The organism is Brachyspira hampsonii 30446, assembly GCF_000316195.1.
Classification (GTDB): domain Bacteria; phylum Spirochaetota; class Brachyspiria; order Brachyspirales; family Brachyspiraceae; genus Brachyspira; species Brachyspira hampsonii_C.
This window is the reverse complement of record NZ_JH994110.1, coordinates 350,309-392,172: the sequence shown is the minus strand read 5'-3', so window position 1 is coordinate 392,172 and position 41,864 is coordinate 350,309. Positions and strand designations below refer to the sequence as shown.

General features: G+C 28.1%; 30 protein-coding genes and 1 pseudogene (1 of these 31 cut by a window edge). 17 read left to right on the top strand and 14 right to left on the bottom strand.

The window, feature by feature from the left end; all coding sequences use genetic code 11:
• Positions 1-56: 56 nt before the first annotated feature.
• Positions 57-437 carry a PepSY-like domain-containing protein gene (locus tag A966_RS01830; RefSeq protein ID WP_008721907.1) on the bottom strand — a complete coding sequence of 127 codons (381 nt, stop codon included), beginning with the start codon at positions 435-437 and terminating at the stop codon, positions 57-59.
• A 702-nt stretch (positions 438-1,139) separates the two neighbouring features.
• On the opposite strand from A966_RS01830, the gene A966_RS01825 reads away from it, so the two are divergent.
• Positions 1,140-3,515, top strand: coding sequence for a transglycosylase domain-containing protein (locus A966_RS01825; protein WP_008721906.1), 2,376 nt, complete (start codon positions 1,140-1,142; stop codon positions 3,513-3,515).
• Positions 3,516-3,663: 148 nt separating this feature from the next.
• On the opposite strand, the gene A966_RS01820 is transcribed toward A966_RS01825, so the two are convergent.
• From A966_RS01820 to A966_RS01790, 7 genes and pseudogenes are all read right to left on the bottom strand, one after another.
• A complete protein-coding gene (locus A966_RS01820) occupies positions 3,664-4,974 on the bottom strand; it encodes an NCS2 family permease (protein WP_008721904.1) in 1,311 nt (436 codons plus the stop codon).
• Between the two features lie 548 nt (positions 4,975-5,522).
• A complete protein-coding gene (creD, locus tag A966_RS01815) occupies positions 5,523-6,884 on the bottom strand; it encodes a cell envelope integrity protein CreD (protein ID WP_008721902.1) in 1,362 nt (453 codons plus the stop codon).
• A 30-nt stretch (positions 6,885-6,914) separates the two neighbouring features.
• A complete protein-coding gene (locus A966_RS01810) occupies positions 6,915-9,752 on the bottom strand; it encodes a methyl-accepting chemotaxis protein (RefSeq protein ID WP_008721899.1) in 2,838 nt (945 codons plus the stop codon).
• A 182-nt stretch (positions 9,753-9,934) separates the two neighbouring features.
• A complete protein-coding gene (flgK, locus tag A966_RS01805) occupies positions 9,935-11,848 on the bottom strand; it encodes a flagellar hook-associated protein FlgK (RefSeq protein WP_008721897.1) in 1,914 nt (637 codons plus the stop codon).
• Positions 11,849-12,014: 166 nt separating this feature from the next.
• Positions 12,015-12,897, bottom strand: a pseudogene (locus A966_RS01800) (Rpn family recombination-promoting nuclease/putative transposase).
• Between the two features lie 262 nt (positions 12,898-13,159).
• The gene (locus tag A966_RS01795) at positions 13,160-13,711 is read right to left on the bottom strand and encodes a hypothetical protein (RefSeq protein WP_008721896.1); all 552 of its coding nucleotides are present in this window, start codon (positions 13,709-13,711) and stop codon (positions 13,160-13,162) included.
• A 198-nt stretch (positions 13,712-13,909) separates the two neighbouring features.
• Positions 13,910-15,751 carry a methyl-accepting chemotaxis protein gene (locus A966_RS01790; protein WP_008721894.1) on the bottom strand — a complete coding sequence of 614 codons (1,842 nt, stop codon included), beginning with the start codon at positions 15,749-15,751 and terminating at the stop codon, positions 13,910-13,912.
• A 182-nt stretch (positions 15,752-15,933) separates the two neighbouring features.
• Between A966_RS01790 and hisC the strand changes: the two genes are divergently transcribed.
• The 3 genes from hisC (at position 15,934) to A966_RS01775 (ending at position 20,455) form a co-directional block, all read left to right on the top strand.
• Positions 15,934-16,998, top strand: a complete 1,065-nt coding sequence (gene hisC / locus A966_RS01785) for a histidinol-phosphate transaminase (RefSeq protein WP_008721891.1) — start codon at positions 15,934-15,936, stop codon at positions 16,996-16,998.
• 70 nt (positions 16,999-17,068) lie between these two features.
• Positions 17,069-18,748, top strand: coding sequence for a restriction endonuclease (locus A966_RS01780; RefSeq protein ID WP_008721889.1), 1,680 nt, complete (start codon positions 17,069-17,071; stop codon positions 18,746-18,748).
• Positions 18,749-18,769: 21 nt separating this feature from the next.
• Complete coding sequence (locus A966_RS01775) at positions 18,770-20,455, top strand: restriction endonuclease (RefSeq protein WP_008721888.1); 1,686 nt, start codon at positions 18,770-18,772, stop codon at positions 20,453-20,455.
• A 32-nt stretch (positions 20,456-20,487) separates the two neighbouring features.
• On the opposite strand, the gene A966_RS01770 is transcribed toward A966_RS01775, so the two are convergent.
• Both A966_RS01770 and A966_RS01765 read right to left on the bottom strand, forming a co-directional pair.
• The gene (locus tag A966_RS01770) at positions 20,488-20,820 is read right to left on the bottom strand and encodes a cell division protein ZapA (RefSeq protein ID WP_008721885.1); all 333 of its coding nucleotides are present in this window, start codon (positions 20,818-20,820) and stop codon (positions 20,488-20,490) included.
• A gap of 13 nt (positions 20,821-20,833) precedes the next feature.
• Complete coding sequence (locus tag A966_RS01765) at positions 20,834-21,934, bottom strand: coiled-coil domain-containing protein (RefSeq protein WP_008721882.1); 1,101 nt, start codon at positions 21,932-21,934, stop codon at positions 20,834-20,836.
• Positions 21,935-22,049: 115 nt separating this feature from the next.
• Between A966_RS01765 and A966_RS01760 the strand changes: the two genes are divergently transcribed.
• The 10 genes from A966_RS01760 to thiL all read left to right on the top strand — a co-directional run bounded on the left by A966_RS01760 (position 22,050) and on the right by thiL (position 31,828).
• Positions 22,050-23,219 carry a hypothetical protein gene (locus A966_RS01760; protein WP_008721881.1) on the top strand — a complete coding sequence of 390 codons (1,170 nt, stop codon included), beginning with the start codon at positions 22,050-22,052 and terminating at the stop codon, positions 23,217-23,219.
• Between the two features lie 467 nt (positions 23,220-23,686).
• The gene (trmB, locus tag A966_RS01755) at positions 23,687-24,334 is read left to right on the top strand and encodes a tRNA (guanosine(46)-N7)-methyltransferase TrmB (RefSeq protein ID WP_008721878.1); all 648 of its coding nucleotides are present in this window, start codon (positions 23,687-23,689) and stop codon (positions 24,332-24,334) included.
• 11 nt (positions 24,335-24,345) lie between these two features.
• Positions 24,346-25,335 (top strand): ABC transporter substrate-binding protein, encoded by a 990-nt coding sequence (locus A966_RS01750; protein ID WP_008721876.1) that lies wholly within the window; start codon positions 24,346-24,348, stop codon positions 25,333-25,335.
• Positions 25,336-25,469: 134 nt separating this feature from the next.
• Entirely contained in the window at positions 25,470-25,664 is a 195-nt protein-coding gene (rpmF, locus tag A966_RS01745) for a 50S ribosomal protein L32 (RefSeq protein WP_008721874.1), read from the top strand.
• Between the two features lie 21 nt (positions 25,665-25,685).
• Complete coding sequence (plsX, locus tag A966_RS01740; protein ID WP_008721870.1) at positions 25,686-26,705, top strand: phosphate acyltransferase PlsX; 1,020 nt, start codon at positions 25,686-25,688, stop codon at positions 26,703-26,705.
• A 12-nt stretch (positions 26,706-26,717) separates the two neighbouring features.
• Positions 26,718-27,572, top strand: coding sequence for a 3-oxoacyl-ACP synthase III family protein (locus A966_RS01735; protein ID WP_008721867.1), 855 nt, complete (start codon positions 26,718-26,720; stop codon positions 27,570-27,572).
• A 51-nt stretch (positions 27,573-27,623) separates the two neighbouring features.
• Positions 27,624-28,931, top strand: coding sequence for an electron transport complex subunit RsxC (rsxC, locus tag A966_RS01730; RefSeq protein WP_008721865.1), 1,308 nt, complete (start codon positions 27,624-27,626; stop codon positions 28,929-28,931).
• A gap of 15 nt (positions 28,932-28,946) precedes the next feature.
• Positions 28,947-30,044, top strand: a complete 1,098-nt coding sequence (locus A966_RS01725; RefSeq protein ID WP_008721863.1) for an RnfABCDGE type electron transport complex subunit D — start codon at positions 28,947-28,949, stop codon at positions 30,042-30,044.
• Between the two features lie 2 nt (positions 30,045-30,046).
• Entirely contained in the window at positions 30,047-30,619 is a 573-nt protein-coding gene (locus A966_RS01720) for an FMN-binding protein (protein ID WP_008721862.1), read from the top strand.
• Between the two features lie 261 nt (positions 30,620-30,880).
• Complete coding sequence (thiL, locus tag A966_RS01715; protein WP_008721860.1) at positions 30,881-31,828, top strand: thiamine-phosphate kinase; 948 nt, start codon at positions 30,881-30,883, stop codon at positions 31,826-31,828.
• A 209-nt stretch (positions 31,829-32,037) separates the two neighbouring features.
• Here the strand turns inward: thiL and A966_RS01710 are convergent, their stop codons facing one another.
• From A966_RS01710 to A966_RS01695, 4 genes are all read right to left on the bottom strand, one after another.
• On the bottom strand, positions 32,038-32,448 hold the full coding sequence (locus tag A966_RS01710) for a hypothetical protein (protein ID WP_008721858.1): 411 nt from the start codon (positions 32,446-32,448) through the stop codon (positions 32,038-32,040).
• 105 nt (positions 32,449-32,553) lie between these two features.
• Entirely contained in the window at positions 32,554-33,201 is a 648-nt protein-coding gene (gene plsY, locus A966_RS01705; protein WP_008721856.1) for a glycerol-3-phosphate 1-O-acyltransferase PlsY, read from the bottom strand.
• Positions 33,202-33,205: 4 nt separating this feature from the next.
• The gene (gene der, locus A966_RS01700) at positions 33,206-34,702 is read right to left on the bottom strand and encodes a ribosome biogenesis GTPase Der (RefSeq protein WP_008721853.1); all 1,497 of its coding nucleotides are present in this window, start codon (positions 34,700-34,702) and stop codon (positions 33,206-33,208) included.
• 129 nt (positions 34,703-34,831) lie between these two features.
• Positions 34,832-35,233, bottom strand: a complete 402-nt coding sequence (locus A966_RS01695; protein WP_008721850.1) for a hypothetical protein — start codon at positions 35,231-35,233, stop codon at positions 34,832-34,834.
• Between the two features lie 1,598 nt (positions 35,234-36,831).
• Here A966_RS01695 and murA point away from each other — a divergent pair.
• From murA to A966_RS01680, 3 genes are all read left to right on the top strand, one after another.
• Positions 36,832-38,109: a UDP-N-acetylglucosamine 1-carboxyvinyltransferase gene (gene murA / locus A966_RS01690; protein ID WP_008721849.1), complete on the top strand. Its 1,278-nt coding sequence runs from the start codon at positions 36,832-36,834 to the stop codon at positions 38,107-38,109.
• 19 nt (positions 38,110-38,128) lie between these two features.
• Entirely contained in the window at positions 38,129-38,977 is an 849-nt protein-coding gene (gene flgF, locus A966_RS01685) for a flagellar basal-body rod protein FlgF (RefSeq protein ID WP_008721847.1), read from the top strand.
• A 101-nt stretch (positions 38,978-39,078) separates the two neighbouring features.
• On the top strand, positions 39,079-41,864 hold the 5' portion of the coding sequence (locus tag A966_RS01680) for a methyl-accepting chemotaxis protein (RefSeq protein ID WP_008721846.1). It continues 91 nt past the right edge of the window; 2,786 of the gene's 2,877 nt are visible here — the first part of the coding sequence; its start codon is at positions 39,079-39,081; the stop codon falls past the right edge of the window.

The window sequence follows — 41,864 nt, the reverse complement described above, 5'->3', positions numbered from 1 at the left end:
GAATATAAAAATATCCAAGCCTTTATATATATTTAGAAGATACAAAATGATAAAAGTTATGCCATTATTAATTGTCCGTTATTTCTTATGCATATTTCCAAAGAATTAGTCAATCTTATTTTGTAGAATTCCATTCTTTTGCTCACTTCAAAAATATAAGCATTATTATATTTTTTCATTATGCTTTTTATTTTGCTTGCTATATTTTTTGGAAGTATATTTTCAGATAATTTATCATCGCTGCTTATATAATTCCAAGCTCCGTTTTTGTCGAAATTTATATAAATTCCATTGCTTAATTTTATTTCATATTGTTCTTTTCTTATGTCAATATAAACTATTTTAGCTTTGCTGTAATTAGAAGCGATAAATCTTATAATATTTTCAGGTAATTTGCTAGGTGTAATTTTAATAAAAAGGTTTAAGCTGTTAGTCATATGTATCTCCTTATGTTTAGCATTGTAAAATCTCTTTACATTTATAATTATAGCAGAATGTAAAAATTAAGCAATATTTATTTACAAATAATTTACAAAACATATAGATATTTATTAATTATCAATACATATAATACATAAATAAGCTGTATATAAACAAGTTAATGTAAAATATATTTACAAATATCAAAAAATTAGCTATAAATATAGGATTTCACTATGAAAATTAGAAATAAATTGGAAATTTTTATTAAAAATCTGTAATTTCTTATAAATAAAATAGAATAAAAAATTTTACTTACATACCCCACCCTTTATCTTTTTTAGCTTGTTTAGAAAATTATATTTAAATTTCCTTAAATGCTTAATTATAATTTATAAGCCCCCGCCCAAGTGCTATTTAAATTTGTTGTCCGCTAAACGCACGGTTGATATGATTTTATATGTTATTAAATTATGATTATTAATTTACTTATATTTTAAGTTCTGCTCTGCGTGCGTTTGAATAAGTTTTAAATCTAAGTATAATATTAGGGTTAGAATTAAAAAAGTCAAATTTTAGATGATTTAGTTTAAAAATGTATAAATCAATCATAATTTTTATTATGAATAATAAAAAAATCTAAATAAATTCCGCTTGCAATGTTATATATATTATAGTATCATATATATTATAATATAATTATGTTAATATGGTGATAAATGTTTAAGAAAAACAAACTAGAAAATAACAATAACGGTGTTAAAAAGAAAAAATCCAAATTAAAAAAATTTATACTAACTATTTTTATTATATGTTTATTTATATTTGTTGCAGTAGGCATAGTTGGAATATACTTTGTAGGCGGCGTATATAAAGATTGGGTGTCCAGAAGAGATCAAAGTATGGCTATGCTTGAAGAATACTATGATATAATAGTTATAAGAGGTAATGAAAAAAGAATAAGATATTTTAATCCTTTAAATCCTTTTGGAGATTCTCCTCCTACAAAAATATATGATAGAAATAATATATTGATAGGCGAATATATGCCTCCTGCTTATGAGGTTGTTAATGTAGATGATATTAACCCTCTTTTAGAGCAGACTCTTCTTTTAATGGAAGATCAGAAATTCTATTCTCATAAAGGTATTAACTATTTCAGAACAGCTTATTTAGGTATACAAACTATTTTAACAAGAAGAATAGTGGGCGGAGGATCTACCCTTACTCAGCAGCTAGCCAAACTGCTATTTACAAAAAGCGAAAGAACTATAGAGCGTAAACTATTTGAAATGTTTGCCGCAAGAGAGATAGAACAAAAATACACAAAAAAAGAAATTTTGGCAATGTATTTTAATACTGTTTATTTAGGAGACGGAAATTACGGATTTGAAGCAGCAGCCAATCATTATTTCAATAAACCTCTAAGACAATGCCGATTATTAGAATACGCCATATTAGTTGGTATGCTTCCTAACCCTACATACTATTCTATAGTTAATAATCCTGATAACAGCAGAAAAAAAGTAGAGCAGATATTATCAAGACTTGTGAAAAATAATATTATAGATAAACAGACTATGGAATCTGAACTTGCTTTATTTGATAAAGAATACACTAATATAAACAAGCAGGTTAAAGGTGCCCAATGGAAGATGACAGTAAATAGAACTCCCTATGTAAATGAATATGTAAGACAGGAATTATTAAATTATTTTAATAAAGATGAGCTTGCATTATCCGGTCTTAAGATATATACAACAGTAAATGAAAGATATTATAGAGTTGCTGATTCCGTAATGAAAGAAAATATAAGAAACTTACAGTCTAGTTCGTCAAATAGAAGCTATCAGGGAGCTCTGGTATCAATAGATCCAAAAACAGGCGGCATACTTGTTATGATAGGCGGAGACGGATACACATTACAAAATCAATTCAACAGAGCAGTACAGGCAAAAAGACAAATAGGCAGTGTAATAAAACCTTTTATATATTTATATGCATTTGAGGGAGGAGCACAGCCTTTTTCTACTATGCTTGATACGAATTATACCTATCCTCAAGGTACCGGAAAACCGGCATACTCACCTAGAAACTTTGATAGAAGGTATAGAGGCGAAATGACTTTAGAAACAGCCTTATCAAAATCAATTAATACAATAGCGGTTAAATTATTAAATGATATAGGACTTTCTTATTTTATAGAACATTCAAGAGAGTTTTTTGGAGAAAATGCTTATATACCTAATGCTTTGTCTATAGGTTTGGGAACTATGGAAATGAGTCCTCTTAATTTGGCATCTGCTTATAGTGCATTGGCTAATGGCGGTATTAAATATGAGCCTTATATTGTAGATAAAATAATTGATATAGATGGTAATGAACTTAGTGTTACAGCTTTAGTTGATAGAACACCTCATAAAATAAGTGCAACTTCACCATCATCTTATTATTTTTTAAATACTACTTTACAGAAAGTGATAGCACCGGGAGGAACAGCATATAGAAGTGCTAATACTTACGGATTTAAATATCCTTCTTATTCTGCTAAAACAGGAACAACAAGCGAGCATAGAGATAATTGGTTTGCGGCATATAATGATGAAATAGTTACTATCACTTGGATAGGAAGCGATAGAAATGACTTGCTTCCAAACAGAGTTACAGGCGGAGCTATTACTGCTTTAGCAACTTTTCAATATCTTGATGCAATTACTCCTCAATCTAAAAGAGAATTTAATTGGCCTATACCTGATGATGTATTAGTAGTAGAAATTTGTCAGGATTCAGGTCTTCCTAGAAATCATACATGCGTAAATGTGGCACCTCTAACAGTCGGAGGAAATGTTGATTTGTCTACTCAATGTCCTATAGATCATATTAGAACAGGTACAGTTAGAAATGAGAATACCAATGATACTATGATAGAAGATGATGGAGATTTCTATTATACCCCTTTAGATGAAAATACTAATAGCTATGATAGTAATCAAAATAATAATAATAATACTCAAAACAACAATCAAAATAATAATATATACATGCTTCCTGAAGATAATATAGAAGATCCTAGTTTAGGTAATATAAGAAGTTAAAATAATAAAGGTAGTTTTTTAAAGCTCAATTTGAATGTTTATAATTAAATTTTAATACAAATTTAATTATAATTAACTATTAAAAGCAGATAGATTTTTTAATCCATCTGCTTTTTATATTTTTTATAACCAATTAATTAAATATTAATTATCCTAAATGTTTCTGTATTATAGGCATAAGTATTTTAATTAAAAGAAGTGCTGATAATATCCAAGTTAATAATGATATATCTTTATTTTTACCAGAAACGAATTTTAATATAGTAAATGATAATACTCCGAAAGTTATACCTTCAGCTATACTATAAGCGAAAGGCATAAATATTATACAGATAAAAGCAGGAATCGCTTCAGTATAATCATTGAAATTAATTTCCAATATAGGAGTCATCATAAATAATCCGACTATAATTAAAGCAGGAGCAGTAGCAGCAGAAGGTATAGCTAAAAATATATGCGATAAAAATAATGAAACAGTAAATAATATAGCAACAACAAGCGAAGTTAATCCTGTTTTACCGCCTTCAGCAACACCTGAAGCACTTTCTACATAAGTAGTAACAGTGGAAGTACCTAAACATGCTCCTACAACTGTTCCTACAGCATCAGCAAATAAAGCCTGCTTACATCTAGGAACTTCTCCGTTTTTTGTAAGCATATCTGCTTTAGTACATACCCCTACCAATGTACCTACTGTATCAAACATATCAACAAAAAGAAAAGTAAACAGAACTATAAACATATTAGGAGTTAATATATTACTGAAATCTAATTTAAAAGCTATTGGTTCTAATGAAGGAGGAATAAAACTTGCATCTGGAGAGAGTTTTGTAAGTCCCATAGGAATACCAATTATTGCGGTAATAAATATTCCTAAAAGAATCGCTCCTTTCACATTATATGCTAATAAAACTGCTGTTATAATAAGTCCTATAATAGCAAGCAATGCACTTCCTGAAGTGATATTTCCAAGTCCAAGCAAAGTAGCATCATTATTTACTATAACTTTAGAGTTTTGAAGACCTATAAAAGCAATAAACAATCCTATTCCAACAGAAATAGCTCTTTTCATATTAACAGGTATACTATTAACTATAGCCTCTCTTACATTAAAAATAGTAAGAACTACAAAAATAATACCTTCTATAAATACAGCAGTTAAAGCAGTTTCCCAGCTATAACCCATACCCAATACCACAGTATAAGCAAAGAAAGCGTTAAGTCCCATTCCTGGTGCTAAAGCAAAAGGAAGATTTGCTAATAAAGACATTATCAAAGTTGCTATTATTGAAGATACTACTGTAGCTGTAAATACCGCTCCCTTATCCATACCAGTAGCACTAAGAACTCCAGGGTTTACTGCTAGTATGTAAGCCATTGTCATAAAAGTAGTAAAACCAGCTATTATCTCTGTTCTTACATTGGTACCATACTCTTTAAGCTTGAAAAATTTTTCCATAAAATAGATTCCTTATAACAGTTTTTTATCCATAACTATTTATAATTATGAAAGCTATACTATATATGAGATTATAATTTTTGCAATATTTTTTTATTTATAAAAACAGCTTGGGCAGGAATGCTTTTCTTAATCAAACAATAAAAAATATTTTAAACAAACTTTTCAAAAAAATGATAAATTGCTGGAAGTAAAAATAATTTTTTAAAATAGATTTAAAAGTTATTTTTATTTTATACTTATTTTTTATCTAAATTGTATTTTTTGCAAATGTCTTTCACTAATTGATTCTTACAGCAAAGTTATAAGATGATAACTATACATCTACCCGCCCTATATATTCAGAATTTTAATATAAAATATCAATTTTTATTTTTCTTGATGCTGAATTAGAATTTATTAGCTGCCCACCCAAGCGGATATTTAAATTTATGGTATATACAACGCACGGTAAAATAAACTTAGATATTAAGTAAATTTATGATTATAATTTTTACTATATTAGAAACTTAGCTCACCGTGCGGTAAAAATATCTGATTAATTCTTATCAGTTATTTTCGCCATACCAATCCACATTGCGAGTGAAATACATAGCAAGAGCAATAACAGCAAATAATCCTAAAGTTCCCATAAGAAGAGCATAATCTGTAAGCTGAAGTATACCAAATAGGAATATATAAATTAATATATTTACCAAAGCCATTGAAAAAGCATATTTATTAGATTTTATAATATATCCTATATAAATAGAAGTTAATGCCGTTACCATTAAAGCACTTAAAAAATAGCTTAGATTGAATATTAAATGCTCTGATATAGCTAAAAGCAGTAAGTAGAATATTACATTAGCTATACCTATTAATATGTATTGAACAGGGTGTAAGCGTTTCTTTGAAAGCACTTCGCATAAAAATAATACAAAAAATGGAATGAATATAAATAATATTGCATACTTCACACTTCTTGAAGTTTTCTGATAATTGTCATTGAGAAGAAGAAAAGATATTAAAATATTATTAGAATTTTCATCGCCGGCTCTCAAATATTCATTATCATTTACTCTATTTGAATTTTCATCACTAGTCCAATACTTTGTAAATGCTGTATTAAAACTTGCTATATTCCACTCGGCACTAAATCCGTCATTATTCACTTCTCTTTTTGTAGGAAGAAACCCTCCTGTAAAACTAGGATCTTTCCACTTTGAAGATATTTTAAAAGTATTTTCAGAAGCTAAAGGTGTTATTATAAGAGAGTTTCCTCCCTGAATATCCATATTTATATTAAAATCAAAACCATTTAATATATTATCTCTTGAAATAGTATATAAAAACTTATTACTAAACATATTTAAAGATATATTGATGTTTTTCTCATAATATTGAAGCTCTTCATTTTGATTAACTAATACATTAGGAAGTTTCATAAGATTTTTTTTGTTTCCTATACCTAATATAAGCATAGCCTCATCATAAAGTATAGTATTATTATTTTCATCTAAATTAAATATTTCAGCATTATATTTATCGAATCTTCCTGTAATATTCAATTTAGAATTAAAAATAGGAGCTTTAAATATTCCTCTGCTTAAACTAGAAACTTCAACATTTCCCTCAACATTATATTCATTAGGCATATAAAAAATATATTTTCTGATATAGCTTATTTCTTTGGTTTCGCTATCAATAAATCTGTTTAAATATGGTATTGCAATGACAACTCCCTGTATATTTGCACTATTTCCAACAGGCTCTATTATAGAAGATACTGCTTCATTCTGATATCGTACTCTATCTCTTACAACACCATTTATAAAACTCATAGGAATTAAGAGCAAAAGCCCTAATATCACTATTATTAGTATTTTAAAACCTAAAGTCTTTGTTATTTTGTTAAAATTTTTTATCATTATAAATTTTATTATACTAAAAATTTGTAATTACCATTTAAGTACGAATTCAGTATAAAACTCACCATCTTTAATAGATTTAGTAATTTCCATAGTTGCTCTAATATGAGTTGCAGACTCAAGCAAAAGCGTAGCCCAAGAAAGTATAGCAAGCTCAATCACCTCAGGATCTTCATTAAAGTTTACTAGATGTACAACCAATAATTTTTTTCTAGCTTTAATTAATTCTATTCTTGCCGGATCAAATAAATCAGTGAATATATGTTCAGCAGCATAACTTAAAATAAAGTGCTTAGGCAAAAAGAATAATAAAGGTCTTAAATACTTAGGTACAATTTGTTTAAAATGATATTCAGAAATATCTTTAATACCTGTATTAGTACCAGCATAGAATAAATCACATACTAATCTATAAGGTTTATCGAATGATGTAGTATATGGATACCATTCTTTACTTGATATCTCATTTTTAAATATTAAAGCAGATGAAGGCTCCATTGCAGTTACCCATTTCTGATATCCTTCTTCTCCAAATTTTGTTTTTATGAATTCTTTTAATATGATTAAAGTTATTCCTTTGACTCTCTGTGTTACAGTATCTTTTTTAGTTTTCATATCTCTAATTTTATACTGAGATATTTCGGTTTCAAGATCTGATAACAGTTTATTATTATCATTTGCAAATTTATTCATAGTATTTGCAGAAGCAGAAAGATCATTAGAACTATCAGAAATACTTATTACGCTTGTATGTATAGATTCAGATATATTTTTAAGCTTATTCATAGTTTTTGATGTAGAAATAGAAATATTATTAAGAGATTCAAGACTATTTCTTATATTGCCAAGTTTATCGGCCATGTCAATATACTGAGTTTTAATATGATCACTAGACTGTGAAATTTTAGTAATAGACGCTACTATTTCATTAATAGCTTTTAACTGCTCTACGGAAGACACATGCACTGTATCCATAATCTCTGTAACTTCCTGTACATCTTTAGTAAGTACATCAAATTGTTCTGTGGATTCTGTTAAATCATTTGTGGTAATGATTATTTTTTCTTCTATGTTTTGAAGAACTTTATTAGCATTATCTGCCTGTTCATTTGAAACCTCAGATAATTTACGGATTTCTTCTGCAACCACAGCAAAACCTGAACTATATTTTCCTGCATGAGCCGCCTCAATAGCAGCATTCATAGCTAAAAGGTTTGTCTGATGTGCTATATTTCTAATAGAACTTACGAAATTAGAAATAAATCCCAAAGCATTTCTCAAATCTCCTGTAGCCATAGAAGTAGCCTGCATTTTTTCTTTACTTTTTACAGAAGCCAATGACAAGTCTTTAGCTTTGTTTGTAGCTTTAGAGATAATGGAGTCTATATTTTCAATAGTTTTACTCATTTCTTCAACTGAAGCTGCTATTTGTTCTATATTTTCACCTTCTTCAATAATTTTATTTTGAAGTTCTCTAGTGTCTCTTTCAACCAAATCAATATTGTCTGTATTTGAAGTTATATATTCCTGCATATTCTGATTGCTGCTTTCTACTATTTCCACCTGATTCAATTCTTCATTAACATTGTTTTTAATAACTTCTATATTATTATTAATTCCGTATATTATATCTAAATTAGCACTGATTTTTTGTGAAAGCGTATCACTTTGCTTTTTAGAAGTCAAAATTGTTCTTTTTACACTAGAAAGTACAGACTGTAAAGAATTATTCAAAAGTCCTACCCATTTAGTCATCTCTCCTATTTCATCGCCTCCAGATATAGTAGGGATCTTAACAGTTAAATCTTTATTATCAACTGAATTACCTATAGCATCTGATATCTTTGTTATAGAGCTGAATAATAATTTGATAAAGAATATAATAGTAACTATTGCCATTAGGAATGCTATTATTATAGTATAGAATATAGTATTATTCATATCTTTTATCTGTGCTGTATAATATGAATGAGGTATAAGCATTACTATATTAATAAGTCCTGCAATACTTGCTACATAAGATTTATATAATTTACCGTTTAGTTCTACATCATCTGTTCTGCTGTATCCTGTAGCTAAATTAGCATTAAATATTTCATAGTATTGAGGGAACAATACATCTGCTCGGGCATTTATTAAATCAGAATTCTGAGAATTGATGATAGCTGAATTTTTTTTATCAATTACCATGATATCTGAACCTTCTATAGATAGAATATCTTTTATAATATCTGAAGAATAATTGAAAAGTACGCCGACATTTGCAATTCCTACAATTCTTTCTTCATTTTCAATATCAGGTATTGTAGAAGATATATTAAAGGTTATTCCTACATTCTGCCCCTCATTAATCATATATGGTTTTAATATTTGTCTTCGCAATATACTTTTATATATTTGATTATAATTATTTGTTAAAGTATCCCACATAATTTTATTTGTGGTATTTATTTTAGTAAATTCCTTATTAAAAGTGGAATATCTGTAAAGAGTAAAACGTTCATTTCCATCGCCAATAGACTGAGGATGAAATAAAATACTAACTATTCTATTAAAATATAATTGAGACTCATTTACAGTAGCTGATAGGAAATTTTGAAAATATTCATCTCTTTGCTGTATATCCATATTTTTTATATTATTATAAACTACTGAAAGAGTAGTGGATATCTTTGCCGATTCTTCTCTTGCTGAAATTATATTATATTCAAATTCTTTTTCTATTAATTTAAATCTATTATCCAAACTATTTTCTATAATAGCAGAAAAAGTTTCAGTATTTAAAGTATTACTTAAGAAATTGGTGCTGAAAGCAACCAAAACCATAACTCCGACTATTATTAAAATTATACGAATCTTTATACCCATTTCAAAATGCTCCTGTGTAATTAGTATCGGCATTGGAAGTATATATTTTAAAGAATTATATCTATAATATATTTAAAACTAATAGCTGTAAAGAGATATTAATAAAAAAGTATAATATTTTTTATATAAAAATAGGCGGCATCTTCTTTTTTGATACCGCCTCAAAAAAATCTATATATTACTTACACACCCATTCTGTTTATTACAACATCTAAAAGCTGATCCATAATACTTACAACCCTTGCCGAAGCATTATAACCATGCTGATACATAGCCATTTGAGCAACTTCTTCATCTAAATTAACTCCGGATACAGACTGTCTTAATTTTTCAAGATATTCCATAACAACAGTTTGCTTTTCGGTTTCAGCATTAGCTGTTTCTGTTCTTGAGGATATTTTAGCAAGACTTCCTGTATAGAAATCATTGAATGTAGATTTACTGTCTATCATTATCTCTTTATTTTTCAAATTAGCTATAGCCAAAGCATTAGAGCCGTCGCCTATTCCATTCCATTTATCATTAAAGCCGTTACCTGTAGTATCTATACCTTTAGAAGCAGCTATATAATTAACATCATTTCTTATAATGTCATTAATGGCAATAGCTGAAGCAGGGTGTCTGTCAGGAGTAACTGTAAAGTTTCTGAAATCGCCTGCTAATTGATTAACCTGATCTATTGTCTGCCAATTATAAGCTCCATTAGCTCCGGATTGATTTAATACTCCTGTTATTCCTACTAAGAAATCGCCGGAATCCTCTATATGTTTAATAAAATATGAAGGCTTCATATAATCATCAAATCCTCTGGCTTTAAGTACAAGTCTGTTATTATTATCTAAATAAGCTGAAACATTAGCCTCGCTTGAGTTGATTTTATCTATCAATTCTCCTACTTTCATCTGAGCAGTATAATCTATAGCAACATCAGCACCTTCTCTGGATTTATTGCCGAATACTAAAGTTCCGCTGCTTCCTATACTTGCAGTAGAATCCACTGAATTAATACCACTTACTTTGAACATTATAGTAGAATCTTCCTGTCCGTCATTATTAATATCAAAATTACCTATTACAGAAGGAGTAGTTTTTGTAACTGTAAAGAAATCTATACCTGTTTCCTGATTAAGACCGAAACCGCTTCTATGTATTTCATTTACACTGTCAGCTAAATTCATAGCGAAAGTATCTATATCATTAATGGCATCAACTGTATCAACATCTCTAAGTTCTAATAAAGCCTTTAATTCTCCGCCTTCAAACTGTACCTGAACATGATCTTTTTTCCAATAAATATCATACATTCCTTCATTATTAATATTTTTTTCAGCACTTAATTCGCTTACAATATTGCCCTGAACCAAAGCTCTTCCGCCTATATAAACAATAGTTTCATCAGGATCCATAGATTTTATATCAACATTAGCAAGCGAAGAAAGCTCATCAACAAGTAAGTCCCTTCTGTCTAATAAATCATTAGGGCTTTGTCCTAGCGCCTGCTGTTTTACTATTTCAACATTTAAATCTTTTATAGAATTAGCTATATCATTAATTCTCTTAACCTTATTTTCAACTAAGTTATTCAAATTATTACGCATACCGTTCATTTGATTAAACATTTGATTAATAGAATTATTTATTCTGTCTGCTCTCTCTACAAGAACCATTCTTGTTCCTCTTTCTGCAGGATTAGCCGCCATTTCCTGCCAAGAATCCCAAAAAGCATCTAAATCGCTTCTTAAATTAGCATTACCAGGCTCATTATATATAGCTTCCAACTGCTTTAAATAATCAGACTTAGTTTTCCAATAACCGTCTGTACCAAGCTCCATCATTATTTTAGAGTCTATAAACTGATCTCTTATTCTCTCTACTGTAGTTATTTCAGCACCCTGTCCTAATTGCCCAGCACGTTCCGCCCTATTAAGGCTAGGAGCTTCAAGAGGCTTATCAAAAGTACGCATTACAACTCTCTGTCTGCTGTATCCTTTAGTGGCAACATTATTTATATTATGACCTGTAACTTCTAATGCTGTTTTGAAGTTTTGCAGAGATCTTTTACCTAATTCTATACCAAAAAATGAGCTTGTTGACATTATTATGCTCCTTAAAAATAATAATTTACTTCTAATTAATTATTAGAATTATCGTATTTATAAAAAAATTTATTACATTTTTTTTATTATTATTGTAACAAAAGGTAACATAATAAAAGCATTAAATATTTATCCATATATAGAAAAAATTATTTGTTAAAATATATTATAGTTCTTCTATATCTTCTATACTTAATCCTGTAAGTTCTCTTATAAGTTCTATATTCATATTTTTGTTTTTCATTTCTTTAGCTATGGCAATCTTTTCAGATTTTTTACCTTTCTCTATTCCTTTCTCTATTCCTTCTTTTATGCCTTCTTCCCTCTCCTTCTTAAGCATAACAGTCTGACCATATAAAAAAGCATCTCTTGCATTATAAACTTCCATTTCATCTTCGCTTGATATAAAACGTTCATATTTATTAATTACTTTATCCATTATAAAATTTGCCTCCTTTAATCTTTCTTTTGCCTTATCTAAATCTTTTGCTGTAAAAAACTCTATCCAAGATAATATTTTATTTCTCTTTATATCTTCAGTATTAGAGGCATATAAAATACTTTTAAATCTTGGAACTTCCAATTATGCATCTGCACCATATCTAAAACAACATTATGATTTTCCGTATCTATTAATTTAAAACACCTATGAGGTTTTCCTTCATCATTAAAATCCATACTAAAATTAACAAAATTAATACTTATAATCTCACTAATTATATCATACGATTCTTTTTCCTCTACTTCACTCACTATATTTCTAGATATAGAATAATATATTCTCTTTAAAAAATCTATATTGCCTGATAATTGTATTTCTATAATTATTTTTTTATTGCTTTTTGTAATGGCTTTAACATCTAGTACGGATTCTTTTAAATTAATATTTTCAGGAAGATTATGAGGATTAATGATATGCAGATTATGAACTTCTTCAAATCCTAAATCTTTTAGTACAGAATTTACTATATTCTCAAGTATATCCTCATTTCCTTCAGATGCAAGCAAATATCTTATAAAATATCATTCATTCTATTTATGTTTCTCATTTTTATTAGATCCAAAAATTATAATATGCAGATAAGATTTAATATTAGTTAAACAAATTCTTTTTATAAAATAAGCCTAAAATAATATATTTTTGTTTGATGAAATAATTTTATAAATTAACAGTTTTAATATAGTATAATTTTTAAAGACTAAACTTTGAATAATATCTTATAGATTAATAATACTGCCTTAATAAGACTGCATAATAAAAAAAATATGCGGGCAAAAACATATAATTTCAGCCCGCTTTAAAAATTAATTTTATTTATTTATAAAATCATTCTCGTCATATTCATCATCTGTAATCTTATAAATATAATCATCTTTAGTATATTCTCTATCTTCAAATCCTAGATCTGATATCTCCATTTTAGGATAATTGTCCCAATTAGCACCTTCTCTTCTCCATTTAGAAATTTCAGAGGAATAATCAGATGATTCAAGATAGATTCTAATAAGCGTTTTATCTTCAGATAAAGTGATAGCTGTATATTCATCTGCATATTCATTTGCAGTCTCTTGTCTTTTTCTTGAATATATAGCATAGTTATTGGTCATACCTATAAAAATTAAATCACCTTGCAGAATAGGATGATGATAACGGCTTGCTATATCTCCATTATCTTTAAAATACCCGACAGGAAATCCTCTTGCAGATCTTAAAGGTACAATAGCTTTTCCTTTAACTGCATCCAAAAACTCGGCAGCTTCTTTACTATTTTTCTCAACTCCTGGTACTGAAACTTGCCCTGCTGTCTTTCCTCCACATGCTGCTATAAATACAAAAGAAAAAATAATTAAAAGTTTTTTCATTTTTACCTCCTAATTTTTTATAAATAAAAAAACTTTTTAGATAGTATAGTATAATATATAACTTGTCAAGTTTTTTTTAATATACAATACATAGGCATTGTGTATTTATCAAATTAATTATTGGCATTAAAAAAATAATAAGCCTCCTTTTTGAAAGACAGCCTATTATTTTTATTAATTTTTTATACTTAAAAAATTTTATACTTTAAAGAAACTCATAGCATTAACCAATTCTTCCGCCTGATTTAATAGGGCATTAGCCGAAGAAGAAGCCTCCTCAACCAAAGCAGCATTCTGCTGAGTTACCATATCCATGTCTGTAACAGCTTTATTAACCTGTTCCACACCTTCATGCTGCTCTACTGCTGTTGAACTTATATCACGCATTATTTTTGCAGTATTTTCTATCTTTTCCTGAAGCTCATTGAATATATCCTGTGAAGCTCTTGCAGATTCTGTTGCCTTGTTGATTTTTTCATAGGCATTATCAACTAAGTGAGTGATATCTTTTACTGATGACTGTGTAGTTTGTGCCAAATTTCTAACCTCGCTTGCTACAACAGCAAAGCCTTTACCCATATCGCCTGCCCTTGCCGCCTCTACGGCCGCATTAAGAGCAAGTATATTAGTTTGAAAAGCAATGTCTTCTATTATCTTAGTAATATCTTTAATCTTAGTGCTAGCATCATAAACTTCTTCTATATTTTTAGTAGTATCAAGTATTATTTCGCCGGCATTTTGAATGGCATCTCTTGAATCTATCATCATTTTATTACCCTCTACAGACTGATCTGCAGATGATTTTATTGTAGAAGCCATTTGCTCCATTGAAGAAGCTGTTTCCTCCAAACTTGCAGCCTGCGATTCTGTTCTTTTTGATAAATCCGCACTTCCGGAAGAAAGCTCTTTTGCATTCATTCTTATTTCATCAGATGAAGTTCTTACTTTTATAATAATACTTGAAAGCCTGTCTCTCATGTCAAAAAAAGAATTCGCCAATACCCCTAGCTCATCTTTGCGGTTTATATTTCTATGAGTGGAAGTTAAATCTCCATTAGAAATTTCTCTTGATATAATAACTAATTCATCTAAAGGTTTAGTAATGCTCTTAATATACATAAATATTATTATAGTACATAATATTATAAAAAGAGGTCCTATTATCAATGTACGAAAAATAGTATATTTTATTTCTTTATATATTTCACTATCTGCTTTAGCAAATACAAAAGTCCAAGGCATTATATCTATATTTTTATAAGCTGCTGAACGTTTTCCTTCCTGACCTTCTATATAATAAGATTCAATAATGCCTTCATCTTTTGTTTTTATGACATTATAAACATCTGGAAGACTGCCTCCTATACTATTGTCATCTGATGATAATAATATATTTCCATCATTATTAGCTACGGTGATTCTTCCATTGATATTTAAACTCTTTATAAATTCATCATTTACTTTTTTCAAGTCCAAATTAATATAAACCAATCCTACAAAGTTCCCCTGAGTATTCTTTATTCCGCCGCAAAGAAGCAATGCCTGCCCTCCTGTTGTAGATGAAATACTTGTAGAATTATCAAATGTAAACTTATAATTATTAGCTTTCATTTTTGTAAATAAATCTTTATGAATATCTGCTATAGATGCTCCTATAAGTTTAGGATTAGCACTGTCAAGCAAAACAACACCATTAATGTCTGCCAAACCTATATTTATAGCATAAGTATTAACTGAAGCAAAATCTTTTAATCTCTTTAATGATTCGCTTTTTACCGCTTCATCATCTATATTAATAATACCATTAACCAATGCCGCTGATTGTGAATAGGTAGCTATCGCCAATAACTGTTCATGAAGAACCATATCTATCATATAAGAATATCCTGAAGCTGTAGAAGTAAAACCTTCTAAGGCAGCTTTTCTAATAGCCCTAGAAGAAGACCAAATAGAAATTGAAGCTAATGAAACTATTGTAATAAATATAATAGAAATTATTATAACGGGAACTTTAAAAGATAAACTATGTATTTTTTTCATTTATAAAAACCTCTGTATTTAGATATAAAAATAAAAAAATCAAAAATTAGAAAAGATAAATAACATATTGATTAATATAACAATTAAATTTTGTAAGTCAATTTTTTATTATAAAATATTTTGCTATTGATTTTATAAAAATATCATATATAATAATCTATAAATAAATATAAGGATTAGTCATGAATAAATTTCTAAGTAATAAAGCTAAATCTATAGAACCATATACTCCGGGTGAACAGCCTAAAGATAAAAATTATATAAAATTAAATACTAATGAATCTCCGTATCCTCCTTCTCCTTATGTAAAAAAAGCTTTAACGGAAAGCAGATTCGATGATTTAAGACTTTATCCGGATCCTAATGTAACAGATTTGAAAAAAGAAATATCTGAATTATACAATATAAATACAAATAATATATTTATAGGAAACGGCTCTGATGAAATATTGGCTTTTTCTTTTATGGCTTTCTTTAATAAAGGAGATAAAGTTTATTATCCGAATATTACATACAGCTTTTATTCGGTATATTCAGATCTTTTTGATTTAAATGAGGTGAAAATACCTCTTAAAGATGATTTTAGTATAGATATTAATAATTATAAAAATTTAGATTCAGGAATATTTATAGCAAATCCTAATGCACCAACAGGATTACTGCTTAATCCGTCTCAAATAGAAGAAATTATAATAAGCAATAAAAATAATATAGTGATAATAGATGAAGCATATATTGATTTTGCTGAAACAGAAAGTGCATATAAACTTATAGATAAATATGATAATCTTTTAGTGATACAAACTTTTTCAAAATCAAGATCATTAGCAGGAATTCGTTTAGGCTTTGCTATAGGTAATGAAAATTTAATTCAGGGGCTTAAAAATATTAAATACTCTTTTAATTCATACACTATTAATAGACTTTCTATAACAGCAGGAATAGAAGCTCTAAAAGATAAAGAGTATTTTAAAGATACTGTTAATAAAATTATAAATACAAGAGAAAGAACAAAAACTGAATTAAATGAATTAGGATTTAATGTTCTTGATTCTAAATCTAATTTTATATTTATATCGCATAAAAATATATTCGCTGAAGATATTTACTTAAAATTGAAAGAGCAGGGAATATTAGTAAGATACTTCAAAAAAGATATTATAAATAATTATATAAGAGTAACAATAGGCTCAGACAAAGAAATGGATATATTTTTAGAAAAAATAAAAGATATAATAAAAAATTAAAGAAATTATTTAAAGTTTTTAATTTTTTTTACATAAATAAATAACAAAATATAAAATATTGGATAAAAACATGAAAGACACTACATTATACATAATAATAGCAGTAATATTTATCGTTATATTAATATCTACAATTATAATGATTAAAAATATTTTTTCTAAAAATAAAAATAAGCCTAAGAAAAATATAAAAAAGATGATGAATGAGCTGCAGAAGAATATATCAGAAAATGAAAATGATTTAGACTCCATTTATCAATTAGCTATGCTTGAAGAAAAATACGGCGACTTTAATAATGCATTAGAGAAATATGAAAAACTTATCAAAGAGAGATATTTTGCGGATAATGATATTAATGAAATTGAGATATACAAAAAATTAGAGCCGGCATATTCTCAATTAGGAGATAAAGAAAAAAGTTTTAAATATTCTCTTTTAATTGAAAAAGCTGAACCTAATAATATTTATTATGCTATGAAATTAGGTACTATGCTTGGAAAAGAAGGCAAATATAAACTTGCCTGCGAATACTTTAATAAAGTGATAGTATCAAAAGAAAATATAGATGCAGAAGAGGCAAAAACAGCTGCATTATCATTTTTTATGATTAAAGATTATAGAAAGTCTATAATCTTTTTAGAAGAATTATACAAAAAAATATCCAATGATAAAGAAATAGATGTATCAGAAATTTATAATCTTGAAATATTGATGATATCTATGTACATATCGGCTGATGAGCTTAATAGAGCAATTACATTCATAGAACAAATATTATCAAATAAAAATATAAGCGAAGAACATAGATTATATATTAATAAAATGTATATGTACACATTGTATAAATTATCTGATAATGAAATATTTAGAAAAATGTATAATAATATAATTAGTTTATATAATTTAGAAGAGGCAGATTATAAATATGCAGGGCTTATATTTGATTTTGCATTTTATTCATATTTCTTAAAAGATATAGATGCTTCTATAAGGTTCTTTACAAAATTGAATTCTTTTCATAAATTGGAATACAGCGTTTATTATTTAGATCAAATACTGCTGTATCTTAATGAAGTTAATAAAGCATCACTTCAATTAAGCAAACTAAGAAATGCTATGAAACTAAATGATGAAAAATATGTAAATGAAAGATATGATAAATATATTGACAGCGAATTAATAGAAATATGGGAAAAAGTATTGGGATTATGGGAAGGAAATTTCTATAATTTTGATTATATTAATTCATTGGTAGAAATTCAAAATACTATTGATGTTGATAAAATACTAAATGAATATAATATAGAAAAACAATTAAATGATGATAATAGGCAGAAAAGAATTACAAATATAGATACTATATATTCATTAAGTTTGAGTAATTTCAAAAAACTCTGCCAGAATATAATTCAAAATAAATTATCATATTCTATATTGCAGGAGTATTCAGATAATGTAATAAATTATGAATATGGAGATGATGTTAATTATTTGGCGTACCCTACTAATAAAAATAAAAAGGATTTAACATTAATTTCAATAAAAAGATGGAAAAATACTGAGGTAGGCGAACTTATAATCAGAGATTTCTTACTTATGGTCAATGAATCCGGGGCAAAAAATGGGATACTGATTCTACCTGTGAAATTGTCAAATAGTGCAAAAAGCTATGCAAAACATAATGAAAAAATTACTGTTTATACAAGAAGCCAATTTAATTCATTTTTAAAAAGTAATTTTGTAAAATAATTACTAAACATAGGACATATTATGCTTGACTCTTACACTTATATAATCATAGTTCCGGTATCTATAATAATAGTATTAGGAATCATTTTCTTCTTAAAAAGTATAATGATAGGAAGTAATCATACATATAAGCCGAAAGACATAAAGAAAAAGATAGATGAGCTTGAGAAAAAAATACAGTTGAATCCTAAAGATTATAATTCAATATATGAATTAGCGGTAATAGAAGAACAGTACAATATGACAGAAAAAGCTATAGAAAAATATGAAAAACTTCTTAATATTAAATATTTTGAAGGAGAAGAATTAAATATATATAAAAAACTTGAAGAGTTATACAGCAAATTAGATAATAGAGAAGAAAGTTTAAAATATACTTTAAAAATAGCTCAGATAGATGTTAATAATACATACTATTCTATAAAAGCAGCTACAGAGCTTGGAAGAGAAGGGGCTTATAGATTAGCTTCAGAATATTTTAATAGAGTTTTAAATAATAAAAATGATTTTGAAATATACGAGCTTAAAATAGCTGCTATATCTTATTTTATAAATAAAGAGTATAAAAAAGTTATTCCTATGCTTGAAGAGCTTCATAAGAGATTAAGCAGAAATATAAGCAATATTGAAGAAGACTATGATGAAATGACATTGGTAGAGAAAATACTGATTTCACTATATATTATAAATGATGAAATTAACAGTGCAAGAAGCTTGGCAGAATCTATATTATCATCAAGAGCAATTAAAAATGATTCTAAATACCGCTTTTTCATAAACCGAATATATTTGTATATATTATATAAATCAGATGACAATGAAGCTTTTATTAATTTATATAATCAATACTCAAAACAGTACAAAATAAATGAAATAACAAAAGATGAAACTATTATTATTTTAGATTTTGGTTTTTACAATTATTTTATCAAAGATATTAATAGTGCTATAAGTTATTTTGAGCATATCAAATTATTCAATGATCCTGAATTCAGCATATATGATTTGGATAGTATGTTTAATTATTTATCTGCTATTGCAAAAGCTGAAGTTCAGTTAAAAAAATTAAGAGGAGATATGCTCTTAAATAATAATGATAAATATATAAAAGAAAATTATGAAAAATATGTTGATGCTAAGTATATAGAAGCTTGGGAAAATGCTGTAAGTTTGTGGGAAGATTCTTTTAATAGTTTAGACAAAATATTAAATTTAATAGAAATAGAAAGAAGTGTAGATATTGAAAAAATATTATTAGAATGCAATATAAATGAAAATAATGCTACTATAGAAAATGTAAGCAGTAAGAAAGTAGATAAAATTTATGATATAAGCTTGTCATCTTTTAAAAGTATATGTCAGGATATAATACAGAAAAAACTTTTATATTCAGCTGTGCAGGAATATAATGAAAAGTTAATAGATTATGATTACGGAGATGAAGTTAATTATTTGGCATTTTCCGCAAATAAAAGTAAAAAAGATTTAACTTTAATATCTTTCAAGCGATGGAGAAATACTGAGGTAGGGGAACTTGTCATTAGAGATTTTATGCTTCTTATAAATGAGGCTGGGGCAAAAAATGGAATATTAATTCTTCCTCTTGAACTTACAAATAGTGCCAGAAGTTATGCTACACATAATGATAAAATTAAAGTTTATACAAGAAATCAATTTAATTATATGCTTAGAGATAGTCAAATATAATAATAACAATGAACTATAATCTAATTATAACTTTATTGTTTTTCCTTATTAATATCTTTAGTTTCATCTATGAGTCTTATAAGCTCATTTGATCTGGAAGCTATACTTTCTTTTAATGCCAATAATGTATCTTTTCCTGCTTTATTATTTGCTATTTCTCTTTTTAAAAGATCTGCTATATTAAGACATGCTAGTATGGCTATAGTATCTCTTGGATAATTTGGACCATAATGCTCTGCTATATCATTCATACTCTCATTAACAAATTCTGCAACTTCTTTTAAATATTCAGCATTGCCGTCTTGAGATTTTATGCTTAGCGTCCTTCCGTATATATTAACCTCTACAATATTAATATTATCCATAATTATTTACCTATTATTTTGATTCATTATCAAAGAAAAATTCTTCCTCATCATCATCACCAAACATATACTGATCATCTTCATTTATATCAAACTCATAATTATCTTCTTTGCTCTCTTTCTCATCAATTTCTTCAATATTCTCTGCTGATGCCTCATTAGTTTTATTTTCTACCTCTTCATTTTTTATATCATTATCCCAACTAGCATCTGAAGCATTACTGAATGGATCTTCATCTTCGCTCACTTTTACATTTGAAACTTCTTTAACTTCTTTTATTTCATTTACTTCTTTTGTATCGCTGCTTTTGTTAATCTGATTTTCAGATTTATATTCCTCATATTCATTAGATAATTGTTCATCACTTTTAAAAGGATTTTCTTCATCAGGCTCTTCTAAATCATTCGCAAACTCATTTTCAGCATTTTTAACTTCTTCTTTAACTTCTTTAGCTGTTTCTTTTAATTCTTTATTATTATTTTCTTCATTATTATGAACTGCATTTACATTATTATGAACTGCATTTACATTAACTGCACTTACATTATTAGCTGATGCAGCATTGTTAACTAAATCATTATGAGAGGCATTTTCTGAATTATGAATAATAGCTGAATGATGAGATTTCTTAGATTCAAAACTAGATTTCCTAACACTGTCTATTCTTTCTATGAGAATACTTAATTTTTCTTTAAGATCATTGTTTTCTTTATTTAGAGAATCTATAGCTCTTATTGCTTTTTCTAATTCTTTTTTAAGAGTATCATTTTCTTCTATTAAGGCTATAGAATCTTTTTCTATATTTTCTAAATTAGATTTAAGAGTATCTCTTTCTATTCTAGTAGCTTCTAATTGTTTTATTAAATTATCTTTATCTTCTTTTATAGAATTATAATTATCAGTAGCATTTCTTTTGTCAGCCTCTAATATAGTTTTTTCTTCTTTTAAAAGATTGAAACTATCTTTCACATTTTTCAAACTGTTTATTAATTCTTCTTTTTCTGATTTAAGCTGTTCTATAACTTGGTATAATTCTTTATTATCAAATGAAATTAATTGGTATTCATCTAAAATATCTTTCAATTTTTCTTCTAAAATTGTAAATTCTTTCAAATTTTCCCCCCAAAAAAATATATATTAAAAATTATATCACATATAAATTCAATTGTCAATTTTTTATTTATATGATACAATATAATATATAAACATAATATAAAAATAGGTTTTTATGAAGAATATATTAAAATTCATAGTTCTGCCATTAATATTGATATACAGTACAATAATATACGGACAATCTCCATATACTGATAAGGAACAAAATCTATTGAAAGGTGCTGTAGATGTTTGGCCTTATATAGGTATAGAATATGAAAGACCTACAGAAAGTTATATGCCTTTTGACTATATACATGAAAGTCATAAAAGAGAAAATAGATTAAAAAATTCATTCCCATCAAGACTATTATATGAACTTTCAACTATAGAAATACACATGAATACTTTAATAGGTGTTAATTTGAAAGATGGACATTTTAGTATGCCTGACATGTATTTATCTGTAGGTAAAAGTTTCCATTTTGATTGGATGTTTTCTGCAACTCCATTTGTAACTATGACTTCTAAATTTGATGTATTTAATAAAGATTATGCTACAGGAAGTATAGGATTATATGATGCTGGTATAGAAACTGTTACTTTAACTAGAATATTATTATCTTTTAGAATGAAAGCAGTTAATGATATTAATGGTTCTACATTTATGCTTTTGCCTTCTGTTATTGACAGTGAATCTGCAAACTTTGCTCCGCATTGGTATATTCCTAGAGTTAATAATGAAATGGGTTTTAGGGCTGGATTTATAGGTTCTTATTATGAATTATCTTATTCGCAAGGTTTTTCTGAAGATTCAAATCCATTGGCCGCTGTTTTCAAAATTAACGGAGACTACTTCAGAGCTCAGCTTCTATATCAATACAATAACAAAAACTCTCTTTCTCCTGACAATTTTAAAAGCAGATATAATACCCCAGATAATATTAACGATGAAAAGGAATATTATACTCATCATCTGGTGCAATTATCCGGTATGGGAAGAATTCCATTTCTTAATAAGGACTTATGGCTAAATTTATTAGGTGAATATACTTGGAGAGATAATGACGCACATTATTTAAGGTTTGAACTTGGACTTGAATGGAAAATGATAAATGTTGCTTTGAGACCTCTATTTTATATACCTGTTAACAATAATGATAATCATGCATACAGTTTTGATCCTAAAGAAGATTTGTTTTGTTTAGAATATTCTGCTTATGTGAAATTTGATCCTATTTCATTTGGATTTCAAGGCTCTACTGACGGAAGATACTATATTGCTATGAAAGCCGTATTTTAATTAAAAATATTATTAGAAAAAACGCACGGTAAACTAAATTTTATAATTAATTACATTATTAATTCAGTTTAATCCATTATAAAAGAAATACTAAATCGTGCGTTAAATAGATTTTAAAATTTAAATAAAATTTGGGCGGGTGTTAACATTTCTAAATAAGCAGTAAAATTAATTTAAATTAAAATATAAAAAATACGCTGTAAAGAATAAAGGGCGGGGTATGTAATTAAAGTTTTAAAATTTATTTTCATTTGCCCACCCTCTAGGCTTTTTAATTAACTTTTAATTCATAATTTTTATTTTCTTTTTTATTTGTATCACATTTATTAGCTGCCCACCCAAGATTTATTTAAGTTTTCGGCGTAAACACCGCATATATAAAATTATAATGCTTTAATATATTAAGTATTGACATAAAAATTAAGTAATATATCATTCAAGTAAAATATTAGTAATGAGGAATATAATTGAGAAATTTAAATCTTGATGAATCAATATTAAAAGAATATTTATTAGATGATTTTAATTCAGAAGATAGTTCTGCAATATCAAATGAACTGCAAAACAGATTATCCGGTTATGAAATAATAGAATTAGAAATAGGCTGCGGCAACGGAAAATTTATAGTAGAGCTTGCTATGAATAATAAAGATAAATATTTTATAGGAATAGAATATTCATATAAAGCCGCTAAAAAAGCAGTATCAAAAGCATATAAAAGAAATATAAAAAATCTAACTATTATATTCGGCGAGGCTAATAATATAATAGATAAATATCTAAACGGCAAATATTATTTTGATAAAATATATTTAAACTTTCCTGATCCTTGGCCTAAGAAAAAACATGCTCATAGAAGAATATTTACTAAAGATTTTTTGGGTAAGATGAATATTTTACTTAAAGATGATGGTATATTCTATTCAGTTACAGATGATGATAATTATGCATTAGAAATAATGAATCCTATTTATAAAGAGTCATTAATATTTAAAAATGCTTTATCATCAGATTATGTAAATAAATTAGAAGGCTACGGCATAACACTTTATGAGGAGAAAATGAGAGCAATAGGTCATAATATATACTTCTTTGCTCACTCTAAAAAAATATAAAATATAGATGTATGATAACTAATAACTTAAAAATTATATTATTGCTATTAATTCTTTTTTTATTTTCATGCAGTAATGAAGAAAACTCGCAAAAAACTACTATTATAAGTATAATAAAAGAAAAAAATTCTAGAAAATACGCTTCTATAGAAAAAGGACTCTTAGATCAAATATTATCTGATAAAATGGATGTTCAAATTAACTTTTACGAATTGGATAATGATGATTTATCAATAATAAGAACTGCTAATAATGTAAGAGATGATAACTCTAGTATAGCGGTAATTATAGGAGAAAATGCTACTTTACTATCTATGAATATAATAGTTCCGCAATCTATAGTATTTGCTGGTTCTTTTGATAATTTATCATTAAGTAATATAAGCAGAAATGAAATTCAGAATAATAATATTACAGGCGTTTATGTCAATTTGGATATTACCAAGTATATAAAAATCATTTCTGAAAACAAGGTAAAAAGTATTGCTTATTTATACACTAAAAACTCAGTAATGTCAGTGAATATATCTAAACATATTACCCAATATTGCAGCAATGAGAATATAATATATTATCCCTTGGAAATAGAAAAAGATTTTAATTCTCATGATATAGAAAATATTATCAAATTTAAAGACATAGACTATATGATTTTAGCCGATGAAGAATATATAAATAAGAATATATATTCTATATCACATTTATGCGATGAATATTCTATTCCATTGATAAATACTGATATTTCGGAAGCTGTAAATTCATCAATATTATTCTCATTAGATTTCAATTATTATTATTTAGGCAGACAATTAGCATTGCTTCTTAATGATGTAATAAATAACAATGGCAGAACAGAAGGATTAAATTTTGTACAATTATCTGATTCATACAGAATTCTTATTAATGAAGATATCGCTAAAGATTATAATCTAGAATTTACAGAAGAAATACTAGATAAAAGTTCTATAGTAATAAGAGATGGAAAAGTTACAAGAAAATAGACTATATATTATGTTAATTCTGCTTGACAAAATTGATTCTTCATAGTATTATAGTCTAAAATTTGTATCGTATAATAGCGATAATTATCTTAATTTTTGAATTTATTTGAACATTTAAATATAAGGAGAAAAAAATGGCGGTACCAAAGCATAGAAAATCGAAAGCAAAAAAAAGATCAAGACAAGCAGCTAATGATAAAAGATTCTTAGGCTCATTATCAATCTGTCCTCAATGCGGAGCAGAAAGAATGCCTCATAGAATCTGTCCGGAATGCGGTTTTTATAAAGACAGAGTAATCAAAGCTCCAAAAACACAAAATGCCGGATAAAACTAATTTTAGGAAGTTGTTATGAATTTAGCCATAGATGTAGCCAGCGGAGAAAAGCCTCTTGAAGAACTAGTATTAGGTGCTGTTAGTGCCCTACAAGAAAATAAAGATATTAATTTAATTTTAGTAGGCAATGAAAAAAACATATCACAAGCCATATCTAAAACTAAATATGATCATAATCGTATAGATATAAGACATACAGATGAAATAATAGATATGAATGAAAGTCCTGCTAACGGCATAAAACATAAAAAGAATGCCTCCGTTTTATTGGCTGCTCGTTTGGTTAGAGAGAAAGAAGCAGATGGTTTCTTTTCACCAGGAAATACAGGTGCTACTTTAGCCGCAGCTCTTACTGAAATAGGACGTTTAAAAGGCGTTATGCGTCCACCTCTTATATCTACACTTCCAAAATTAAACGGCGAGTTCTGTATGTTGGATATGGGAGCAAATGTTGACTGCACTACAGATTATATAGTTCAATTTGCCGTTATGGGCAGAGTATTTGCTAAAAGATATTTAAAGATAGATAATCCTAGAGTCGGACTCTTGAATATAGGCGAAGAAGACTCTAAAGGGAACGCTAATGCTAAAAAATCATTTGAGCGTCTTCAAAAAATGAAAAAAATTAATTTCATAGGTAATATAGAGCCTAATGATATGCTAAAATCTGATAGTGTTGATGTTGTTGTAACTGACGGATTCGATGGAAATATAGTGTTAAAAACTATAGAAGGAACAGCTTCTTTTGTTGTTAATCTATTAAAAGACGAAGTTAAGAAGAATCCTATCAGCGTTATGGGAGGGCTTATGATGAAACCTGTATTTAATAATTTGAAATCAAAAATGAGTTCCGATTCTTATGGTTCAGCTATATTATTAGGTTTAAATGGCGGAGCTTTTGTAGGACATGGCAAAACCAGCGGCATAGGTATGAAAAATGCTGTACTAAATATGTATAGATTTTTAGATGCCAAAATAAATGAAAAAATAGCTAAAGAACTTTATGACTCAGGAGCTAAAAGAAGAATTTTTTAAAGGATTTTTTTAATGGTTTATATTAAATCTTGTAAAGGCACTTATAAAAACAACAAAACCAATATGGCAGCCTCAGATTTAGCCCTACTATCAATAAATGAAGTAATAAAAGACATAGACCCAAATAATATAGATGCTATTCTTTGTGCTACAGTTACTAAAGATTATATTTATCCTTCCACAGCCTGTATATTAGCAGGAAAAATTAAAGCAAAGAATGCTTTCTGTTTTGATATAGAAAGTGATTTTACAGGCTTTTTATCAGCATTAAGACTCGCTTATGCGTTTGTTAAAAGCGGAAGATATAAAAATATTTTAGTAGTTGCTTCAGAATCATTTTATATATGTGATGATGAAAATAGATTCGATGATGCAAGTGCTGCAGCCTTAGTAACAAATGAAAAATCAGATATTCAAATAGATTTTATAGATTCAGTAACAGACGGAAATGCTCTAGAAAATTGTTATATACCTATGGGCGGAACAGCTAAACCTTATACTAAAGAAGGCGTGCTTAATAAAGAACATTTTATTTCTATAAAAGACGGAAGTATTTTTGAAGAAGAAGCTAAAAAAGCCGGTCTTTATGTTAAAGATGTATTATCATCTAATAATATAAATCCCGATTTATATATACCATCTTATTCAAGCCCAAATGCATACAATGCCTTTGTTGATGCACTTTCAGTAAGCAAAGATATAGTATACTCTAAAATGGAAAATGCTCACTCATCTTTAAGTGCTTCATCTGGTGTGGCATTATCTATGGCTTTGGAAGATGGTTCTATAAAGAAAAACAGTAAGGTAGCTATATGCAGTTATGGAAGCGGTTATACCAAATCTGTAGCTGTTATTTCTATAAATTAACTTATAATTAAAAAATAGTATTTATTTTTAATTGAGTGAAGGATTGATAATATGAACTTAGGTAGATTTCGTTTTGGCGGAGTTCATCCGCATGACAGTAAGGATACAGCCGATATCGCTTCATCTGCTCTATCCAAGCCCCCTAAAACCGTCCTAATATCTATGGCACAGCATATTGGTGCTCCAGCTAAAATGTTAAAAAATAAAGGGGACAAAATTGAAAAAGGCGAACTTATAGGAGAAGCTGGCGGTTATGTATCAGGAAATGTTCATTCTTCTGTTACAGGTACTGTTGCATCTGTAGAAATTGCTGCACCTCCTTTAGGACGCGGAGCTAATGCTTTACTTATCAATGTTGATAGTAATGCTGATAATTTAGCTTACTTTGAGAGTTCTGATTATATGTCTATGCCTGTAGAAGAAATGTCTAAAAGAATACAGCAGGCTGGTATAGTTGGTATGGGAGGTGCTACTTTCCCTACTCATGTAAAAGTTGATGGGGCTGCTAAGGGAAATGCTGATACTTTAATTATTAACGGTGTTGAATGCGAACCTTATATCACTAGCGACTACAGACTTATGATTGAATATACTCAGTATCTTTTCAAAGGTATTGAAATTTTAAGAAAAATAATTCCTTCTGTAAAAAGAACGATTATCGGTATAGAAAATAATAAGCCTAAAGCAATAGAAGAAATGGCTAAAATGGGAAAAGAATATAATGTTGAAGTTATGGCTTTAAGACTTAGATACCCTCAAGGTGCTGAAAAAATGCTCATAGAAGCTACTACAGGAAGAATAGTACCTGTTAGTAAACTTCCTATGGATGTAGGGGTTATAGTTGTTAACATCGCTACTCTTTATGCTATATATGAAGCTGTAGCTAAAAATAAACCTCTTATAGAAAGACTTGTTACAGTATCTGGTGATGCCATAAAAGAACATAAAAATATATGGCTTCCTTTGGGTACTCCTATTTCTCATGTAGTTGAAGAATGCGGCGGTATTACTGCTGAAGATGTTCTTATACTTTCAGGCGGTCCTATGATGGGAGCAGCTATACCTAATCTTGAACAATGTGTTAATAAAGGTACTAACTCCCTTCTATTCTTAAATAAAGATAAATTACCAAAAGAAGTTGAATATCCTTGTATTAAATGCGGAAGATGCGGTAATGCTTGTCCGCTTAAATTATCTCCTACTGAAATTGCTCATACTGCTAAAGCAAAAATCAAAGATAAATTGAATGATTTAGATATAGCAACTTGTTTTGAATGCGGCTGCTGTTCTTATATATGTCCTTCTAAAATTCCTTTGGTGCAGTGGATTAGATTTGGAAAAGATTTATTAAGAAGATAATAAGGAGATAAGATAATGAAATTTTATACTGAATCATCTCCGCATATTAAAGATGGAGATACTACTAATAAGATTATGATGAGAGTTATTATAGCTCTCCTACCTGCTGTTATATATAGTATAGTGCTGTTTGGAGCTAGGGTTATTGCCTTATACTTAGTTTCAATTATAACTTGTATACTTGCTACTGTAATAGTTAAAAAAGCAAGAAAAAAACCATTAGTTCCTGATTATGCTGTTATGGTTACTGCTATACTTTTGGTTATGACGCTTCCTCCTAATTCTACAATTACAATGGTTGTTATAGGCGGTGTTGTAGCTATAGTATTTGCTAAAGAGGTTTTCGGAGGTTTGGGCTCTAATATATTCAATCCTGCTTTAGTCGGAAGAGCTTTCTTACAAGTAGCTTTCCCTGCTCAAATGACTATATATACTCCGCCTAAAAATGTTCCTTTCTTAGGTGTTTTTGAAAATATAGTTAAAGATTTAACTCTTACTGTTTCAGGTGCAACTCAGTCTTTAGATGCTGTAAGTGCTTTAACTTCTGCTACTCCTTTAACTTTCTTAAAATATAATGCTATTGATTTCGGCGGCTCTTTAGCTTCTCAAATACAAATAGAATCACACTATTATCTTCAAATGTTATTAGGAAGTACTGCTGGTGCTATAGGAGAGACTTCTTTCCTTCTATTATTAATAGGCGGAATATTCCTTCTAATTACTAATACTATAGATTGGAGAATACCTTTAGGAATGTTTATTTCTTTAGTTATCATGAGTTTGATTCTTTGTTTGGCTATGCCTGGTAAAGTGGCTTCTCCTATATATCAAGTATTAGCAGGCGGTTTCGGACTTGGTGCTTTCTTTATGGCTACTGATATGGTTACTTGCCCTTCTAGTCATTTAGGAGCTTGGATATATGCTCTTTTAATAGGAGCTGTACTTGCTGTTTTAAGAACTTTCGGTTCTTCTCCGGAATATATGATGTATTCTATACTTATAGGTAATATGTTTATGCCTTTAATTGCTATGCTTACTCGTCCTTTACCTGTTGGAAAAAGAGAATTAATTAATATTAATAAAGCTAATGCTCAAAAAGAAGGAGGTAAATAATTATGAAAAAAGAGGTTGGTTATACTGCCGTTATTTCTGTTACAATTACTGCATTATTAGCTGGTTTTTTGCTTTCATTTGTATATTCTTCTTTTGAAAAAGATATTTTAGCTAATAATGAAAAAACTGTACTTAATGGTGTTAAAACTGTTATTGAAGGTGCTGATGAATTAGAAGGTCCTTTAACTGATAATTCTGCTTATCCTTACTATATAGGTAAAAAAGCTGATGGTACTGTAGTTGGTTATGCTATGCTTTCTTCTGCTGGAGGATACAACGGCGAAAATAAAGTTCTTGTTGGTTTTGATGCTAATGTTGATAAAATAACTGCTATAGTAGTTACTGAACAGGCTGAAACTCCGGGGCTTGGTGCTAAAATCATTGAAGATAGCTTTAGAGATCAATTCAAAGAGCAAAGTACAATAGTTCCTTTAACTGTTGTAAAAGGAATTAAGCCTGAAGAGGCAGCTGATGCTCAAATTGCGGCTATAAGCGGTGCTACTATATCTACTACTTCGGTTGTTAATGCTGTTAATAGTGCTAAAGATGAGGCTGTTAATTTATTCAAAAATTGATAATTAAATTATGAAAGTAATAAGGCTTATAAATGTTAATCATTTTATAAGCCTTTTTTATTTTAACTATTACTCACTATAAATTTAATAAAAGCTTGGGTGGGGAATGCTTTTTCTAATTTAAACAAAAAAATAAATAAAAATAAAAAAGTGAAAATAAAATAATAAAAATAAAGGGTGGGGAATTAAGATAAAATTTTTAATGTTTAAAACTTTTACTATACATGTTATAATCATATAAAATATTACGGAAACATAAATATGCAGGAATTTAATCTAATAGAAAAAATAAAAAAATTAACAGAATCTAATAATACAGATAATTTAAATATAGGCGATGACTGTGCTGTTATAAAAAATATAAGTGCTGATAAAGATATTTTAGTTACAACCGACATATTAGTAGAAAATATACATTTCTCTTTAGATTATTATTCTTTTTATGATATAGGATATAAATCAGCTCAGGCGAATATCAGCGATATAATATGCAAAGGAGCAAATCCTACAAATGCATTCATATCTCTTTCAATACCTAAAAAAATTAATGATGAAAATATATTAGAATGGTATAGAGGTTTTTTAGAAGCATGCAAACCATACAATATAGAAATATCAGGAGGAGATACCACTTCATCAAAGGACTTTTTTTTCATTTCAGTAACATTAATTGGTACTATAGAAAAAAATAAATCCATATTAAGAAGCAATGCAAAAAATGATGATAATGTTTATGTGCTTGGATTTGTAGGAGAAAGTGATTTAGGACTTAAAAAACTTTTATCTGGAAATTATGACTATAACGATCAAAGCATTAAAACCCATTTAAGACCTACGCTTTTTTATGATAAATGGCAGGAGATTATTAATAAATACAAAATAAACTCATCTATAGATATAAGCGACGGACTCTTGCAGGATGCATCTCATATTGCTGAAAACTCGAATAAAACTATAGAAATATATGAATCTTCTAATTGGTACTTAGTAAATAGATTTTTTAATAATAATAACAAAAAAATACTAAAATCTATACTTACGGGAGGAGAAGATTATGCTGTAATTTTTACAACTTCAGACAATATACCAGAAGAAAATAATTTGATAAAAATAGGAAAGGTTCATGAATACTCAAGTAAATATATAAGATTCATAGATTCTAATAATAAAGAAATTAATTTTGATTCATTAGGATTTGTACATTTTTAAATTAGGTTTAAAATATTTATTACATTCCCCGCCCTTTATACTTATAACATTAATTTAAATATAAATTTTTAATTTCTTATTTGCTTAATTAGAATTTTCTGCTGCCCGCCCAAGATTTTTTAAATTTATTGCAAACTCAAGCCGCACGCAGAACAAAGCCTTAAATATATATGTTTAATAAAAATTATAATTAAAACAATAAATAAAAATCAACCTTCCGTGCGGTTATCAATTTTTGAAAGTTTACCGTCAGATGTAGAATTATCAGTATTTATAATCGTTAAATTCATGTAAGTATCATAAAAAGCAAAAGAATATTTTTTTCCATCTTTCTCTGCTGTATATGATGAATCCCCAACTTTAGTTAATTCTTCTTTTGATATTGTTACTATATCATCATATATATTTCCGCCTTCTATAGTAATATTTATAGAACTATCTTCATTAACAATTAAAGTGCATTTATTTGTTATAAGCTGTCTAGTATTTTGAGTTGTATTTAAAGTTCCCTCATATCTAGCATTTTCTTCTATGTTTTCTATAGGGTCATTTTTATTTCCGCAGCTTAAAATAAATAAAAATATGAAAGATAGACTTATAATTTTAATACAATGTTTCATAATTTAATCCCTAAATAAATTAATTTAATGTAAAACAATAGTACTGCTTTTTATAAAATTGTAAATAGTATTTTATCAAAATTAAAATATAACTTTCTTTGATTATTATTTTTTAGAAAAACTATTTTCCTCGCCTTTAAGCATTCTTTTATAATTAGGTATATGCTTTATTATAATAAATATTGCAAGAAGTATCGCTATAGGAAGAAGAATAATATAGTTTATATTAAAAAATATTCTGTATAAAAAATTAGCTTTAAAATACAAAAAGCTCAAGACTATAGGAAAAGCAATAGCCCCGCAAGTTGAACCTATAGCAACAGTTTTTCTTGAAGCAAATAAACCAATAAAGAAAAATACCATAGTAATAATTAAACTTACAGGAGCAAGCATAAACATAGAACCTGCACTAGTTGCTACACCTTTACCGCCTTTGAAACCTAAAAATATAGAAAATACATGCCCTAATATAGCAGCAACAGCACAAGCCACTAATATATAACTATGAGTAAAAATAATATTAGAAAGTATGAAAGAAGGTATTAGTACAGCTATCATTCCCTTACCTATATCACAAATATAAGCAGCTATTCCAGCCTTTTTACCGCATACACGAAGTACATTGCTTGCACCCGGATTGCAGCTTCCCTCTTTTCTTACATCATGTCCATTTATTTTTCCTATTATAAATGAAAATGGTATTGCCCCGATTATATATGAAACAAGTATGCTTACTATAATTTTAACTATCATATTTTTAACCTCCAAATTTTTTACCTCTTTTTCTAAAATTGAGTATAATAGGTGTTCCTCTGAAATCGAACATCTCTCTGAATCTATTTTCCAAATATCTATTATAATGCGAATTTAATTTATGAGGATGATTGCAAAATACAGCAAAGGCAGGAGGATTTATACCTGTCTGAACAACATAGAAAATTTTAAAAGGATTTCCGCCGGCAGATATTGAATATTCTCTAGTAGCTCTTACCATAGTTTCTGTGAGAGCATGCGTTTCAAATCTCTGCATTCTTGTCTTTGCAACTCTTACAGCTAAAGATAAAAGTTTTTCTGCATCATTTTTTCTATTGGCACATACTTTGGCATAAAAAGCATAATTAAGAACAGGAAAAGTATCTTTCATATATGCCTCATAATCATTCCAAGTAATGCCTTTATCTCTTATGTCCCATTTATTTGCAGCTATTACTATTCCTTTTCTTCTTTCTATAATAAGATTGGCAATAGTTTTATCCTGATCTGTAAGCCCTTCAAAAACATCAAGCATAAGTATGCATACATCTGATGCTTCTATAGCTTTTATCGCTCTGTTTACACTATAGTATTCAATATCGCTATTGACATTTTTTTTCTTTCTTATTCCGGCTGTATCTACAAGACAAATATCATCATTTTTGAAATTAAATGTTTCATCTATAGCATCTCTTGTAGTGCCGGCAATATTAGAAACTATGCTTCTGTCTTTTCCTATCAATGTATTTAATAAAGTAGATTTTCCTGCATTTGGTTTTCCTACTATAGCTATATTGATTGTTTTCTTTTGTGCTATATATTCATCAAGTTTATATTGTTTTGATTTTTCTTTTTTATCATTATAACTTTCTTCATCTTCTTCATCTAAATTATCATCATAATCTTCAAAATCTTCATCTATATTTTCAATTTCTATTGTATCTTCATCATTATTATCAGAATTACTATTTTTAGAGATTTCTCTTTCAGCTTCCAAATCAAATCCGTTTCTTTCAAGAACTTCTAGTATTTTTTCTCTTAAATCATCAATACCGTTATTATGCTCGGCACTTATTATAGACACATCTTTTACACCTAATGAATAAAATTCACTCACTAAATTATTATGAGAGTCAGCATCCACTTTATTTATTACTAGTATTATAGGTTTTCCTGATTTTCTTATTATATTAATAAAATGTCTGTCATCAGGGTGGCTTTGATGTGCATCTACCAAAAACAAAAGTATATCCGAATCTTCTAAGGCTGTTTTTAATGCTTTTTCTCTTACCTTTTCATTTAAAGTGTCATCGCTTACATCGAGAAGTCCGCCTGTATCAAAAACATTAAACTCTATATCATCAATATAGGTTTTAGCTATACTTATATCTCTGGTAACTCCTGCTGTAGGGTCTACTATGGATTTTCTTCTTCCTGCAAATCTGTTAAACAATGTGGATTTACCTACATTAGGTCTTCCTAGTATAGCTATATTTATCATTTAATTAAGCCTTTTATATTATAATTAGAGTTAATAATATCATAATTTTTAATATATTGCTATTGAGCTTTATATTTTTTATATTATGAAGACAAAATAATATCTATTATAACTTTTTATTATCTTTATTCATTTTGCAATACTATTATAAATTCTATCAAATTCGGCTATAAAAGTAATAATAACTTTTTGTGTAATATTGTTTAATTTTGCAAAACAGTAATAAGGATCTTTTCCCTCATATTCTACATCAATTAATGAAGAAGCTTCTATATCTGTTAATTTAGTTATATTATGCTTAGTTAAAAATTCTGATAAATACAAAAAGCTATGATTATGATTAACTGTAAGTATATCATTGTCAAATGATAAAAATAAACCTATAAATGTATATTCAGCATCATTTTTAAATTGAATACCTTTATTATTGTAATAATAGTTAGTATTAAAATAATGTAAGAATCCCATTTTTAGCATAGTCTCGTATACTATTTCATCTTTATATTCTTTGTTCAATTTAATGTATGTCATAATATTATATCCCTGCTCCTGTAAAATTATTGCAACATTATATCATAATTATATTTTTATTAAAACCAAATTTATAAAAAAATATTATGTTAATATATGAAATAGGTTAAAAAATTAATAAACTCTTGGGCGGGCGTTAATATTTCTATATTGGTATTAAAGAAAATATAAATAAAAATTGCATAATAAAGTATTTAAGGATAAAGGGCGGGGTATGTAAATAGATTTTTAAATTTAATTACATTTGTCCACACTCTAGGCTTTTTAATTTATTTTACTATTTTGCTTTATAGTTATTCACTGTTTAAGCTAGAAATCACAGCCCCTACCATAGATTTATAGTCTGTACACCGCACGGTAAACGAAACAAAAAATATAAATATATTAACAATACAATTTTTGCTATGTTTGAAAATAAAATTTTGCGTGCGTTGTAAAGATTTAAAATCTAATAAAAGCTAGGGTGGGCGTTAAAAAATTCTTTTTAAACAATAAAGAAAGTTAAAAATTATAATTACAGATTAAAATAATAAACCTATAGGGTGGGAATTAGTAAAAGTTAAAAAAATTAAAAACTTTTTCTTGCTCCCCGCCCTTTATAGTTCATTACTTTATTTTGAATTTTAGCTTTATATTGTTTTATGATTTAAATAACATCTGTTAACACCCACCCAAGTGTATTTAAATTCATAGTATATTCACCGCACAGTAAACGAAACAAAAAATATAAATATATTAACAATACAATTTTCATTATGTTTAAAAATTAACTCTGCGTGCGTTGTAAAGATTTAAAATCTAATAAAAGCTAGGGTGGGCGTTAAAAAATTCTTTTTAAACAATAAAGAAAGTTAAAAATTATAATTACAGATTAAAATAATAAACCTATAGGGTGGGAATTATAATAAAGCTAAAAATTTAAAAACTTTTTCTAACTCTCCTCCATTTAGAATTTATTACTTCACTTTGAATTTTAGCTTCATATTGTTTTTGTATTTAAACTATATATGTTAGCACATACCCAAGCGTATTTAAATTTTTAGCCTATTCACCGCACGGTAAACGAAACAAAAAATATAAATATATTAACAATACAATTTTTGCTATGTTTGAAAATAAAATTTTGCGTGCGTTAAAGAAGTCCTAAATCTAATCAAAACTTGGGTGGGCGTTAATAAATGAAAATAAAATAAAAAGACAAATAAAATTTTAATTGCAGAATTAAACAATAAGCCTATATGGTGGTAATGAAAATAAGGCAAAAATTTAAAAACTTTTTCTAACTCCCCGCCCTTCAGAATTTATTACTTTAGTTTGAATTTTGACTTTATACTATTTTATTGTTTAAGTTAGATATTACAGCACCCACCCAAGTTTTTTTAAATTTGCGGAGAACATACCGCACGAGTCAATGAAATTTAAAATATATACTTCATTAAGAATAATAATTTGAATTATATATTTAAGTGTATTTACCGTGCGTTTTAGATTATGATTATAATATTTACATAATATGTAGATAAAATTTATCAAGGCATTTTTCATTATACCGAAAATAAAGAAAGCAGAATTTTTATTCTTTAAAAGGCGGAAAATATATGTATAAATATGTGATAGAAGGTTCAAACAATATCGGCGGAGTATTAAAGGTATCTGGGTCAAAAAATGCATCACTTCCTTTGCTTGTGGCATCTATTCTAACAGATGAGCCTGTAATACTTCATAATGTACCCGATTTGGTAGATGTTCATGTTCTTATAGATATATTAGAGCCTTTAGGAAAGAAAGTTGATTTTAAGAATAATACCACTGTAATAATATCTCATAATGGAAAGAGTGAAGAAGCTCCTTATAAACTAGTAAAAAAGATGAGAGGCTCTATTATAGTTCTTGGACCATTGCTTGCTAAAAGAAAACATTGCCGAGTATCCTATCCGGGCGGCTGTGCTTTCGGACCAAGACCAATAGACCTGCATTTAAAGGGAATGGAAGCTTTGGGAGCTAAAATAGATATAACAGCAGGATATATTGATGCTAAAGTGGAAGATAGCCTTATAGGTGCAGATATGGATTTATCTGGTAAGTTCGGACCTACCGTGTTGGGAACTGATAATGTTATGATGGCGGCATCTTTGGCAAAAGGAACTACTATTATAAGGAATGCTGCAAAAGAACCTGAATGCGTTAATCTTGTAGATTTGCTTAATGCTATGGGAGCAAAAATCACAGGCGGAGGCACTGATACTATTACTATAGAAGGTGTAGATAGTCTTCATGGTGCTGAGTTTACAGTGATACCAGACAGAATAGAGACAGGTACTTTTTTAGCAATAGCGGCAGCTGGAAGAGGAAAATTAAAACTCGAAAATTCTGAGCCTAAACATTTAAGTTTTGTATTAGACTTACTTTCAGATATAGGCTGCGATATAAAAACTACAGATACAACTATAGAGCTTGATGCTTCTAATAGAGAATTAAAGCCTTTTAAGGTGGAAACTCTGCCGTATCCGGGTTTTCCTACAGATTTGCAGGCTATTTATACAACACTCGCATGCACAATTAAAGGCAAAAGTGAGCTTATTGAAAAGATTTATCCAGACAGATTCAGCCATGTTCCAGAGCTTATTCGTATGGGAGCAGATATTGATCTTAATACTTCTGACATAGTAGTAAATGGAGGTAAAGAGCTTTCAGGAGCAGATGTACAGGCAAGCGATCTTCGTGCAGGTGCGGCTTTGGTTGCTGCAGGAGCTATAGCTAAAGGTGTTACAAATGTTCATAGGATTTATCACATAGAAAGAGGATATGAAAATTTGGAAGAAAAATTAAAAACTATTAATATAGATACAAAAAGAGAAAAAGACGACATATTATAATAAATTAGGGGGATTATAAATGGTAAGAGGTGTTTATACAGGTGCAAGCGGCATGATGGCCGAACAAGCAAGATTAGATGTAGTTGCTAACAATTTAGCTAATGTTGATAAACCTGGATTTAAAAGAGATACAGTAAGCTTCAAATCTTTTCCAGAGATGATGGCAGCAAGAACAGAAGATGATGGAGTAGTAATATTTCCGCTTGGTTCTACCGATGTAAGACCTTATGTAGGAAGAATGGGTACAGGAGTAGAAGTTAATGAGGTTTTCACAGAATGGGAACAAGGTTCATTAAGAGAAACAGGCAATCAGCTTGATATAGCTTTGGGCGATAAAGGATTCTTTGCTGTAGAAACTCCTCATGGTGAGAGATATACAAGAAACGGAAGTTTTTTAATAGATAAAGATCATTATCTTGTAACTAAGCATGGCTATAAAGTTATGGGTGAAAACGGATATATACAGATAAAAACTAATAACTTCAATATAGATGAAGAAGGAAGAGTAAGCATCAATAGAAGATATCAGGACGGCAATACATTTGTACAGTTTAATGATAATGAATGGGAAGATGAAGATATACTTGATACTTTAAAGATAGTAAGATTTGACAATGAAAGATATTTAAAGAAAGAAGGAGAATCTTTCTGGGTGGACACTGATATAAGCGGTCCTGCATATATAGCACAAAAAGGCGTAGACCGTCCTAAAGTATTATCAAGATTTTTAGAGATGAGCAATGTAAACCCTATAAATGAGATGGTTAGAATGATAGAGGTTCAAAGAGCCTATGAATTAAATTCCAAAACAATCTCTACTCATGACACATTAGTAGGCAGAGTAATTAATGAGGTAGGCAGAGTATAATTTCTTAATATGTACTTCATTTTTTTATGAATAAATTTTGATAAAAAATAAACGATAATGTATAATATTATATTAATTGCATTTATTTAATAGAGGATATTATGGCTTCAGAAAAGATAAAACTACATGTTATTAGAAAGCTTAAAATTATAAGTATTCCGCTATATTTATTAGTGGATATTGTTATTTGGAATACAGCGTTATTTTTTATATATAAAGAAATGCCGCCTATTTACGGACTAAAAATAGTCTTTTCTGTGATATCTTTTATATTTTTATTTAAATATTTAAAAATTTGGAAAATAAATTCTGATATAAGATTGGCAAGCAGAGTTCTATTAATATTTTTTGTTATTTCTCTAGTAGGAAGCGTAATAGAAATTGTTGCATACTCTATTATAAATAAGATATTCATACATACTATGACATTAGCTCTATTTAATGCCACTATAAATGCGGTTTTATTATCAAGTGTGTTTATGCTTTTATTTAAAATAATGTCTAAAGATTTTGAATTAGATGAAAACATATCCACTTTTTATATACCGCTTATAGCTAAATTAGGACTTATAGTATATTTGTTTTTCTCTACTATAATACTAGCTTTTCTTATGAATTATGTTTCTGTACAGGAAGATGTTTATTTAAAAAATTACAGTAATTCAATATTAAATGAAATTCTTGCTGTATCTGATAATATAAAAGGAATTGATGATAATATAAAATCAGATATGATGACTTATTCTGAATCGGTGCTTAATATTTATTCTAATAAAAGTGTCATCTCAAAAGATGATATACAAAACTATATTGTTAATAGAATAGGATATATAAACAATACTTTAAAAAATAAATATAATACAATCTCTATTAATATAAATCAGGAATATTTAGATACGGATCTGCCTTATTCCGTAACAATATCAAAAGATCCTACTACAGACAGATACAGCAGCAGAGCATCAGACGCCTTAGCTATTCATAATTTCTTAGAAAATGAAATAAGAGATAATCTTGTAACTTTAAATATAAATGTTTATGATAGAAATAATATATATATATCTGCTTATACACCTTTAAAATTATTCGGAAAAGATATTGGATATTTGATATCTGAAACAGGAATGGAAAGTATAAATAATATAATAAAAAATAATTATACTCTTTCTAAATGGGATTATATTTATTATTCAACAGAAAAAAGAGAGATAATACTTAGTTATGACAGCAGATATATAGCTGAAAGCTCCTCTTCAATATTATCATCATCACCGGAACTTGTTCAAAATATAGAAAATTTTGAGAAATCATTCGGAGCCAATAATACATTTGAAATATTGTATCCTATTAACATAGGAGGAAAAAAATCTATTGCTATAATTTCATATATAAAAGAATTAAAAGTTATTGGGCTGTACTATAAAGATATAAATACTTTAATAAAAGATTCTAATATGAATCTAACAGTATTTAATTATATATTTATATCTATATTTATTTTATTCTTTGGTGTTTATTTAATTATTTTGAAAATACTTCTATCTTCAATAAACAAAGCAAATAAATCTACAAAAATGCTTCTAGGCGGAAACGGAGATTTAAGAAAAAGAATATCTTCAAAAAATAATGATGAAATAGGAGTTTTAATTTATAACTTTAATTTATTCTTATCTAGTTTGGACAATCTTATAGGAGACTTGAAAGTAGAAAGTTATAAGGTATTTGAAGAGATAAAAGTAATAGAAAAGATTATTGATGAAAACACAAATAGAATAAATGATCAAAGCTCAAGCATCACTGAAAGCGTAGCAAGTGTTAATAATATTATTACTTCTATACAAAATGTTACTAGCTCTACAGATCAGCAAAAGCATGCTTTTTCATCAGCTTCTATCGCTGTAGAAGAGCTTTTGCAGACAATCTATAAGATTAATGATAATATGGAGCGTCAATCATCAGCAGTAGAACAGACTTCCGCTTCTATTGAAGAGATGATATCTAATATTACATCTGTGGCAAGAAGTGTTAATAAAGCAGACAGTTTCTCTAAAAAACTTCTTGTAGATGCACATGACGGCGGTGATACTGTAGATGAAGTTATTGAAGCTGTTAGAGGTATTGAAGAAAGCTCAGATCAGATTAAAGAAATAGTTAATGTTATTCAAGGTATTGCAGAACAAACTAACCTTCTCGCTATGAACGCAGCTATTGAGGCAGCACATGCCGGAGAACAAGGAAGAGGTTTCTCTGTAGTTGCCGATGAAATAAGATCTTTGGCAGAACATACTGCAGATAATACTAAATCTATTACAAACATCATTAAAGCTATTACTAAGAGAATAGAAGAGACAGTGGAGCTTGCAAGCAACAGTGGTAAGTCTCTTGATAATATACTTGATATGTCAGAAAATACTGCAAGAGTTGTTTCTGAAATCAATACTGCAAACAGTGAATTAGAGGTTGGCGGAAGAGATATACTTGAAACTATAAGACACTTAAATAATATTACTACAGGGGTTAAAGACAGCGTAAAAGAACAGATGAACAGCGGTGATGTGGTAGACAGTCAAATTACTTTGCTTGACCAGATTACTAGAGAAGTTTCTGATATAATTGAAGCTAATAGCTCAGGTGCTAAGGAAGTTATGCATGCTATGAGTTTCTTGAATGAGCTTTCTGTAAAAACTGTTGAGGGTAATAAAGAATTCTATACTGCTACAAATAAATTGAATGAAATATTTGTTAAATTTCATGAGCTTATGGGTAAATTTATCACAAATGCTGATGATATAGAAGAAGATAAAAATGAAAATGCTAATAAGAATCCGGAAAATTATACTGTAGATGAAAGAATGGATATGGAACTTAGAAGTCTTGAGGAAGAGTT

Bases quoted from the DNA above. Each gene is read 5' to 3' on its own strand.
- A966_RS01830 (WP_008721907.1), bottom strand. From the start codon at position 437: ATGACTAACAGCTTAAACCTTTTTATTAAAATTACACCTAGCAAATTA.
- A966_RS01825 (WP_008721906.1), top strand. From the start codon at position 1,140: ATGTTTAAGAAAAACAAACTAGAAAATAACAATAACGGTGTTAAAAAG.
- A966_RS01820 (WP_008721904.1), bottom strand. From the start codon at position 4,974: ATGGAAAAATTTTTCAAGCTTAAAGAGTATGGTACCAATGTAAGAACA.
- creD (WP_008721902.1), bottom strand. From the start codon at position 6,884: ATGATAAAAAATTTTAACAAAATAACAAAGACTTTAGGTTTTAAAATA.
- A966_RS01810 (WP_008721899.1), bottom strand. From the start codon at position 9,752: ATGGGTATAAAGATTCGTATAATTTTAATAATAGTCGGAGTTATGGTT.
- flgK (WP_008721897.1), bottom strand. From the start codon at position 11,848: ATGTCAACAAGCTCATTTTTTGGTATAGAATTAGGTAAAAGATCTCTG.
- A966_RS01795 (WP_008721896.1), bottom strand. From the start codon at position 13,711: ATGAAAAAACTTTTAATTATTTTTTCTTTTGTATTTATAGCAGCATGT.
- A966_RS01790 (WP_008721894.1), bottom strand. From the start codon at position 15,751: ATGAAAAAAATACATAGTTTATCTTTTAAAGTTCCCGTTATAATAATT.
- hisC (WP_008721891.1), top strand. From the start codon at position 15,934: ATGAATAAATTTCTAAGTAATAAAGCTAAATCTATAGAACCATATACT.
- A966_RS01780 (WP_008721889.1), top strand. From the start codon at position 17,069: ATGAAAGACACTACATTATACATAATAATAGCAGTAATATTTATCGTT.
- A966_RS01775 (WP_008721888.1), top strand. From the start codon at position 18,770: ATGCTTGACTCTTACACTTATATAATCATAGTTCCGGTATCTATAATA.
- A966_RS01770 (WP_008721885.1), bottom strand. From the start codon at position 20,820: ATGGATAATATTAATATTGTAGAGGTTAATATATACGGAAGGACGCTA.
- A966_RS01760 (WP_008721881.1), top strand. From the start codon at position 22,050: ATGAAGAATATATTAAAATTCATAGTTCTGCCATTAATATTGATATAC.
- A966_RS01750 (WP_008721876.1), top strand. From the start codon at position 24,346: ATGATAACTAATAACTTAAAAATTATATTATTGCTATTAATTCTTTTT.
- rpmF (WP_008721874.1), top strand. From the start codon at position 25,470: ATGGCGGTACCAAAGCATAGAAAATCGAAAGCAAAAAAAAGATCAAGA.
- plsX (WP_008721870.1), top strand. From the start codon at position 25,686: ATGAATTTAGCCATAGATGTAGCCAGCGGAGAAAAGCCTCTTGAAGAA.
- A966_RS01735 (WP_008721867.1), top strand. From the start codon at position 26,718: ATGGTTTATATTAAATCTTGTAAAGGCACTTATAAAAACAACAAAACC.
- rsxC (WP_008721865.1), top strand. From the start codon at position 27,624: ATGAACTTAGGTAGATTTCGTTTTGGCGGAGTTCATCCGCATGACAGT.
- A966_RS01725 (WP_008721863.1), top strand. From the start codon at position 28,947: ATGAAATTTTATACTGAATCATCTCCGCATATTAAAGATGGAGATACT.
- A966_RS01720 (WP_008721862.1), top strand. From the start codon at position 30,047: ATGAAAAAAGAGGTTGGTTATACTGCCGTTATTTCTGTTACAATTACT.
- thiL (WP_008721860.1), top strand. From the start codon at position 30,881: ATGCAGGAATTTAATCTAATAGAAAAAATAAAAAAATTAACAGAATCT.
- A966_RS01710 (WP_008721858.1), bottom strand. From the start codon at position 32,448: ATGAAACATTGTATTAAAATTATAAGTCTATCTTTCATATTTTTATTT.
- plsY (WP_008721856.1), bottom strand. From the start codon at position 33,201: ATGATAGTTAAAATTATAGTAAGCATACTTGTTTCATATATAATCGGG.
- der (WP_008721853.1), bottom strand. From the start codon at position 34,702: ATGATAAATATAGCTATACTAGGAAGACCTAATGTAGGTAAATCCACA.
- A966_RS01695 (WP_008721850.1), bottom strand. From the start codon at position 35,233: ATGACATACATTAAATTGAACAAAGAATATAAAGATGAAATAGTATAC.
- murA (WP_008721849.1), top strand. From the start codon at position 36,832: ATGTATAAATATGTGATAGAAGGTTCAAACAATATCGGCGGAGTATTA.
- flgF (WP_008721847.1), top strand. From the start codon at position 38,129: ATGGTAAGAGGTGTTTATACAGGTGCAAGCGGCATGATGGCCGAACAA.